At 42.0% G+C, this 47,531-nt stretch carries 45 protein-coding genes and 3 pseudogenes (1 of these 48 only partly in view); 18 read left to right on the top strand and 30 right to left on the bottom strand.

Annotated elements, in window-relative coordinates; translation table 11 throughout:
• Positions 1–104: 104 nt before the first annotated feature.
• A complete protein-coding gene (locus A1QC_RS03725; RefSeq protein ID WP_017025531.1) occupies positions 105–545 on the bottom strand; it encodes an Lrp/AsnC family transcriptional regulator in 441 nt (146 codons plus the stop codon).
• Between the two features lie 109 nt (positions 546–654).
• Between A1QC_RS03725 and A1QC_RS03720 the strand changes: the two genes are divergently transcribed.
• Positions 655–1,242 (top strand): LysE family translocator, encoded by a 588-nt coding sequence (locus A1QC_RS03720; RefSeq protein ID WP_017025530.1) that lies wholly within the window; start codon positions 655–657, stop codon positions 1,240–1,242.
• 78 nt (positions 1,243–1,320) lie between these two features.
• Here A1QC_RS03720 and A1QC_RS03715 read toward each other — a convergent pair whose 3' ends face one another.
• Entirely contained in the window at positions 1,321–3,492 is a 2,172-nt protein-coding gene (locus A1QC_RS03715) for a metallophosphoesterase (protein WP_431305836.1), read from the bottom strand.
• 259 nt (positions 3,493–3,751) lie between these two features.
• Here A1QC_RS03715 and A1QC_RS03710 point away from each other — a divergent pair, with 259 nt between their 5' ends.
• Positions 3,752–5,074, top strand: a complete 1,323-nt coding sequence (locus A1QC_RS03710) for a polysaccharide deacetylase family protein (protein ID WP_017025528.1) — start codon at positions 3,752–3,754, stop codon at positions 5,072–5,074.
• A gap of 147 nt (positions 5,075–5,221) precedes the next feature.
• On the opposite strand, the gene A1QC_RS03705 is transcribed toward A1QC_RS03710, so the two are convergent.
• The 7 genes from A1QC_RS03705 to A1QC_RS03675 form a co-directional block, all read right to left on the bottom strand.
• Entirely contained in the window at positions 5,222–6,760 is a 1,539-nt protein-coding gene (locus A1QC_RS03705) for a long-chain-fatty-acid--CoA ligase (protein WP_017025527.1), read from the bottom strand.
• A 347-nt stretch (positions 6,761–7,107) separates the two neighbouring features.
• A complete protein-coding gene (locus A1QC_RS03700; RefSeq protein WP_017025526.1) occupies positions 7,108–8,079 on the bottom strand; it encodes a 2-hydroxyacid dehydrogenase in 972 nt (323 codons plus the stop codon).
• A 170-nt stretch (positions 8,080–8,249) separates the two neighbouring features.
• A complete protein-coding gene (locus A1QC_RS03695) occupies positions 8,250–8,804 on the bottom strand; it encodes a hypothetical protein (protein ID WP_017025525.1) in 555 nt (184 codons plus the stop codon).
• Positions 8,805–8,954: 150 nt separating this feature from the next.
• Positions 8,955–9,998 (bottom strand): heme o synthase, encoded by a 1,044-nt coding sequence (cyoE, locus tag A1QC_RS03690; RefSeq protein WP_017025524.1) that lies wholly within the window; start codon positions 9,996–9,998, stop codon positions 8,955–8,957.
• Positions 9,999–10,033: 35 nt separating this feature from the next.
• Positions 10,034–11,119, bottom strand: coding sequence for a COX15/CtaA family protein (locus A1QC_RS03685; protein ID WP_017025523.1), 1,086 nt, complete (start codon positions 11,117–11,119; stop codon positions 10,034–10,036).
• Positions 11,120–11,164: 45 nt separating this feature from the next.
• Complete coding sequence (locus tag A1QC_RS03680) at positions 11,165–11,740, bottom strand: hypothetical protein (protein ID WP_017025522.1); 576 nt, start codon at positions 11,738–11,740, stop codon at positions 11,165–11,167.
• Positions 11,741–11,747: 7 nt separating this feature from the next.
• Positions 11,748–12,632 carry an SURF1 family protein gene (locus A1QC_RS03675; RefSeq protein WP_017025521.1) on the bottom strand — a complete coding sequence of 295 codons (885 nt, stop codon included), beginning with the start codon at positions 12,630–12,632 and terminating at the stop codon, positions 11,748–11,750.
• A 10-nt stretch (positions 12,633–12,642) separates the two neighbouring features.
• Here A1QC_RS03675 and A1QC_RS03670 point away from each other — a divergent pair, with 10 nt between their 5' ends.
• Positions 12,643–12,873 carry a DUF2909 family protein gene (locus A1QC_RS03670; protein ID WP_017025520.1) on the top strand — a complete coding sequence of 77 codons (231 nt, stop codon included), beginning with the start codon at positions 12,643–12,645 and terminating at the stop codon, positions 12,871–12,873.
• A 90-nt stretch (positions 12,874–12,963) separates the two neighbouring features.
• On the opposite strand, the gene A1QC_RS03665 is transcribed toward A1QC_RS03670, so the two are convergent.
• From A1QC_RS03665 to A1QC_RS03645, 5 genes and pseudogenes are all read right to left on the bottom strand, one after another.
• Positions 12,964–13,908: a cytochrome c oxidase subunit 3 gene (locus tag A1QC_RS03665; protein ID WP_017025519.1), complete on the bottom strand. Its 945-nt coding sequence runs from the start codon at positions 13,906–13,908 to the stop codon at positions 12,964–12,966.
• Between the two features lie 52 nt (positions 13,909–13,960).
• On the bottom strand, positions 13,961–14,668 hold the full coding sequence (locus A1QC_RS03660) for a cytochrome c oxidase assembly protein (RefSeq protein ID WP_017025518.1): 708 nt from the start codon (positions 14,666–14,668) through the stop codon (positions 13,961–13,963).
• Between the two features lie 111 nt (positions 14,669–14,779).
• Positions 14,780–16,342 (bottom strand): annotated as a pseudogene (ctaD, locus tag A1QC_RS03655) (cytochrome c oxidase subunit I); the annotation flags it as partial.
• Between the two features lie 281 nt (positions 16,343–16,623).
• A pseudogene (gene coxB / locus A1QC_RS03650) lies at positions 16,624–17,715 on the bottom strand (cytochrome c oxidase subunit II); the annotation flags it as partial.
• A gap of 402 nt (positions 17,716–18,117) precedes the next feature.
• Positions 18,118–19,455: a PLP-dependent aminotransferase family protein gene (locus A1QC_RS03645; RefSeq protein ID WP_017025515.1), complete on the bottom strand. Its 1,338-nt coding sequence runs from the start codon at positions 19,453–19,455 to the stop codon at positions 18,118–18,120.
• A 174-nt stretch (positions 19,456–19,629) separates the two neighbouring features.
• Between A1QC_RS03645 and A1QC_RS03640 the strand changes: the two genes are divergently transcribed.
• From A1QC_RS03640 to A1QC_RS03620, 5 genes are all read left to right on the top strand, one after another.
• Complete coding sequence (locus A1QC_RS03640; protein WP_017025514.1) at positions 19,630–20,514, top strand: NAD(P)-dependent oxidoreductase; 885 nt, start codon at positions 19,630–19,632, stop codon at positions 20,512–20,514.
• A 12-nt stretch (positions 20,515–20,526) separates the two neighbouring features.
• Entirely contained in the window at positions 20,527–21,312 is a 786-nt protein-coding gene (locus A1QC_RS03635) for a sulfite exporter TauE/SafE family protein (RefSeq protein WP_017025513.1), read from the top strand.
• A gap of 380 nt (positions 21,313–21,692) precedes the next feature.
• Positions 21,693–22,931 carry a serine/threonine transporter SstT gene (gene sstT / locus A1QC_RS03630; RefSeq protein ID WP_017025512.1) on the top strand — a complete coding sequence of 413 codons (1,239 nt, stop codon included), beginning with the start codon at positions 21,693–21,695 and terminating at the stop codon, positions 22,929–22,931.
• Between the two features lie 259 nt (positions 22,932–23,190).
• The gene (locus tag A1QC_RS03625; protein WP_017025511.1) at positions 23,191–23,601 is read left to right on the top strand and encodes a hypothetical protein; all 411 of its coding nucleotides are present in this window, start codon (positions 23,191–23,193) and stop codon (positions 23,599–23,601) included.
• Between the two features lie 10 nt (positions 23,602–23,611).
• Positions 23,612–23,884, top strand: a complete 273-nt coding sequence (locus A1QC_RS03620) for a peptidoglycan DD-metalloendopeptidase family protein (protein WP_017025510.1) — start codon at positions 23,612–23,614, stop codon at positions 23,882–23,884.
• Positions 23,885–23,893: 9 nt separating this feature from the next.
• On the opposite strand, the gene A1QC_RS03615 is transcribed toward A1QC_RS03620, so the two are convergent.
• Positions 23,894–24,433, bottom strand: coding sequence for a peroxiredoxin-like family protein (locus tag A1QC_RS03615; protein ID WP_017025509.1), 540 nt, complete (start codon positions 24,431–24,433; stop codon positions 23,894–23,896).
• A gap of 186 nt (positions 24,434–24,619) precedes the next feature.
• A complete protein-coding gene (locus A1QC_RS15750) occupies positions 24,620–25,147 on the bottom strand; it encodes a type II secretion system protein (protein ID WP_017025508.1) in 528 nt (175 codons plus the stop codon).
• Positions 25,148–25,453: 306 nt separating this feature from the next.
• On the opposite strand from A1QC_RS15750, the gene yghU reads away from it, so the two are divergent.
• Positions 25,454–26,308 carry a glutathione-dependent disulfide-bond oxidoreductase gene (gene yghU / locus A1QC_RS03605; protein ID WP_017025507.1) on the top strand — a complete coding sequence of 285 codons (855 nt, stop codon included), beginning with the start codon at positions 25,454–25,456 and terminating at the stop codon, positions 26,306–26,308.
• An 85-nt stretch (positions 26,309–26,393) separates the two neighbouring features.
• On the opposite strand, the gene A1QC_RS03600 is transcribed toward yghU, so the two are convergent.
• Both A1QC_RS03600 and A1QC_RS03595 read right to left on the bottom strand, forming a co-directional pair.
• A complete protein-coding gene (locus A1QC_RS03600) occupies positions 26,394–26,837 on the bottom strand; it encodes a YtoQ family protein (protein WP_017025506.1) in 444 nt (147 codons plus the stop codon).
• A gap of 70 nt (positions 26,838–26,907) precedes the next feature.
• Entirely contained in the window at positions 26,908–27,201 is a 294-nt protein-coding gene (locus A1QC_RS03595) for a putative quinol monooxygenase (RefSeq protein ID WP_017025505.1), read from the bottom strand.
• 74 nt (positions 27,202–27,275) lie between these two features.
• On the opposite strand from A1QC_RS03595, the gene A1QC_RS03590 reads away from it, so the two are divergent.
• Positions 27,276–27,680: a VOC family protein gene (locus A1QC_RS03590; protein ID WP_017025504.1), complete on the top strand. Its 405-nt coding sequence runs from the start codon at positions 27,276–27,278 to the stop codon at positions 27,678–27,680.
• Positions 27,681–27,750: 70 nt separating this feature from the next.
• Here A1QC_RS03590 and A1QC_RS03585 read toward each other — a convergent pair whose 3' ends face one another.
• Entirely contained in the window at positions 27,751–29,364 is a 1,614-nt protein-coding gene (locus tag A1QC_RS03585; protein ID WP_017025503.1) for a peptide ABC transporter substrate-binding protein, read from the bottom strand.
• A 193-nt stretch (positions 29,365–29,557) separates the two neighbouring features.
• Between A1QC_RS03585 and mpaA the strand changes: the two genes are divergently transcribed.
• Positions 29,558–30,265 carry a murein tripeptide amidase MpaA gene (gene mpaA, locus A1QC_RS03580; RefSeq protein WP_026025864.1) on the top strand — a complete coding sequence of 236 codons (708 nt, stop codon included), beginning with the start codon at positions 29,558–29,560 and terminating at the stop codon, positions 30,263–30,265.
• A gap of 90 nt (positions 30,266–30,355) precedes the next feature.
• Here mpaA and A1QC_RS03575 read toward each other — a convergent pair.
• Both A1QC_RS03575 and A1QC_RS03570 read right to left on the bottom strand, forming a co-directional pair.
• A pseudogene (locus tag A1QC_RS03575) lies at positions 30,356–30,556 on the bottom strand (VOC family protein); the annotation flags it as partial.
• 107 nt (positions 30,557–30,663) lie between these two features.
• Positions 30,664–32,193 carry an MFS transporter gene (locus tag A1QC_RS03570; RefSeq protein WP_017025500.1) on the bottom strand — a complete coding sequence of 510 codons (1,530 nt, stop codon included), beginning with the start codon at positions 32,191–32,193 and terminating at the stop codon, positions 30,664–30,666.
• A gap of 276 nt (positions 32,194–32,469) precedes the next feature.
• Between A1QC_RS03570 and A1QC_RS03565 the strand changes: the two genes are divergently transcribed.
• A complete protein-coding gene (locus A1QC_RS03565; protein WP_017025499.1) occupies positions 32,470–33,327 on the top strand; it encodes a LysR family transcriptional regulator in 858 nt (285 codons plus the stop codon).
• A gap of 105 nt (positions 33,328–33,432) precedes the next feature.
• On the opposite strand, the gene A1QC_RS03560 is transcribed toward A1QC_RS03565, so the two are convergent.
• The 3 genes from A1QC_RS03560 to A1QC_RS03550 all read right to left on the bottom strand — a co-directional run bounded on the left by A1QC_RS03560 (position 33,433) and on the right by A1QC_RS03550 (position 35,630).
• A complete protein-coding gene (locus A1QC_RS03560; RefSeq protein WP_017025498.1) occupies positions 33,433–33,879 on the bottom strand; it encodes a hypothetical protein in 447 nt (148 codons plus the stop codon).
• A gap of 46 nt (positions 33,880–33,925) precedes the next feature.
• Positions 33,926–34,900: an N-acetyl-D-Glu racemase DgcA gene (gene dgcA, locus A1QC_RS03555; protein WP_017025497.1), complete on the bottom strand. Its 975-nt coding sequence runs from the start codon at positions 34,898–34,900 to the stop codon at positions 33,926–33,928.
• An 88-nt stretch (positions 34,901–34,988) separates the two neighbouring features.
• Positions 34,989–35,630 (bottom strand): YdcF family protein, encoded by a 642-nt coding sequence (locus A1QC_RS03550; protein ID WP_017025496.1) that lies wholly within the window; start codon positions 35,628–35,630, stop codon positions 34,989–34,991.
• A 707-nt stretch (positions 35,631–36,337) separates the two neighbouring features.
• Here A1QC_RS03550 and gltS point away from each other — a divergent pair.
• The 3 genes from gltS (at position 36,338) to A1QC_RS03535 (ending at position 40,076) form a co-directional block, all read left to right on the top strand.
• Complete coding sequence (gene gltS, locus A1QC_RS03545) at positions 36,338–37,561, top strand: sodium/glutamate symporter (protein WP_017025495.1); 1,224 nt, start codon at positions 36,338–36,340, stop codon at positions 37,559–37,561.
• A gap of 193 nt (positions 37,562–37,754) precedes the next feature.
• Entirely contained in the window at positions 37,755–39,113 is a 1,359-nt protein-coding gene (locus tag A1QC_RS03540; RefSeq protein WP_039836527.1) for an MDR family MFS transporter, read from the top strand.
• Between the two features lie 60 nt (positions 39,114–39,173).
• Positions 39,174–40,076, top strand: coding sequence for a 1,4-dihydroxy-2-naphthoyl-CoA synthase (locus A1QC_RS03535; protein ID WP_017025493.1), 903 nt, complete (start codon positions 39,174–39,176; stop codon positions 40,074–40,076).
• A gap of 58 nt (positions 40,077–40,134) precedes the next feature.
• Here the strand turns inward: A1QC_RS03535 and A1QC_RS03530 are convergent, their stop codons facing one another.
• Positions 40,135–41,022, bottom strand: a complete 888-nt coding sequence (locus A1QC_RS03530; protein WP_017025492.1) for an AraC family transcriptional regulator — start codon at positions 41,020–41,022, stop codon at positions 40,135–40,137.
• Between the two features lie 53 nt (positions 41,023–41,075).
• On the opposite strand from A1QC_RS03530, the gene A1QC_RS03525 reads away from it, so the two are divergent.
• Entirely contained in the window at positions 41,076–42,470 is a 1,395-nt protein-coding gene (locus A1QC_RS03525) for an MATE family efflux transporter (protein WP_017025491.1), read from the top strand.
• Between the two features lie 189 nt (positions 42,471–42,659).
• A complete protein-coding gene (locus A1QC_RS03515) occupies positions 42,660–42,953 on the top strand; it encodes a hypothetical protein (RefSeq protein WP_017025490.1) in 294 nt (97 codons plus the stop codon).
• Positions 42,954–43,005: 52 nt separating this feature from the next.
• Here A1QC_RS03515 and A1QC_RS03510 read toward each other — a convergent pair whose 3' ends face one another.
• From A1QC_RS03510 to A1QC_RS03495, 4 genes are all read right to left on the bottom strand, one after another.
• Positions 43,006–43,881, bottom strand: coding sequence for an NAD(P)-dependent oxidoreductase (locus A1QC_RS03510; protein ID WP_017025489.1), 876 nt, complete (start codon positions 43,879–43,881; stop codon positions 43,006–43,008).
• A gap of 91 nt (positions 43,882–43,972) precedes the next feature.
• Positions 43,973–44,698 carry a YebC/PmpR family DNA-binding transcriptional regulator gene (locus tag A1QC_RS03505; protein WP_017025488.1) on the bottom strand — a complete coding sequence of 242 codons (726 nt, stop codon included), beginning with the start codon at positions 44,696–44,698 and terminating at the stop codon, positions 43,973–43,975.
• A 97-nt stretch (positions 44,699–44,795) separates the two neighbouring features.
• The gene (locus A1QC_RS03500; protein WP_017025487.1) at positions 44,796–45,005 is read right to left on the bottom strand and encodes a DUF3283 family protein; all 210 of its coding nucleotides are present in this window, start codon (positions 45,003–45,005) and stop codon (positions 44,796–44,798) included.
• Between the two features lie 293 nt (positions 45,006–45,298).
• On the bottom strand, positions 45,299–45,496 hold the full coding sequence (locus tag A1QC_RS03495; protein WP_017025486.1) for a hypothetical protein: 198 nt from the start codon (positions 45,494–45,496) through the stop codon (positions 45,299–45,301).
• Between the two features lie 495 nt (positions 45,497–45,991).
• Between A1QC_RS03495 and A1QC_RS03490 the strand changes: the two genes are divergently transcribed.
• On the top strand, positions 45,992–46,459 hold the full coding sequence (locus tag A1QC_RS03490; RefSeq protein ID WP_017025485.1) for a hypothetical protein: 468 nt from the start codon (positions 45,992–45,994) through the stop codon (positions 46,457–46,459).
• A 137-nt stretch (positions 46,460–46,596) separates the two neighbouring features.
• Here A1QC_RS03490 and A1QC_RS03485 read toward each other — a convergent pair whose 3' ends face one another.
• Positions 46,597–47,531 carry the end of a replication initiator protein RctB domain-containing protein gene (locus A1QC_RS03485; protein WP_017025484.1) on the bottom strand. The gene runs 1,042 nt beyond the window's last position, so only the last 935 of its 1,977 coding nucleotides appear in the window; the start codon falls outside the window, past its right edge — the gene reads right to left on this strand; its stop codon occupies positions 46,597–46,599.

Raw genomic sequence — 47,531 nt, 5'->3', positions numbered from 1 at the left:
TAAATAAGCCATGTTCCTAGCTCAAAAATGAGTTACAAATTGCTTTGAATCTGCAAAAGAAGACCTAGCACAACGGAATTTATGTGATGTAAAAACGCACGGGATTATCGATTATCTTTTGGTGAATCCATCACCACCAAAGTCGTGATCGAATTAACTTGTGGGATCTCGCCTAACACTTCCGAATGAAAACGCTTATAACGGCTTAAATCTTGGGTTTCTACCCGTAATAAATATTCGTTAGCACCGGTAATGTTATGACACTCTGTGACTTCTTTGGCTAGCGCAACATGCTCTTCAAAACCACGTTGGGATTTTTGGCTGTGATCGGATAAGCCAATCGACACATACGCCACAAATCCAACGCCGAGTTTTTCAGCATCTAACACCGCTCGGTAGCCTTTTATCACACCGCTTCGCTCTAATTCTTGCACACGGCGAAGAGTGGCTGATGGTGACAGCCCAATACGCTCTGCTAGCTCCACATTCGATAAACGGCCATCACTTTGTAGTTCGTGCAATATTCTTTCGTCAAATCTATCCATAGTTTACTTTTATTGCTCAATCAGTCTGTTTAACACATCAAATAGACATAAAATGTAGCCAAAAGCGTCATAACATACAAGGAAGATTAAACATAACGGACAACCTAAAATGGAACTACAACAACTCTTGGCACTTTTTACTTTTGTACTGGTTTCTACCGCTTCACCGGGGCCGAATAATATTATGTTAATGACATCTGGGGCGAATATTGGCTTTTTGCGTACGATTCCTCACATGTTGGGGATCGTGTTCGGCTTTAGTTTTATGGTGATATTGGTTGGCGTTGGCTTAATGAATATATTTTCGCTTTACCCAACCTTGCACCAAGGATTAAATGTGGTGTGTATTGCTTACTTATTTTACCTAGCATGGAAAATAGCGCGTTCTCAGCCAAGCAATAGCGACACCATTTATCAACCAATGAGCTTTATTGCCGCGGCAAATTTTCAATGGGTGAATCCAAAAGCGTGGACAATGGCGATCACGGCGGTCAGCGTTTATAACACTACGGCAAATTGGCAAGGCGTCGCGCTCGTTTCATTGATGTTTGCTTTAGTAAACATTCCTTCGGTGAGTTTGTGGACGTATGCGGGGCAGAAGCTACAAATATGGCTAAGCAGCCCTCTACGAGTAAAGTGGTTTAATTATTCAATGGCAGGGTTATTGGTTGCCTCGGTTGCGCCGATGATGATGTAGTCACTACATCAAAAAATGGGCACTGAATATTCACGTTCAGTGCCCATTAGGATTCATTTAAAGCTTATGCATTCCAATTTAATGAGCAAAGTGCTCGCGCGCTGGCGATTGAACCAGATCTTCTAGCGTGCCGTATTCAGTATCGATAATGAAGTGATCACTGGCCTCTCCACTGGCAAATTTATCCAGAATATAAAAGAGTGAACCAAAACGTGAACGGAAAAGCTCTCCAGCGTTCAGGCTATTTACATCCGTTGAATCATCAATGACTATCTCGCCTTTAAAGCTTGAAAGTTCAAGGCTTAATAATTCATATTCCGACAAGCGTTGCTCTTCAATATCACGAAATGCTAATTCATCGGCATTACGCAAACGATAGAAGTCGGTCGCGAGCTCGGTTCCTGTCCATTGTTCAAATGTAGCGAGCGTTAAACCGGCTTCTTCTGCCTTCGCTTGCGCGTTCACTGTGGCGGCATCCCATTCTATTTTCGCCTGTATGTTTTGCTCTTCGGTTAAACTACAACCTGTTGAATCACCGAGTAAATAACTCATTTCACAGTACGTCAGTGTGGTCTCTATTTGAGACATAATAAGCATCTCTTTACCATTCATATTAAAAATCATGGTTTTCATATCTTCCGGCCACTCACTAGGTAGAAAACGCAAGCGCGTCAACTCTCGAATATGCCAATCCGTCAATTCATAATACGATTTTGAATTTAAGATCGCTTTATTCCATAGTGAATCCGATTTTGAAGAAACGAGGTAGTCATACTCTTTTTGATAGTGTTCAAAAAGCTCATCAAATCTAGCAACATCACCAATGATCACGGTTTCGACTTCAATTTGTGAATTTGGTTTTAATGACAGGATTTTATAGGCCGGTACATAGCCTGCAAGTGATGGCGCTTGAATATTAAATAAAGTGTAGGTTTTACCTTCTTTTTGGTATTGCTTCACACCGGTATCGTTAAAGTGCATGTGTCCACCAACGTGCACTGTCAATCCGGTTTCTGCTAATGCTTCACTGGTTGAATTTTGTGGCATGCGGCTTAACTGAAAGTTACCTTCGCCGAATACATCTTCAATATCTTCTGAAGCACCATTGTAAAAATCAGTCATTGGAAAATGGCTAAACGATAACAAAACTTTATTTTGTTCTTTAGCGCGTTGAACAACATCGGCTATCCATTCAATCACCTGCTGCTTATGGGTTAGCATTAAGTTATATCCGGCGCTGCTAGAACCATCGTAGCCATCTGGGTTATCTTCGCCACCCGTTGAATTATTCTTTGGGCGATAAACATTGGCATCAATAGCCAATAACCACACCCCTTCTACCGGCTCAACTAAGTAAGTAGAATCAGGAACCATAGAACAACTGGTATAGCCTTCTTGTTTATAATCGCCACCTGTTCCTTCGTAGCAAATTTCATACATGCGGTTTTGGTACGTTGCATCGGTTTTTGCTTCGGTGTAAGAATAAGAATCGACGCTTTTGTTTTGGCTGTATGGGGTTTCATAGTAGAGGTAAGATTCATCAGGGTAAAAACCAAAATCTCCCATCATCGACATGACAGACTCATAGCCTAAATGCTGAATTTCTTGAGTACAGATAGTCGCTAAACCGGAAGCATTGTCGATGGTGGTGGTGGCTTCGGTATACCCTTGGCATTCATTTTTACCCAAACTATAAATACGCTGATTTTGCCCTCCCTCACCAAGAAAATCGGACTTGCCTCCTGGCTGATTAAAAGGGCGAACTGGATCATGATTACCGGGAGCAGCAAAGAAGACTAAGCCATGCTCTTCTTCATATTTTTTAAATATTTTTGCCAGACCTCTTAAATGCACAGGCTGACCATCGTCACTAAAATCCCCTGGCAGAGCGACATATTTAATCCCTTTTGCGACGACATCATCAAGTGCAGCCAATAAAGCAAAATAGTTTTCATTAAACAAACGAGTAGAATTCATCTGAGATAACATGGTGCGAATTGTGGCATTGTCGCCACTTTTACTGTTGGGTAAACCGTCAAATGAGCCATCTTCAAAATCACCATACACATCATGAAAGTGAATATCTGGCATAAAGGCAACTTTCAGAGAAGAGGCGATTGGTTCTGGCTCATTAGCATCGCTGTTTTCTGTTTCTTCGGTTTGATTTTCCGCGGTTTTCGTTTCCTCATTACAACCGAATAACGCCATAGAAATGGCAAGAGGAATAAAAGCTCGAAATGATTTCAAAATAACATCCAAAATGTAGAACAAAAAAGAAAATGAAATGTAAATGACAAATATGACAGTTACATTTAATTTGTACTACAAACACATTAAGCACTTAAAATGGATGATCTAAAGCCAAATATCCCCGTAGATTCAGATGTAAATAACACGTTCCTCATTTACAACCAGCAGCTCTATCGATTCCATTTCCTTACCTTCTTACGCATTCCTTCGTTATCACATCTATCCTTATTTCCAGTTTAAACATTTACTGGAGACGAATATGTTAAAACAAGGAATCACTTTTGGTCTAAGCATGGCTTTTATGTCACTCAACGCTTACGCGGCCAATATTGCGCCATCTCAGCTACCGCCAGCAGGTATTGCGATAGAAAATGCTCCACAATTTGTGGCTATCGCGTTTGACGACAACACTTTAGTCGACGGGCAGAACTGGGTATTAAACCAATGGGGAAAAAGATCTAACCCGCAAGGAAATGGTAATGTAAACACCTTCGATGGACAGTCCATCCACACCACCTTTTTCAATACTTGCGAAGCCATTCTTGCTGATAATGAACAAGCGACCAATTCTGGTCATGTAAAAGAAACTTGGTTTCAAGCCACTTTATTGGGGCATGAAATGGGAAACCATACACTCAATCATTTACATGGTTTGGAATTTACTGACGCACAGTGGCAGCAACAGATCAACGATTGCCAAACAGCGATGAATAAGCCATTTAGCCAACAAGATGCCGAATTTCCTTCCGATCAAGATGGCATTAATGCCAAAGCGGTTGGGTTTCGTTCACCTTATCTTGAATATAACGATGCGTTATTCACCTACCTAAACCAAGCGGGCTTTAAATATGATGCCAGTATTGCAGAAGGTTATGACCCAACGCATCACTCAGGCAATCAATACTGGCCTTACACGTTAGATAACGGCAGCCCGGGTGCGGATATTGTCGCCATCTGGGGAATTAAACCACCTGTCACTCAACACACAGGGTTATGGGAAGTGCCGGTTTACGCATTTACGGTGCCAGATAATACCACTGCGAAACTATATGGCATTGACTACTCACTGCGTTCAAAAATAGCAGAAAAAATGAGTTGGTTTGATACTCAATCAGGCAAGATTGAGTCGGGTGATTACAACCTCTTTTATATGGCAGGATTAAATGGGCCTGAAGTCTTAGCCATTTTAAAATACAACTTGGATAGGCGTCTTGCGGGCAATAAAGCGCCGATGACTTTCCTTGCCCATTCCGCTCACTATGATGATCAATTTGATCAATGGGTACCAACGGTATCGACCGCGGCAGAACGTCGCCAAGCGTTGGAGGCATTTTTAGATTACGCTTTATCTAAGTCTGATGTGCGGATTGTAAGCCATATCGAACTGATCAATTGGATGGAAACCCCGCAAGCGTTGCCGTCTCACTGTGACACATCAGAATGGAAAGCAGGTACGGCTTATATGAGCGGGCAAACCATTCATTACGCTGGGTTTAAATGGCAGGCTAAATGGTGGTCTTACAATGAAAAACCACAAGACAATGCATGGGGATCGTGGCAAGTATTAGAAGCGTGTCGTTAGCATATTCGCCAAGTTTATACCCACAATAATTTAAGGGGATATCTAAATAAAAAGGAAGCCGAATTGGGCTTCCTTTTATATTCAAAGACTCAAAAGACTTAATTAACAATACTCGACTGAGTACTCTTATCCTCGACTAAAAGCAATTTAAGAAACTAATTCCGCTTTGAGATCTTTCTTCAAAATCTTACCGGTTGCACTGATTGGCAGAGCAGCACGAATTTCAACTTTACGTGGGTATTTATAAGCGGCGCATTGCTCTTTACCCCAAGATTGCAATTCATCTTCTTCAATGAACTCGCCTTCTTTCAACACAACGTAAGCTTTAATTTCTTCACCGTATTCTTGGTGTGGAACACCGATAACCGCCACCATAGAAACCGCAGGGTGCGTCATAAAGACTTCTTCGATCTCACGCGGGTAGACATTAAAGCCACCACGAATAATCATGTCTTTAACTCGATCGACAATGAATATATTGCCTTTATCATCTTGACGCGCAATATCACCGGTATAGAACCAGCCATCTTTCATTGCGATTTCTGTTTCTTCTGGGCGATTGATGTAACCTTTCATCACATTATGACCACGAACAATGATTTCACCTTCTTCGCCAGTCGCAACTTGGTTACCTTCTAAATCCACAAGGCGCACTTCAACACCTTGAATCGCTTGACCGACAGAACCAACAAAGCGCTCTTCATCTAAATGGTTAAAGCAAACAATTGGGCTAGTTTCAGAAAGGCCGTAACCTTCTAATACTGGTACGCCAAACTTCTTCTCAAAGTTGCGGATCACTTCGCCCGGCATAGAAGCCCCGCCACTGATCCCCACTTTTAAGCTGCTAATATCGGCATCCACTTTGGCATGCAATATGGCGATGTACATCGTTGGCACGCCAGCAAAAAGAGTGACTTTATGCTTTTCAATCAAACTCAACACTGAAGCAGCTTCAAAGCGAGGCACTAATAACATCGTGCCACCACACAACACGGTGGTATTCATGTTGACCGTTTGGCCAAACGTATGGAACAACGGCAGCGTCGCCATATTCACATCTTGGCTATTCAACCCAATAATACTTTGAGCAACCAATGCATTAGTAATAATGTTACTTTGCGTTAATTCTGCGCCTTTTGCTAAACCTGTCGTGCCAGAGGTATATAAAATAACGGCGCTGTCATCAGCTTCACGCGCAACATAATCTTGAATTGGCGCGGCATCTTTAATGAAGGCGCTCATGGTTGGCAAACCGTCATAGTCCAACTGATTTTCAGCCAAACACATCACGACCATATTTTCACAGCTATCTACTTGATGAAATGCTTTGATGCCTTCGTGGGCCATCGGTAAATCTGGTGTGCCTTCAAAGCAAAAATAAAATTTTGCGCCAGAATCTTCTAAGTGATATTTCACTTCACGGCTTTTTAGCAACACATTCAACGGCACAACGACAGCACCCGCTTTTTGCGCTCCGTAGTACACCAATGGGAAGAAAGGAAGATTCGGACAACTTAACGCCACGCGATCGCCAGGCTGAACCCCTTGATCCACTAATGCGGTCGCAATCTTTCCTGCAATCGCATCAAACTGGGCATAAGTGATTTCAACATCACCACAAATAATCGCAACTTTGTTTGGTTTACAAATCGCATTCCGTCGAAGACCGGCAGCAAGACTCATCATAGTAGTTTTACCTTTATATTTGTTTTCACATTAGCTGCACAAATGAATTACCGCATTCAAATTCATTATTCTTATAAAATTTGAACAGCCGTTTAAATTGGTTGTTTCATTGTTAGGTCGTAGCAGGTGTAAAGTCAAACAAATGCGTTTAAGTCTTTAGGGATTTGTGAGCTTGCTTAAAACAGATAGGATCTTCATGCTGTGTGATTCAACCAGAACCGCCTTATAGAGATAACCGATATATACCCAAAATAGTGAAAGGAGTGGCTTTCATTCTGCATGCTCTGGCAGCTCTGGTGATCGAATTTAATGGTAAATGGCTAGATTACAATCCAGCCTTTGGGTTCTCAAAAAGCCTCTGCATTCGCACAATTTTCAACAATATTGCCTTGTAACGCTGCATGCACATTACTTATCGCACATTGAACCATAAGCAGCCGTGTTTGAGCGGTAGCTGACCCAACATGAGGCAGTAAAACCACATTATCGAGTAACATTAATGGGGAACTGGTTGGCAAGGGTTCTACTTTATACACATCCAAACCTGCCGCTCGAATTGATCCCATGGATAAAGCATTCACCAACGCCTCTTCATCCACAACATTCCCTCTTCCTCCATTAATAAAAATAGCAGAAGGCTTCATTAATTCGAATTCTCTTTGACCAATCAATAAATCCGTTTGAGCGTTAGCCGGTAAGATTGAACATACAAAATCAGATTGTTCTAACAGGTCATCTAAACTCAATTTAGTCGCAGAAAGGTTTTCTTCTGCTTTGATATTGTGGCTACGATTGTAATAATTAATATTCATATCAAAGCCACAATGAGCACGTTTGGCCAGTGCATAACCGATTCGCCCCATACCAAGTATTCCAAGCGTTTTACCATGAAGATCAACGCCGAAATGTTGCTCTTTAATGCTGCCTTTCCAATCTCCTCTTGTGACTAGGTTATTCAATTCTGTGGTGCGACGAGCCGTGCACATCATTAAGGCAAAGATAGTATCTGCCGTAGTATTGGTCACTGCATCAGGGGTGTGCATTAACGCAATCTTGCGTTGGTTAAGGTATTCAATATCAAAGGCATCAACACCAGTTGATATCGTCGAAACCACTTGCAGATTCTGAGTATGCTTTAGTTCGTCGTATCCCAGTTTTACGCTGGCACCAATTAATGCATGAGCGGTCTCTATTTCAGCAAGAAATTGCTGACGATTGGTATCACTGATACCGTCAAAATAAATCAAATCAAAGTCTTGGTTTAACTTCTCAAACTCAGCTTCTGGAATACGCGTATACAGCACGACCTTTTTCTTCATTTTAAATCCCTTAGTTACGTTAACCTATCCACATGCAGCTTCACCACCTTAGCGGTTTCCATAGCCAATATTCAACCAATCATTTATTTAGCATTAGGTTCGTCACTAAAACAAAAAATCGCAGCCAATATATGGGCTGCGATTTTAGTAATGAAACAAAGAATGATGATTTAGCTAGGATCTTGTGCTTTTTCCACTAACTCATCTTTTTGATCCATCAATTCATCTTTCTTATCCGTAACGTTATCCGCGACTTGTTCTTTTTTACTGGCTAGCACTTCCGCTATACCTGCAAAATTATCTGCAAGCTGCTGGGCTTTCTCAACAGGGTATTTTTGAGAAAGCGATGTTTTGAGATTCTCTTTTAAGTTATCGACAACCGCTTGTTTATCCACATCAGAAGCGGCGTTACTAAGCTTCTCGACGGAACCCGCAAGTTGTTTTAACTCGGGGAAAAGATTGGCATCTTTCAAAGGCGCAAGCAGGTGAATGTCCTCTAAACTTGCATTATCTACTTTAGTATCTAACGTGGTGATCAGTGAATCTACTTTGTCTAAGGTTTCTGCGCCACGTTGATATAACGGAGCAATGGCTTCATCTTGAGCAAAGCTTGTCACTTTATCGACGGTTAAAAACAGCAATACCATGATGATGACAATCGGCAATAATAAACCACTAAATAAGCCGACAAAAAAATTATTAAACCCTGAACCAAAACTCTTCATTGTTATGTGTGTTCCCAAGTTATAAAAATAAGTGTTATATACCCAAGTAACGTCAAAGTGCAGTATTCAATGTTTTTGGGTATAAATTTAGAGTAACTCATCTTGTTGAAATTTCAAACTTATTCACTTTACCCATACCAATCACACGCATCATATCAAAACGTAATGGTCCACCAGCAAAGCAACAAATAATCCCATTAAGTGATAGATCGAAAATTTAAATGTTTCCATTGCGCTATTAGGTTTAGGGAAATATTTCAACTCACAAGCTTTATAAATAAACCCAAATGAAAGCAAGGTGCTGATCACTGCGTATACCGTACCACTCATGCCAACCAGCACAGGTAAGAAGCAAATTAACGCCAACAACACGGTATATAACAAGACGCTGGTTTTGGTGAATTCCACACCATGAGTGACTGGGAGCATAGGGATATCTGCTTTGGCATATTCATCTTTACGGTGAATCGCCAATGCCCAAAAATGGGGCGGTGTCCAAATGAAGATAATCATTACCAGTAACCACGCATGAGCATGCAGATCATTGGTGATCGCAGTCCAACCTAACAGTGGCGGCATCGCTCCTGCAATTCCTGCAATCACAATGTTTTGCGGTGTCGCACGTTTTAGGTAGAGCGTATAAATCACCGCGTAGCCAATTAAACTGGCGAACGTGAGCCATGCGGTTAATCCGTTTACCCAAAAATACAGGCTAGCAAAGCCAACAACACCAATAACGCTCGCAAAAGTGAGCACTTTCCAACTTTGCATTTCCCCTGACGGTAATGGGCGCTTTTTCGTTCTCGCCATTAGGCCATCAATGCGTCGATCAATTAAATGGTTGAGCGCAGCAGCAGAACCCGCCATTAAACCAATTCCCCATAACCCCACCACCAACGCTTGCAAAGGCAACTTTCCATCGGTCGATAAGCACATACCCACCAATGCGGTTAATAGCATCAACATCACCACTTTGGGCTTAGTAAGGGAGTAATACAATCGGCATTGCTTCATCCAGTAAGCTTTACTGAATACCGTTGATGGCGCTTTAGGTGTGGCAGTTTGTCCGCTTTCGGAATTCGCTTGATGTGGCAAAGAAGGGTTAGTCTGTAATGCTAACCTTGATGACGTTTGAGCATGTTCAGTGCTTCGGCTATCTCTTTCTGGAAAAGGAATCACATTAGACTTTGGCATTTCCCTACCCTCCTAATGGTTCAAAGTGTGGATACTTATACCCTTCTTGCTTCCGCCATTGCTTGGCGATTTTCTCTTGGTGCAACTCGTTGCTGTTTCGCCAATAAACCGAAAGCGACACCAATAAACACTACATTTAACAATAGCAGGGCTGCGACCAAATTGTGGGCTACCGCTAAAATAACCGGCAATTGAAGCATAACATTTGTGATCCCTAAGCCAATTTGTATAAATACCAACATGATCAAGGCTATTCCTGCCACTTTAAACGCAGAATTCAACTTATGAGCGATCACACGACACGCTAACCAGATCAAAGTGATGGCGGTTAATACCGCGCCAATTCGATGCATGATATGAATGGTCATTCGAGAGGAATAATCCAACACGCCATATTCGTAGCTATCATTATTCATTAATAGAGGTTGTTGAAAGATGGTGAATGCCCCTTTGAAATTCAATGATTGCCACCAATTACCGTTGCAGACAGGAAAAGAAGTGCACACTAAAGCCGCATAATTGGATGAGGTCCATCCTCCGAGCATGATTTGCATCAGTAAGATCACCATCCCAAACCAAGCAGCCCGTTGCAATGAAGGAAGATGCTGAGTATGAAAAGAGGAAGAAATAGAACTCAGCCACGGATGCGGTTTCATCACCAAGTAAAAAACCAACAATAGACACAAGAGAGTAAAGCCACCAAGTAAATGAAGCATCACGATAATCGGCATTAGCTTAAGCGTTACTGTCCACATTCCTAAGGCCGCTTGAAAGATAATCAGCACCGACAACACACAAGGCCACATTTTTGGCACGCTTGGTACTTTAAAGCTCAACACTAGAATGGCGGCAATCAATAAGCCTAATGTACCGGCCACATACCGGTGCACCATTTCTAGCCACGCTTTATAAGGTTCGACACTATGCTGCGGGAATAAGCTGTTGGCACGTACGATTTCATGGTTTTGCGTCGGTACGGTTAGTTGTCCAAAACATCCCGGCCAATCAGGGCAACCTAAACCAGCATCCGATATTCTCGTATAAGCGCCTAATACAATCACGATTAACGTTAAGCCTATACTCACTTTAACTAACCAAGCTAATGCCGATTCTGCTTTCATACGCTCTCCACCATGCTTTCTGCCTGAAACCTCAATTCACAATGCTTACCCTACTCGAGACAGCTTAAGCAGCTTACGCAAGTCGCTTAATATATCTTTGCTTTCATCGGGTAACTTCTCGATTTGTTGGCTACTTGGGTAACGCATCACCCATTGCCCAAGCGGATCAATAACCAAAAAATTAAAGCCTTGAATTTCATCACTCGGCTGGCTTGCCAACACCGTAATAAAATCCTTTTTTTGACCGGTGCTTTCAAGTAATGCCGATGTATCGCTATTGGGTTGAACGATCACCACACTGACCACTCTTGGTTGATCTTTTCCTAAAGCAATGTGCGATTGTTGCAATAAATGAAGTTGTTGCTGGCACACTTGAGTACAACGCTCAGGAAGCACATAAGCGACTTGCCATAAATGTGGGGCGGGGTTTTCCATTCCGATAGAGGCATAATGCATCGTAGGTGTAATGAGTATCCCTTTATTTGTCACGCCAGATTGATACCAGTGCTGAGATAAAATTAATTTTGCGGCGATTATGGGTAGCGCAAATACAAACAACATAAGCCACAATACTTTTTTGCCAGAATACCCTTGTTTCATCTTAACCACCGAGATAGTCATATTGACCTCACTTTAAAATTTTAGCCGAATGGCGTGACTGCCGATAAAGCTTATAACCAAACCAACAGGCTAACATCAACAATACTGCCGCCATTGAAAACCATTGTATTGCGTAACCAATATGCTTGTCTGAAGCCATAGACACTGGTTTCCAAGGGTGAGGTAAGTCCTTACTAACTTCGCCATCAACATTCATCATTTTCACTAAAGACAGCGGCTGAATGGCATAAGGGAAAAGCGTTTTATCCCATCTTGATTCAAGCGCATTCATCGATAAATTTTGAATTCTCAATACCGCTTGTCCCGCTTGGGTAGTCATTTTTTCAACCATGAGTCCTCGGCTCATCGGGTTATCTTGTCTGCGGTACAATCGCCCTTCAATCCGTTGAGGTGTCACCACATATCCAACAGGAGGTAACACCCTTCTGTCTCGGCTTCCCGGCACAAATCCTAGTTCCAATAACGCAACCGCATAATCACTAAGCTCGCTCACATCAATTAATTGAAAGACCAAGTAACCCACTTTTCCTTCATAGGTTTGGTTATCTAAAAAAACCAAATTAGGTACCGTATTCATTGAGCTTACGTCTTGTACTTTGGATTGCTTATTTTGTTGGTCAGTTTGTTGCTCGGCTAGTTGCTGTGCGGCTTGTTGAAAAAATGGCGTTACGGTTAACTCAACTTTTATTCCCGTTTGAGGTTGGCTTTTATCGTCTTGCCAATCGGTCAATGGTATCGGGCGTTCACTCATTCTTTGCTCTAATGCTTGCTCCATTGCGAGTTTTTGATGCCCACGATCAAGTTGCCAAAAACCTAATTTGACCATCAACATAAACAGAGCCACAGTTACTACAATCAGAAAAATCTTTTTGATGCTGATCTTTGTACCCATAGGAGGCTCCATGACCATCATTTTCGTATTCAAACTACTGTTGGTGCTGCTGCTATTGTTCGTCATTTTCAACCTTGGTAAAGCTTTGTATTTAATGGTGAAGCAAAACCCAGATGAACAAAATACCGTTCCTATGAGCCATTTTCTCGGCAAGCGGCTTATCTTCTCCGCCTTGGTCATAATCCTTTTACTTCTAGCGATGGCAACCGGGCTAGTCGCCCCGAACCCTCGACCTTATTAAGCTGTTGTTTACTCAGCCAACACTCTATTACTCTATTTTCTATCCATTCATTTTTTATAACCTTACCTCAAGGCTAATTTAAGGCACTCACTACAAAACATAGACGAAAATAAACAAGGTCAACCACACCACATCGACAAAGTGCCAATACCAACTGCCGGCTTGGAAAGCAAAATGATCTTTCGGGGTAAAGTGATCAAAGGCAATACGCCCCAATAGAACAATTAAAAATAGCGTTCCAAGTGTGACGTGTAATCCATGAAACCCAGTCAGTAAGAAGAAGGTATTTCCATACACACCAGATTGTAGCGTTAAATTCATTTCTTGGTAGGCGTGTGCGTATTCTTGACCTTGATAAAATAAGAAGGCAATCGCCAGCACAATGGTAATTTCAAGCCATACGATAAGTGCTGTACGTTGGTTTTTTTCCAAACTGAGCTGCGAGAAATGCAATGTAACAGAAGAGGTTAACAGGATAATGGTGTTCATTAATGGCAGTCCTTGCCACGGCATAGCTTCCGTTGTGACACCGCTTGGCGTACTTACCAATGGCCAGATCGCTTCAAAAGCGGGCCATAAAACCTCATTGGTCATCGCATTATTGGATGCGCCACCCAACCAAGGCACAGAAATCATTCGGGCATAGAACAAAGCGCCGAAAAATGCGCCAAAGAACATCACCTCTGAAAAGATAAACCAACTCATGCCTTGGCGAAACGAACGCTCTATTTGATGAGAATAAAGACCGGACATTGATTCTTGGATCACATTACGAAACCAGCCCACCAGCATGATCACAAGAATGACAAAACCACCAAATAGTGAAAAGCCGCCTACATTACTTAAAATGCCTTTTGGCTGAAGATAAAGCCCTGCGCCAACCGCAATCAAAAATAATGCAAACGCGCCTACGATTGGCCAGTTGCTTTCAGAGGGAACGTAATACACTTCCGGCTGACGAGTTGCTGAAGTCGCCTGTTGGTTGCCTGAATAGTTCGCATGAGAAGCGTTGATCGCTTCATTGGTTTTGTTCATCTTGGCTCTCCTTAGAACGAATCAATTCATTTGAAACGAACTTGGATGTCTCTTAGTTTGAGCGAACGACTTTGGCGCTCCCCTTGCTCATAGTGGCACTGGTGTTGCTCCTAGTAACGCTGGCATTACTCACGCCAGAAGTGCCTTCTTCTGTGCTTTTTCCTGTGGCTCCGCTTTCAGTTATATCAAATAAAGTATATGACAAGGTTAAGCGGTTAATCGAAGCTGGCAGGTCATTATCAACATAAAAAATGACCGGCAGTTCCGCTTCCGTTTTTGCTTCAAGCGGCTGATGGTTAAAGCAAAAGCATTCAATTTTATTAAAGTGTGTGGCGGCTAATCCAGGGGCAATCGACGGAACCGCTTGTCCAATCATCGCACTGTTCCCTAAGTTAACGGCGCGATAACTAGTGCGAATCACCTGTCCGGGGTGCACATCCATTTGCGCTTCAACCGGTTCAAATGTCCACGGCATATTCGGGCTGACTTGCGCCATAAATTGCACCCGAATTAAACGTGATTCATCCACCTGTATCCCTTGAGAAGAAGCCGCTACCGTGTTGGTTTTGCCATTAATACCGAGTTTTTCGCACATAATGTCGTACAAAGGCACGAGCGCAAACCCAAACGCAAACATTCCCACCACACCTAACATTAAGTAAACAATCAACTTTTTATTGCTTACTGGCTTACTCTCAACCGGCTTACTGTCGGCAGGTTGTTCACTATCAATTTGATTATTCGGATCTGGTTTATTCATAACAGAATCCTTTTATGCCCTGTATTTTCATACCTTAAACTTTCAGTATGGGCGCGGTGGTGACGCTTTCGTTCGGCTCAGTTTTGACAACCTTCTCTCACAAACTAATCACTAACCTTCGATCTTAGGTGGTGTTGAAAACGTATGGTGCGGCGCAGGGCTTGGTACGGTCCATTCTAACCCTTCAGCTCGCTCCCAAGGTTTGGCTGGTGCAGGCTCGCCGCCTTTTACGCATTTCACAACAATCACCAAGAACAGCAATTGCGATAGCCCAAAGGCAAAACCTCCCAGCGATACGATCTGATTCACATCGGCAAATTGAATCGCATAATCAGGAATACGCCTTGGCATTCCGGCTAAACCTAAGAAATGCATTGGGAAAAATAAGACGTTGACGGAAATCAGCGAAAGCCAGAAATGCCATAAGCTAAGAGTTTGGTGATACATATTTCCTGTCCACTTCGGCAGCCAATAATATGCAGCGGCCATGATCGAGAACACCGCCCCCGTCACCAACACATAATGAAAGTGCGCCACCACAAAGTAGGTATCATGATATTGGAAGTCAGCAGGCACAATGGCTAGCATCAAGCCAGAAAAGCCCCCAATGGTGAACAACACAATAAAGGCTATCGCAAATAACATTGGGGTTTCAAAAGTGAGTGAGCCTCGCCACATCGTCGCGACCCAGTTAAATACTTTCACCCCTGTCGGCACGGAAATCAACATAGTGCAGTACATAAAGAAAATTTCAGCGAAAACTGGCATTCCGGTTGTGAACATATGGTGCGCCCACACTAAGAAAGAAAGGAAAGCAATCGCACAAGTAGCGTACACCATCGAATGATAACCAAAGAGCCTTTTACCGCTAAATGCTGGGATAATTGCTGAAATGATGCCAAATGACGGCAAAATCATAATGTACACTTCAGGGTGTCCAAAGAACCAGAATATATGCTGGAACATCACCGGATCGCCCCCACCCGCGGCATCAAAAAAGCTCGTACCGAAGTATTTATCGGTTAATACCATGGTCACCGCGCCAGCCAATACCGGCATTACTGCAATCAATAAGAAAGCCGTGATCAGCCATGTCCATACGAACATTGGCAGCTTCATCCAATCCATACCGGGTGCACGCATATTCACTATGGTCACAATCACGTTGATCGCGCCCATAATCGAACTGATCCCCATAATATGAACAGAGAACACAAATAACGCGGTACTGTCAGAGCTAAATGTCGTCGATAACGGTGCGTAGAATGTCCAACCAAAAGCAGGGCCACCACCGGGCATCAACAACGATGACAGTAAAATTAAGAACGCAAAAGGAAGTATCCAAAAACTGAGGTTATTCATGCGTGGCAGAGCCATATCTGGCGCACCAATCATCATCGGGATCATCCAGTTCGCTAGCCCGGTAAAGGCTGGCATAACCGCGCCAAACACCATAATAAGGCCGTGAACTGTCGTCATTTGATTAAAGAAGTGCGGCTCGACTAATTGCAAACCGGGTTGAAACAATTCAGCTCGGATCACCATCGCCATGGCACCACCCGTAAAAAACATGATCAAGCTGAACCATAAATACAAGGTACCTATATCTTTATGGTTGGTGGAATAAATCCAACGCTTAATGCCTTTAGCAGGGCCATGATGATCGTGATCTTGTGCATTCACATGTTCTGTTGCGTTGATATCGGCAGCCTTATTTGTCTCGGCTGTGGTATCAATAGAAGGAGAAGGGTTCATTGTGCCTCCGTTTGACTATTTTGTGCCGAGTTGTTTTTGGCAAAGCTCATCATGTTAGGGCTATTACTCTTAACGACATCGCTTTCAGAATTATTGCTCTTAAAAACTTCGCCTTCTAAGCTCTCATTTTTAGGCTGATGACTGGCTGAATTGCTGTCGGTTGAACTCTCTGTAAGCTCGCCATTAGTAAGCACTTGCTTCACATCTGAGGCTTGAATACTATCGCCTGTATCATTACCCCATGCGTTTCTTTCATAAGTCACTACGGCAGCAATTTCTTCCTCATTCAACTGGTTAGCAAATGCCTGCATTGCTGTCCCCGCTTTACCATGCAACACGATATTAATGTGTTCAGCTTTATCACCTAAAGCGATTGGGCTGCCTTTTAATGCAGGGAATACATTAGCAATACCTTGTCCATTCACTTGATGACACACACCGCATCGCTCGTTGTAAACGGTTTCGCCCATCGCCATCAACTCATCCAAACTGCGCGTCTTACCTAAAGCTTTTTCAGCTTCCGCTTTTTTAGCGGCGGCAATTTGTTTTTGCTCTACCAACCAAGAATCAAATTCATCTTCGGGTAGGGCTTGAACAACAATGGGCATAAAGCCGTGGTTACGTCCACACAACTCAGCACATTGGCCACGGTAAATACCCGGTTTATCAATCTTGGTCCATGCCTCATTAATAAAGCCCGGAACCGCATCTTTCTTCACCGCAAAATCTGGCACCCACCAAGAGTGAATAACATCATCAGAAGTCATTAAAAAACGTACTTTACGGTTAATTGGCAGCACCAATGGGTTATCCACTTCCAATAAGTAGTTTGCACCCTTTTCTTCTGTACCTTCGATTTGTTTCTGAGAAGTCGTTAAGAAGCTGTAGAATTCTACGCCTTGATCAAAGTAGCGATAATGCCACTTCCATTGCGATCCAGTGACCGTCACCGTTAATTCATCTTGCGTGGTATCTTCCATCGCAATTAACGTTTTGGTCGCAGGGATCGCCATAAGCACCAAGATAATAATGGGTATAACTGTCCAAAGGATTTCTACTTTAGTGCTTTCATGGAAGTGAGCAGCAACTGCTCCGCGAGATTTTCGATGCCGAACGATCGAATAAAACATCACACCAAACACCACGACAGCGATGGCGCAACAAATATAAAAAATCAACATGTGAAGGTGATACACCTTCCCGCTAATTTCTGTTACCCCTTGAGTTAAGTTAAATTTGGTTTCGGCTGGTATTGCGACCATTGGAACCAAAACCATTAAGCTCACTACCATTCGAGTGAACGCAATAGCGTTTTTGCGCAATCTATCCAAGATTCCCCCTCGTCCTTCAATATTTCCCACTTATTATGGCGATACGCCTTTGTTTTAACGTGGAAAATGGTTACCGATTTTTATCGTTATTCGGAGCGAGGAGCACACAAAACACCTAGTGAGCAAGAAGCTCCATAATGAGGTATGTCATGGTGTCAGGTTTAATTGGCACCACATCATCTAAGTTCATAACGGGTACGGCTTTTTATAAAGCTAGTTAGTGATTTCATATTGTTCAAGAAATAACCGAAAGCAATGTTGTTATTTGCGCGCAATACAATGAATGCCATAAAAGATGGTCGCACTATTGGGGTTTATATCAAAGCTCCTCAATAGTGCGGTATAAGAGTGGCGTTTTTATATTTAAAAAGGGAAAGTAGTGATTTTTGATTCTAATAAATTTTGCAAAATTCTCAGCCCTTCTTCTAACTGAGCTTCGCTACTAATTGACATCAGTGATAATCGAACATGACGAGATTCGTGTCCAGTGGCATCAAAATAACTACCACTACTGATAATCACATGACGATTTTTTGCTTCTGCAACAAAACGCTCAGATGTCCAATGTAATGGTAAAGGAAGCCATATGTGGTAGCCCGTTGATCTACATTGGATTGTTGGCAAGATTTTACGCGCGATCGTTTGCCGTTCAAATGCTGTTTTACGCTGTTGCTCTGCAATTTTAAAAGCTTCACCAGATTCAATTAAATAGGTTGCGGCTATATAGTTTATCGGTGGTGAAAGCCAAATATTTGCTCGAATATGAGCATTAAGCAATTCTACGTGGCTCTCTGGAGCCTTAATATAGCCACATCTCATTGCAGGGCTAAGCGCTTTGGACAACGCGGAAATATGAAAAGCTTTCTCCGGTATAAAATTACTGATAGCAGGAATTGGCCTTTCATCCAGAAAGCAATAAATGTCATCCTCAACTAACCAAATATCTTTTCTTTTTATGACTTCCGCCACTTTCCTGCGACGCACTTCAGGCATAGTAATACCGGTGGGATTTTGATGCGAAGGGACAATTACAACCAGCTTTGGTTTCCACTCATCGATCACAAGCTCTAACGCCTCAGGTGAAACTCCATGCTCATCCATTGAAACTTTTACCACTTTACGCCCCGATAAACTCGCTATCGCCAATGTTCCAGGGTAAGTCTTCTCCTCTACTGCAATCGTATCTCCCGGTTTGGTTAGAGCGTGAATGAGGAGTGAAAGTGCATGCTGCGCCCCATTCGTCAGTAAAGTGTTATCAACCGACCCACCAGTTAAACCAAAATATTTAGCCCAAGCAACCCCTGCCTCACGATGATTTTCATGGCCAGTATGTTCGGTATAACCAATAAGGCTTGCGGTTAACTTTTCACTAGCGACTTGATACGCTTTTTGCAATGGCACTACATTTTTATACAAACAAGGTTGAAGAATAGAAAAGTTAAACGTTTCCTCCATTTCTGAAGCTTTAATTGCAGAGTTTAAATTGGATTCCCCACAGACAAAGCTTCCTCTCCCCACAAAAGATTCAATTTTTCCTTTATTCGAAAGAAGTTTATACGCTTTTGCAATCGTAACAGGCGTCGTATTCAACTCATCCGCAAGTACTCTATGAGTTGGTAACTTAGAATTAAGTAAATATTCCCCATTCTCAATTCGCTCCTCAATAATCTGAGCAATTTTGCTGAATTTACTGCTACTCACTCTTATCTCCTATCCCAATTCAAGCACTAAGTATAAACCTTGATTCACTTTCATGTCTTTTTAAAACACATATCCTATTTCAATTAAAATAAATTGACATATGTCATTAATCTGAATTACATTAAGAACCAGCGCTAATTGACATATAAACTAATTTAAAAGAGAGCAATTCACATGGAAAGAAATAATTGTGTCGCGTTTATTGGCTTAGGTGTAATGGGCTACCCAATAGCTGGTCACCTATCTAAAGCAGGATTCAATACAACGGTTTATAATCGAACAGAATCCAAGTCGATAAAATGGGTTGCTGAATTTTCTGGTGAGTATGAAAAAACGCCACGTCTAGCAGCGCAAAATGCCGAAGTCGTGATTGTATGTGTCGGTAATGATGACGATGTAAGAAGCGTTATTTATGGCAAAAATGGCGTGTTATCGTCGATGAAACCAGGAGCTACTTTAATCGATCACACCACCACTTCCGCTGAATTGGCAGTAGAACTGGCACAAGCTTGCTTAGCCCAAGACATTCACTTTATCGATGCTCCAGTATCCGGTGGTCAAGCTGGAGCAGAAAATGGAGCACTAACCGTCATGTGCGGTGGTGAACAAAGTACGTTTGAAGCTGTACGCCCAATTCTTGATAACTATGCAAAACAAATAACGTTGCTAGGAGAGCATGGGCAAGGACAGCGCTGTAAAATGGTCAACCAAATATGTATTGCAGGCATATTAAAAGGGCTAAGTGAAGCACTTTTACTCGCCAAGCAAGCAGACTTAAATATCGAGCAAGTCGTAAGCGTACTTAAACATGGCGCTGCTGGATCATGGCAAATGGAAAACCGAGCAATAACGATGTCGCAGAATAAATTCAACTTTGGATTTGCTATCGACTGGATGCATAAAGATCTGAAGATCTGTTTAAAAGAAGCAGAGAAATATAATTTGCTCCTACCATTAACATCAAACGCCTATAAGCAATATGAAAACCTTCAGTCACTTGGGCTAGGTCGCATGGATACTTCTGCTCTGATCAAAGCCTACGACGCAGCGCAACAATAAGGGATATGACGAATGGACTGGTTAGGAAATGATATTACATTTTGGATACTCGTTGCATTAATGGTGTCAGCATTTGCTGCCGGTTTCATCGACAGTGTGGCCGGTGGTGGTGGATTAATTCTAGTACCCTCGTTTATTCTGGCGGGGCTGCCTCCTCATCTTGCACTTGGTCAGGAGAAAATTGTCAGTACACTTGGCACCATAGCAGCCATTCGAAATTTTATACGAAATAAGCGAGTAGTATGGACAGCCGTTGCAACAGGTATTCCTACAGGACTTGCTGGTGCCTATGTTGGAGCAGAAGCCATTTTGTATTTTGACCCCGACACCATAGGAAAAATCATTTTTGCCATGTTACCAATTGGTATCGTGTTGTCCTTTATCCCTAAAAATAGTCACTCCACTTCAAATGAGCAGACAATCAGTAAAGGTACGATTTGGTTTGGAGTGCCCGCAGCGGTTTTTGTCATTGGTTTTTATGATGGTTTCTTTGGCCCTGGCACTGGTAGCTTCTTAATTTTAGCACTGCACTATTTGCTAAAGTTTGATTTAGTATCGGCTTCTGCTACGTCAAAGCTGTTTAACTTCTCATCAAACATTGGGGCTTTGATTGCATTCATCATTGCTGGTAATGTCTTGTACATGTTGGCTATTCCTCTAGTCATCATGAACCTATGGGGCAACCACGTTGGAAGTACTTCCGCTTTAAAGTATGGCCCTAAACTAATACAACGAACAATATCTCTTTCACTAAGCCTTTTAATGTTATCTCTAGGGTATAAATTTTTTATCGGTTAAACCTTAATATTTCATTAACTTCATTGTTCTACATACCGAGTTAAGCAATTGCACAGCTCGGTTTTTTTTATCCTCATCAAAACTCAATTCAAATTTCTATTTCTTGCTTGAATATTCCAACCTCATTCACATCATCTCGTGCGCGCACAGAATCAGAAAAATTTTTTTCCCTTAATAATTTTCTGTGATATAAACCTGCGCAACATTTATTTAACAACATATAAACACGGTAAATGGTGTTTGTTGTTAATTCTTGTACTGATAAATCCGCTTTAAAGTAGACAGATTCACTACAGAAGCTATTATGGCTCTACCTAGATACGACTAGGTGAGTCAAACTGGATTTTGACTGACAATAAAATATAAAAGCAGGCTTAATTATGCAAAACAACAACTCGTTCATTTCTCGATTTGCCAATGGCAACTTGGTGCTACAAATTTTAGTCGGTATTATTGCAGGTATCGCCCTTGCAATGGTGTCTCCTTCAACCGCAACGAGCATGGCCATTATTGGTAACTTGTTCGTTGGCGCGTTAAAGGCTATTGCTCCTATCCTTGTTTTTGTTTTGGTTGCAGCATCAATTGCCAGCCAGAAAAAAGATTCAAGCAGCAACATGCGTCCTGTTATTATCATGTATCTCGTCGGTACTTTTTTAGCAGCTCTAACCGCTGTTCTAATGAGCTTTGCTTTCCCAACTTCTTTAACGCTTGTGAATGCAGCAACTGGTACAACACCGCCAGAAGGCATTGGTGAAGTATTAAATACTCTGCTATTTAAAATTGTTGATAACCCAGTCAATGCACTTGTTAATGCAAACTACATCGGTATTTTGGCGTGGTCTGTTGGTTTAGGTTTGGCACTTCGTCATGCAAACACAGCCACAAAAGACATGTTTAGCGACCTTAGCCACGGTGTTTCTGGTATTGTTCGCTTTATTATTCGTCTTGCTCCATTTGGTATTTTTGGCCTTGTGGCAACCACGTTCGCAACCACAGGTTTCAGCGCGATTGCAGGTTACGCACAACTGTTAGCGGTTCTACTAGGTTCAATGGCTATCATTGCACTTATCGTAAACCCACTGTTGGTATATCTTAAAACAAAGCAAAACCCATATCCGTTGGTATTCCAATGCCTACGTGAAAGTGGCGTAACGGCGTTCTTCACTCGTTCAAGTGCTGCGAACATTCCAGTCAACATGGCTTTGTGTGAAAAACTAAAGCTAAATGAAGATACTTATTCGGTTTCTATCCCACTGGGTGCAACCATCAACATGGGTGGCGCGGCGATCACCATTACCGTATTAACACTAGCAGCAGTCAATACGTTAGGTATCCCAGTGGATTTACCAACGGCTATTTTACTTAGCCTAGTGGCCGCTGTTTCAGCGTGTGGTGCATCTGGTGTGGCGGGTGGTTCTCTACTTCTTATCCCACTTGCTTGTAGCTTGTTTGGTATTTCTAACGACATCGCAATGCAAGTTGTAGCAGTAGGCTTTATTATTGGTGTCATCCAAGATTCAGCAGAAACTGGCTTAAACAGCTCAACAGACGTGGTGTTTACTGCAGCAGTTTGTCGTGCAGAAGAAGCTCAAGCGGCAGCGCAATCTAGCAAAGCTTAATCTTCAAAAGCAAAAGTGCATAATGGCCAACTGAATCATCAGCTGGCCATTTTTTATCGCTAATATTCTGTAATTTCACGCGTCCGTGCTTTCAATTTATCGCTTTGCTGAGAGGCAATCTAGAACGTACATAACCCTATTAGATTTACTTACTCTAATTTACCTATCGCCACCAACAACAAAGACACTCAACTTTTTATTGCAACGGTTTGCTATTGAGCGATACCATATAAAGCTAATTTTTTGTAAAGATCCCATTATGCCAGATGAAAAACTCGCTCTAGAGTGGATGCGCCAACAAGCACGTAAAGTTGATCAATACGTTGTAAACCCGTCATTTGATGAGTGTGTTGAATTACTTGAACCTGCTTTTAAAAAAGGAAAAAGTGTCGCTCAGTTGAAATTTCTACTGGGAGAAGCCGACCGTAGAGCGGGCGCTGCAGAGCGCAAACATGCTGCCTTAAAATACGCCAAAGAAAAGAACCCTAATGCAGGACAAATTCTGCGCCTTCAAAGCAAACTTCAACAAGTCCAGTTAGCGTTAAAGTTAGCAACTGGTGACAACAATATGACGATATCTCAGTTCTGTACTGAATATGATTTAACCAAGAAAGATGGCAATACAGCATGGCATGAAACACTGGTTCAACTGAGTAAGAAAAAGTCATGAGCTAGAAGACGTGATTTTTTATACGCTTTATGGCCACTTAGCGGCCTCATCATTAAACGCATTACACATTGGTAAAACCATAAAAGAAGGGGCAGTTTTCGCGACTATTGGGGATGTGAATGAAAATGGCGGTTGGGCTTCTCACCTGCACTTTCAAATCATTCGTGATATGGGTGAATACCTTAACGATTACCCGGGAGTGGTTGACCCAAATGAAGCAGATTTTTACCTGAAAAACTGCCCGAATCCTAACTGGATTTTGGGCAGAGATGATTTAGGCTAATTCGTTTGATTAATAATCGACAGTGCCACGGATTGGGTAGTTAGCTTCAGGGTTACGAATGAAGGCTAAGCCATGTAAAAGTGTTCCCAATTCTGGTCGAGTAAATGGCATATTAGAGATATCAATAACCTGAACTTGCCCTTTTTCATTTACAATAAATAAACCCGGTTCAGCAAAGTTATGATCCGTTTCTTGTTCCGAGCGCGGGCTAGAAATATACAGACCTAATGTTTTCATTTGATCTTCTGTTAGGCCATACGCAATTGGAAAGCTCACTTCTAGCTTTTGTAAATGTTCTTCTAATTGCGCTTTTGAATCCGCAGATACCGCAACAACATCAATACCAAGATCAGCCAATGCTTGTTTATGGCTTTCTAACTCATTTAAGTACTTAGTACATAAAGGACAATGCTTACCACGATACACCACCACAGCCTGCCATGTGGCATCACCATTCGGTTTACCAAGGGTTACGGTTGAACCATCGAATAGCGTTGATTCCAATACTGGAAAATCATCCCCAGCTTTTAACTTTACTGAATACGTCATACTGACTCCTGAGTGTAGATTTTATGTTGCTCTACCCTAGCATTACCAATACAAGATTCAAATCAAATCGCCTTGAGCGAAAATCCTGCTAGCGTAAAGCAACAAACCATACTTACAGACCGTATCACTTTCTTTTTTATTTCAAGAATATATCTAAATCACATCATGATGCAGAATTCCGAGCGATCACCCTCCAATGAAAGGAACCTCGAAAATCGGCATTCCACCACACTCTTCACCAATAAAATAACTTCGGGCTGTCATAAAAACATCACTGCCCAGTGCTGTGTATCCTGAACTAAAGTAGCCAACCACACATAAGGACTCAGGCTTTGTAATATCTTGCCCTGGGTAACCGAGCATTACGCACCCTGTTACACCACAATCGGCAGCTTCAAGATAAACTTGCCAATTCGCGTCTTCAACACCATCAACAAACTTGGTTAGATTTTCAAACGTTGCTTCTGGGTAACCATAAATGACCGCAATACCATCGACCGATCCCGACTCTTGGCTATCAATGCCTGCAACTGCAGACTTTCCAAAAACGATACCCGTTGCCGAATTAATTGCGCCACTCAATGCCTTTAATGTGGATACTCTCGCGTCATCTTGTAAGTTTAAAAATTTAGGCGCAGCCGTAACCGCTAAAATACCTAAAATCACAATCACCACGACCAATTCAATTAATGTAAATCCTTTACTTTTTAACATGATATTCCTTAAAACCATGATGTAACTGCTTTCTAGTGTATACCCTTAGCTACCTTATGCTGGCATAAATTTTGAGCAATATGTGAGGCGTCTATCTATTAAGCCATTGAATTTCCAACATTGTGAACGTCAAATGCGTTATAAAACCTCATAGGTTCCCATCCGTTAAATAACCTACTTAATATAAAAACCATCTTCCTCATAACTAAGTGTTCTGAACAAAAGTAACAATAAAACCTATCTATCCTTTTAATCTCGTAAAACAACCTAATATCTAGTTATGTAAGTAATAAACAAGGAATGATGATGACAAACGAATTCACACCACCAAAAGTTTGGACAAATGAGCAACAAGGCGGCACATGGGGCAGCATTAACCGACCGGATTCAGGTGCAAGACATGAACAAGAATTACCTGTAGGCAAACACCCTATTCAGTTGTATTCAATGGGCACGCCTAATGGCCAAAAGATCACGATTTTGCTAGAAGAATTGTTGGAAAAGGGCATTACTGAAGCGGAATATGATGCCTTCTTGATTAAAATTGGTGATGGCGATCAATTCTCATCAGGCTTTGTGGATGTAAACCCTAATTCAAAAATCCCAGCATTGGTGGATCGCAGTAGCGAAACTCCGATCAATGTTTTTGAATCCGGTTCGATCTTGTTTTATTTAGCAGAAAAGTTTGGTGCATTTTTACCAACGGCTATCGAAGATCGCACTAAAGTGATGAACTGGTTATTCTGGTTGCAAGGTTCTGCACCATATTTAGGCGGTGGTTTTGGTCATTTTTACCACTACGCACCAGAGAAATACGAATACCCAATCAACCGTTTTTCTATGGAAGCTAAGCGCCAGTTAGATGTTTTAGATAAGCAGCTTGCAAAAAATACTTATATTGCAGGGGAAGAGTACAGCATTGCTGATATGGCTATTTGGCCGTGGTATGGCAACCTCGTGTTAAACAACGCTTATAATGCTGCTGAATTCTTAGATGTAGAAAGCTATACCCACGTACAGCGCTGGGCAAAAGCACTTGCTGATCGCCCTGCTGTTCAACGTGGCCGCATTGTGAATAAACCGATGGGTGAACCTTGGGAAGCCATTGAAGAACGTCACAGCGCTGAAGATATTGATAAAGCGTTAAGCTTGAAGCCTTAGAATAACAAGCTACAAACTAACGCCTTTATTGAAATGTCAGTAAAGGCGTTTTCTTAGTAAGACGCCCATAAACAACCAACAACGCTTATTTCATCGTCAGCAAATACTCTAAAATATCGACAACTTGATCGGTTGTGGTTGCCCAAGCTTGCGCGGCAGCGTCCACTTCTTTAAGTGGGTGAATAATATCGTCGCTGTGTAGTGTAATGAATGGTTTATCTTGTGCGGCGCAATAACCCGCATCAAACGCAGCGTTCCATTGTTTGTATTTATCTCCGAAACGAATCACCGCAAGATCGCATTGCTTAATCAACGTTTGGGTACGAATTGCATTCACTTTGGCCGATTTATGATCTCGCCAAAAAGAATGACTTTCCTCTCCTAGCCCATCGCCTGCTGCATCACTGCTTCCATGATCGGTCACTGCTGAGGTAAATTGAATATCTAACCCTTTTTCTTCACAGCTTTGGATGATCTGCTCACGCCAATCGGTATGAATTTCACCTGATAAATAGACATTCCAACTCATAATCTTCCTCCTTGTTTATTCAATTTTACATAAGCCCTTGCCGACACAGCGATTGAGCTATAAAACATAGTTAATTTCTTTCAATGACATCGCAACGGATCACCGTGACATTTTCGACAATATCCGCCAAACCTTTACGACTTTCTAAATAATGGTGAGTCTCTTTATGCAGTGCTAAGCCGGATTCATTGGCATAAATTTCATAAAGGTAAAAATGATGATCATTTTTCTGATCTTCAAGAACATCAAAAGCAAAGCATTCCGGTTCATGTAAAACTGATGCTTTTGCGTTCGCTTTCATTATGGATAAATACTGCTCACGACAGCCTACTTTTACTTCATTTTTAACAATAATACAGAACATATTTCCTCCGTCATTCGCAAAATATGATAACATTGTATACAATAATGAGTACAAATTCACGTAGGGAGGCTAATATGCAACGACCAAAAGCATTTAATGGGCTACGACACCTTGCTTTAAAAGTGTACCAATTTGAAGAATGCCTGCATTTTTACCATGAAATCATGGGGATGGAGATACTACGCAGAGCGAATGACAATTTAGTTTATTTAAGCTGCGGTAACGATAATTTGTCTTTATCTCGCGCTCATCATCCTCAGGATTCGGGGCAACATAACCTTGATCATTTTGGTTTTATTGTCGATAGCAAACAAGATCTACAAAATTGGTATGACTTTTTACAATCACAAGGCGTCCCTCTACTCGATACCCCTCATGATCACAGTGATGGTGCACGCAGTTTTCATTGCACTGATCCTGCTAGCAATGTTGTTCAGCCTTTGTATCACCCTGCGGTTTCTGGGCAAAAATTACAATAATATGCGGTTAAAACGAAACAAACCCGATACTCCGATCGGGTTTGTTATGGCTTAATTGATGAATCAGAGGTTATTGATGAAAATACAAATCTTTCGAGTAAATACGCCCTTCTGCATTGTGCATTGGATAACCACCTAACTTCGGATTCACCAAACGTGATTGCATAAAGTAGTAAATTGGAGCGATAGGCATGTCTTGCGCTAGCATTTGTTCTGCTTGATCGTAGAACTGATTACGCGCTTTTAAATCGACTGCACTTTGCGCTTTTTCTAATACTTGATCGTATTTGGGATTAGCATAAGAAGGGAAGTTCTTATCATTTCCAGATGTTAGCAAACTTAAAAATGTCGATGCTTCATTGTAATCACCACACCAAGATGCGCGCATAATATCAAAATTACGCTGCTGACGAGCAGCCAAGTAAGACTTCCATTCTTGATTATCGAGCGTTATTTCCATGCCTAAATTCTTTTTCAACATAGAGGCAATCGCGGTCGCAATGGCTTTATGGTTTTCACTGGTGTTGTACAACAATGTGGCTTTCAGTGGGTTGGATTTATCATAACCGGCTTCTTTTAGCAGTTTTTGCGCTTCAGCATCACGCTGTTGCTGAGTCCATTGGCTGTATTCCGGTTGTGTGGCTTTAAAATTGGCGACATCTTGATGGGCGAAAGTATAAGCAGGAACGTTACCTTTCGTAATACCGTTAGCAATCACATCACGCATGATGGAATAAGAGATGGCTTTACGCACACGAGCATCATCAAAAGGTTTTCGCTTGGTGTTTAATGCATAGTAATAAGTACATAATAAAGGCGTGATTTTATAAGCATCTGGGTGATCTTGTTTGAGTTTATCGACCATCGCAACCGGCACATCAGAGGTAATATCCACTTCACCGGTTAAATAGCGATTCATCGCAGCAGTTTGGCTTTCAAATGGAATGTAGGTGACCTTGTTAATGACGGTATCTTTGTCATCCCAATAGTTTGGATTACGCACCATTTCCAAACGTTCGTTAATCACCCATTTTTGTAGTTTATAAGCCCCATTTGAAACCATGTTCTCGGGTTTTGTCCAATTATCACCAAACTTTTCTACTACTTTTTGGTTGATTGGCATCATCACGGTATGCGCGGTCATCGCAACGAAATAAGGCACTGGTTTATCAAGTTGAAATTGCAGCGTATGGGCATCAAGTGCTTTTACCCCAAGAGATTCAACCGCTTGTTTACCATCAATAATCGCTTCCGCGTTTTGAATGCCTGTAAGCTTTAAATACCATGCATTTGGCGAGGCAAATTTAGGGTCTACCGCCGTATGTAAACTAAAAACGAAATCTTGCGCGGTCACTGGATCGCCATTTGACCATTTAGCCTCTTTTCGTAAATGGAATGTATAGATTTGGTTGTCTTTCGTTTCCCAGCTTTCTGCCACACCCGGCACCACACTGCCATCTTGATTTTGAATCACCAAGCCTTCGAATAAATCGCGCAAAATATGCATTTCTGGAATGCCTTCGGCTTTAAGTGGGTTAAGCGTTGGCGCTTCGGCATCATTGCCGCGGACTAATTCTTGTTTATCCGCTAAGGTAACACCAACAGGAACTTCAGCAGCAAAAGTAGGCATAACATAAGATGTAGAGAGTGCTAAAGCAATGATTGAAAGGGGAAACTTAGGCATGGTTGATCCTTGGTTTAAATAAAAAATATCACTTTAATAACTATAACGCTAACCAAGGCTTCTACCCATTATTTCTTGCACATTTGTTACCATCACACCTTTATCTGTGCGCTCGATTAAGTAATACTCCAATCAATAGGATAGAAAAACTTCCATTAAGAATGGCTATCAATAGATTAGGAATCCCATGACTATCAACCTTCGCCCTCGACAGCAACGTGGCCAATTTGAACGTAAACCCATTACTTATGGGCATTCTGTTTTGGGTGCCCCATTGGTGTATTTTCCAGCTCAAATTGAAGATGAGAATACTGGGCTTATCATTGCGGGTACGCATGGGGATGAAACGACATCTATCATTAGCCTCTCTTGTGCGCTACGTTCAATTGAACAAGGGCTACTTCGTCATCATGTGATTTTGAGCATGAACCCAGATGGCAATCAATTCGGTACGCGTTCCAACGCCAATGGGGTTGATCTTAACCGTAATTTTGCCAGTCAGAATTGGCAAGCGGGTGGCACTGTGTATCGCTGGAGTACCGAAGAGCCTGAACGTGATGTATTGATTGGCACAGGTGGACGTGGCAATTCAGAACCTGAAACCCAAGCCTTATGCCAATTGATTGAAAAGTTAAGCCCCGCTTGGGTGGTTTCCCTCCATGAACCTTTGGCCTGCATTGATGATCCTAGCCATTCATCACTGGCTAAATGGTTATCAGATCGCATGGATTTACCAATGGTCGATGATGTAGGTTACGACACGCCGGGCTCATTTGGATCTTGGTGCAGCGAACGAGACTTACTGTGCGTAACAATAGAGCTACCAGCGATTTCTGCGGATCTCGCTTTTGATCAATATTTGGATGTGCTGGTGGCGTTGTTGACTACGTCACCTCGTTAGCTTCATATCCAAATAGCAACTGCCATCCACTGTGATTTTTAGCAACTAATGGTATTGATATGGCGTACTGCCCATTTTAATTGTGTTTGGTTAGGCATTGATGCGCCAAGGTGGGTTAAGTCTATTTTCACCAGTCCAATACCGTTTGATTCCATTACCAGAAGGATCCGCTAACATCGCTTCTCGCCACAAGTAATCTTTATCGGTAGGCTCTTGGGTAAATTCGCTCCCCTTAGACTTTAATTCTTCAACCAGTGTATCGAGCTGCTCATGTTCAAAATATTTAACGCTACCTATTATAGCCGTATAAAATTTCAGAATGGATATCCAACAAGCTGTACTTTCCTTGTTGGATATCCATGACAATGGCATAACGATGACTAAATTAGTAACACCGCCTACTTAGCCGTAACACTTATAGACTTATCAATTTCAGTGCGATGCTTACGTTCACAGGTAACGGCTGCTGCTAATCCTAAAATCAAAGCACTTATTGCTCCATAAAGCACCAGCCAACTAAAACCTGTCGTTAGTATATTCGTAGCGAGATCTGAAGATACCCCGAAAGATTGCGCTGCAGTTACATTGCCTGCAGCAATCGCGCCAGCAAGTACTTCTATCTGTGCACCGGAAAGCGGTAAAGTATCAGCTAGACCCACCGCAACACCTTGAACTAACACCAAGCCCATAATGGCAATATTAACCGCCAGCGATATCATTCTGGCACTGAACTCCATGCCCGATGCCATACCAGCTCGCTCTGGAGGTAACGAACCTGTCGCCGTATTGGTTACCGGTGTATTCGTTAATCCTAAACCTACACCCGCAATTAAGCAGCCTGGTAACAGAGTTAGCCATGATGTGCTTGGCATCGTCACCGCAAACCAAATCGCCACGAAGCCTGCTGAAATCGTAAATAAGCCAAGTGGGATAACAAACCCAGCTCCCTTTTTCAATAACATGCGTTCTGCATAAGGAGGCACAATAATAGTGGGTAGCGTGAGTGCTAATACCGTAAGCCCTGACATGATCGCGCTATAACCAAGTACGGATTGCAAATAAATTGGGAAATAGATAACAAATGGCCAGAAGCTAAAGTTCATGCCGCTAGCACCGAATAAAGCCCCAGAAAAATTACGAACTTTAAAAGCGGAAAAATCAAACATTGGGTGTTTCACTTTATTCTCTATCACGATAAAGAGTAATAAGCTCACAATGCTACCCACTAAAATGAACATCCCAACATCACTCGATAGACCCGACTCATGTCCTTGCGTAATTAAATACACGAGACCAAACACCGATAGTGAGAGCGTTATCATGCCGCCAAAGTCCATCCTTCCAGCATTAGGATTGGAGGATTCAGTCACGCCTTTTTTCGCCAATAATAAAGTCAACGCGGCAATCACAACATGAATTAAAAACACCCATTGCCAGCTTGCTAGCTCTAAGATAATTCCACCAACGATGGGGCCAAAACCCAACCCTAACCCAAATACAATCCCCCAAGTTGCAAATGCAACACCACGTTCATTCCCATTTTGAAATTGGTGAGATAACACCGCAACCTGACAAGAAAGCATGGCAGCGGCGCTTAACCCTTGTAAGAATCTTGCCGCAATTAATACGGTGGCACTGCCTGCCAAGCCGCAAATAAGTGATGCAATGGCAAACACAGTAATTCCAGCGATAAATATCCTTTTTCTTCCAAAGCGATCGGCCAGTGCGCCGGTTGCAACCAGCACCGAGCACATGGCAATGGTATAAGCATTCATTATCCATTGAAGCTGTTGAAAATCTGCAGGTAACAGGGATTTCAACGTAGGTAAAATAGAAGGAATACTGGTAATTTCTAACCCCAGCATCACCGCAGATAGGCACACTGCCACCAGCGCTATTTTATTTTTATATGATATTGTGGAAAACATAATCGATTACACTCCTTTAAACTTCCTCAACAAGATTAGAAGTCCGTTCCAATTTTAAAAATCACCTAAAATAAGTGATATTCGGTCGTTCAAAAAAGTAACATCAACAAAGTATGGGATGAACACGCTCTTCGCTATTTCTGTAATGACAAAAACCAATACTCCAATCGAAACAATTGACTACGAGCTATATAAACAAGGTGGTTTTACAATTAATATACAGATGAGAGGGATAAATAATGCCGAGACACGGCAACATACAAGAAGGGACTCCTCATGCTCAGCTTAGATATTGAATCAGTTAAAGCTTTTTTAGCCATCCATGAACTAAAAAGTTTTACTCTTGCCGCAGATAAATTAGGAACAACCCAAGGCACACTCAGTGTGAAATTGAAAAGATTAGAAGATAAATTAAACGTGAAGCTTCTTGATCGAACCCCTAGAAAAATTAAGTTATCGTCAACTGGGGAGGCTTTTTTACCCTACGCGATTAAGCTTGTTGAAGCGAATGATCAAGCCGTTTCCAGCTTAGTTCTTGCCAAAAAACAATTTAAGCTTGGCGTTGGTTGCCATGTTTTTGGGCCAGAAATAGAGAAGGTTTTATCAGAACTCAACACCATTGAGCCCTTATTACAGGTTGAATTATCCATTGATAGTTCACGAGTATTATTAGAAAACTGCAACAGCGGCTTACTGAACGCCATCATTATCCGTAGCGACGATGGACGCATTGATGGGGAAGCGTTGTGCCCTGAACATTTTGGTTGGTATGCCACTCCCAGTTTTACCTTTAATCGACACGAACCACTGCCGATTGCGGTGCTGAAAGAAGACTGTGGCTTAAGAAATGTCGCAGCACAGACACTCAATAAGACCTCAATCAAGTGGGTTGAATCCTTCGTGGGGAATAACATCACAGCAATTACTAGCGCCATTTCAGCCGGACTTGCCATTGGTATATATCCAAAAAGATCGGCGCCATCTGGCCTTATCGATATAACCGACAAATACAATTTACCGGCAATACCACCCTCTTCTGTACTCATTTATGCTTCTTATGCGGATAAAAACACTCGAGACATTATGAAAATAATTACTGATATTTTTTCTAAGCAGATCCAAGGTGAAATGTGAAAATATCTATCATTCCTGAATCTTTTTCATGCTATTACCATGATTGGCATTTTTCACCTGCCATTGAAAGGATGGAACGGTTTATCTGTTTTAACTTCTATGCTTTTATCTCAAACTCTCCTTATGTTTAAGCTGACGATAAAGGACATCCGAATCTTTGAACCAAAAAAAATCAAAAACTTCATTATGAGTAAAGCGTACTTTTATCTTAGGCGTGCCCAAAAATCGAGTAAATTTAACGGCGAGGATCTCCTCATTGCTTTTTTTAAATCGATAACCACTCGCCTCATGATGATATTCAATACCCCATTCATTTATATCGATAATCTCCGAGCGATGTTTTTCCAAACTACCTCTATAATGATCTTTGATCATTCCGAGAACATGCCAGATTGCGAAACAAATAACCACTCCGATTAAACTCCCTCTTATGATAAAAACCTTTGGGTAGAAATAATAAACTAATAAGCTCACCAATAAGAAGGTATAAAAAACAAGATTAAGCCATTTGATTCTTGTTTTTAAAGGATCTATATCACACTTAAATTTCATCTAATTCCTCTTCCCAAAACCAAATGAATGAATCATGCATTTACCTTTACCCCCACAACCTTTTACTCATTACTTTCATGCTAGAAACATCAAATTCAAACCCATGTTCTTCATCTTCAGCCAGCAGCAGTGGCCCATCAAGATCCACAATATCCGCGCCTTGCGCCACCACAAAGGCAGGTGCCATGCCAAGGGAGCTGCCAACCATGCAGCCAACCATGACTTGCATACCTTGTGCAATGGCGGCTTGTTTTAACGCGAGTGCTTGAGTTAATCCGCCAGTCTTATCTAGCTTAATGTTGATCATGTCATAACGACCCTCCAGCGTCGCGAGGCTTTCGATGCCGTGACACGATTCATCGGCGCAAATGGTGATCGGGCGTACAAGTCCATCGAGCCAATGATCTTTGGTGGATGGAAAAGGTTGTTCGATCATGGCGACATTAAGCTCAACCAATTGCGGGATCATTTGATGATATAAATCGATATCCCAACCTTCATTGGCATCAACAATGATCATGGCATTAGGTGAGTTTTCTCTCACAGCAGTAACCCTTGCGATATCCCCTTTCCCAGCCAATTTTAATTTCAATACCGGACGTTGTTGATTTTCTTTGGCGGCCTGCCCCATTTTTTCAGGGGTATCAAGCGATAAGGTAAACGCGGTGGTGAGTGCTGTTGGTTTGATATCAAGCAGTTGCCAAATCGACTGGTGTTGCTGTTTACACTGTAAATCCCACCAAGCGCAATCTAATGCATTACGCGCCGCGCCTGCAGGTAGTAACTGTGTAATATCTTGATGGGTAGTGTTGGCATTGAGTTGTGATTGGAGCTGTTTTAAATCTCGTAATACTTGTTCTATCGATTCGCCATACCTTGCATACGGAACACATTCTCCACGGCCTATGTTGCCATTATGACTCAGCTCAACCATAACGACATCTGCATGTGTTTTCGAGCCACGCGAAATGGTAAATGATCCATTAATTGGCCAAGATGTGGTGGTGACTGTCATTTGCATGTTGATAGTTCCTTTATCTTCCGTCTTTTAGAACAATGTACTTTTAGTAACAATGTAAAAAACGGCCAATTCAATATAAATTTGTTCGTTATAAAATCGTCTGCTCGTCATAACCAATCGCAAGTAATGATTCTAAGGCTTCATCAAGCTCTGGTGACCAAGGTTGCTCAGCAAAAAAGCCTTGAGGTGGGTAATGCTTCATTCTCTGCAACTCCCCAACCATTAAATTGATCACTTCGGTAGACGGATGCAACACACTGCAATAATCTAGAAAATCACATTGAGGTGACGTGACTTGCGCTTTAACCTTCGGCCAAACTTTTTCACTGGTGGCCAATGCTCGCCTTTCCATATAAGGTTTTTGCACTAAAGTAACACTTTGCAAAGTAATGCCTTTTTTGTCTAAAAGCTGCTGTGTAAATTGGAAGTTCTCCCCTGTGTTGGTCGACTTATCTTCCAACAAGATTGCATGATGAGGAACGCCACAATCCATTACGACTTTGGCAAATGTTTCCGCTTCTGATAACTCAAATACGCCATCTGTCATCCGGCCTTTACCGCCAGAGATGATCACTAAAGGCGCGATACCTTGCTGATAAAGCTCCGCCGCCCGTTCACCGACCCGCAAATCTGAACTGCCCAGTAGTAAAATAGCATCGCTTTTTTGAAGCGTTTGATTAAGCTTAAAGTAATTCCAAACCGATAAGATCTGTTGATAGTAGCGAGCCATTCTTTTCCCTCTGTGTAACGCCATTAGTATGACCGATCATATTGATGACCGAATCTAAACCGGCAGCGGATGCAAGTGATAAGCTTATACTCTACTCGAGTTTAAGAATGGTAGTAAGGGGGAGAAATCAAGAAAGTGCTATTGAAGATAAAATATTGGCATGCCGACTGGCGACATACCAAAAACATTGTAATATTAGTGTGTTGAAGGTGAATTTTTTTCGGGATTTTGATTATTACAATCACGGCAGAAGCACACAGGGTCCATTTTGTGGTAATGTACGCCGCTGAAAAGTTGATTGACTAACTCACTAAACTTTTGAAGTTTGGTTTTCATTGAGAAATCATCTTCAGCACGTTTGCGTAACACTTCCTTATGTTGTGTGTTGCGACAACATGAGTGGCAAAATAGAACAGGCAAGGTGGACTCCAGCAGTTTTACATATAGATAGAAATTTATTATTCACATGATAAATGATTAACTATGTAACACGTCATAAAATTGAAAGATTAATGTCAATAATTCAATCTATTTCAAAGTTTGTCTGCCTTTTTCGCATTACCCACTCAGTATTTTTTGGTTTCAACGACACCATAGGCACCTATAATAGAAATACTTCGCTGTAATCGAGTGAATCACCCTTTCTTTGTCTATGCTAAAAATCTGAACCAAAACATTTCTATTAAATTTCACTTTCGAGGCGGTATATGAATACGGTTTATCCTGTTGGTTCTATCGAGTCTTTTTTACTGGCAATTTTCGTTTTGCTTTTAGGGCACTTCATTAACAGTAAAATCCCATTTCTTTCAAAATATAAAGTCCCAGAACCGATTGTTGGGGGGCTTGTTGTTGCGGTCATCATTACTATTCTACATTTTCAAAACATCACTTTAGAATTCGACTTACCGTTAGAACACATCTTAATGCTACTGTTTTTTACTACAGTGGGGCTTTCTGCCAGCTACACACAGCTGATTAAAGGCGGTAAAAAAGTGTTTATCTTTCTTGCAGTCGCGTCTATTTATATCGTGATTCAAAATGCCGTAGGGGTTGGCTTAGCGGAAATGCTGGGCTTAAACCCATTACTTGGATTAGTGGCTGGCTCGATTACATTATCTGGTGGGCATGGTACTGGCGCTGCGTGGGCAAGCACTTTCCAAGATAGATATGGGCTAAATACCCTGGAATTTGCAATGGCAGCAGCCACCTTTGGTTTAATTATGGGCGGTATTATTGGCGGGCCGATTGCACAAAGACGCATCCAAAAACACAATCTAATGTCGGAATATGGCACTGGTGATAAACACCATGACAACTTCCCAGATGTGGTGACTTATAACGATCGTGAAGAAGATCATGTATCGGCTTATCGCGTGATTGAAACTTTATTTACCATGCTCATTTGTGTGGTCGGCGCGATTTACATTGAAAAATGGGTTGGAACATTAAACATCAGCTGGTTGAAAATCCCTGATTTTGTTTATGCTTTATTTCTTGGTGTGATCATCACCAACATTTTTGAAGTGTCGGGAAAGTACAAACTCAATACCGACACTGTGGATATTCTGGGTACAGTCTCGCTTTCATTATTTTTGTCGATGGCATTAATGAGTTTAAAGCTGTGGGAAATCTTCTCGCTTGCGATTCCACTGTTGATTATTTTATGTGTTCAAACACTTATTTTGGCGGTGTTTGCCTACAATGTAACCTTTAGAGTCATGGGGTCTAATTACGATGCTGCGGTCATTACTGGTGGTCATTGTGGTTTTGGTTTAGGGGCTACCCCAACTGCGGTTATGAATATGGGATCATTAGTGACGCATTATGGCCCTTCTCCGCAAGCTTTTATGGTTGTACCTATTGTCGGCGCATTCTTCATCGACATTGTTAATTTAATTATTATCCAAGGCTATTTGTCGTTTATTGGTTAAGTGTAAGTGACTATCCCCTTATTGGGTATATACGCCAAATAGCTTCAACTAATCAGGGATAAGCCTGTTTGGTTATTTTGTATTTAATAGAGCAGGTTAACCACTGCTCTATTTTTATTCATTTTCCCATTAGATTGGTGTTTGAGGATAAATTGTGACTGAACAGAAAGCCGTTTCTCCACAGAAAATATTTATGAGTGTCGCACTGGTCATTGCACTCGGATCTTTAGAAAAAAGTATTGTCACCACACCATTGCCTATGATTGGCGATGCATTAAATGCCGGGAATGCACTGACTTGGGTTGTGACGGCCTATCTCTTGGCGGCGACGGCGGTGTTACCTGTTTACGGTAAACTCAGCGATATCCTAGGCCGTGTAAGAATGCTGTATATCGGCATTACTTTATTCATTATTGGCTCAATTGCTTGTGGCTTTGCACAAGATCTACAAACGTTAATCATTGCCCGGGTGATCCAAGGTATTGGTGGGGGCGGGTTAATTGCGCTGGCTTTCACTGTCATTGCTGATTGTATTCCTGCGCGAGAAGTCGGCAAGTACCAAGGGTTTATCTCGATGGTGTACGCAGTTTCCAGTATTGCAGGGCCTTTATTAGGTGGCTACTTTGCTGAACACCTTTCTTGGCGTTGGGTATTTTGGATTAACATTCCACTTGGGTTAATTGCGGTTTTTCTCATTCGTCGCAATTTATCTCATTTGAATAAAAAACGAGACTCTAAGTTTGATTGGCTTGGCGCTATGATGCTGATGATCTGCTCCACTAGCCTATTGCTATTATTATCACCAGAAGCAGAGTTACCCATATCTTGGACTGGTGGCGCTTTCATCGCTTCTATTTTACTGCTGATTGTTGTTGAAAGACGAGTGTCGGATCCAATGCTACCCGCCCGCCTTGCCAAACTGCCCGGCTATTTAGTTTGTATCTTACTGATTCTCTGCTCGCAATTATTAATGTTTGCGATTTTAGTCTATTTACCGATGCAAATGCAGTGGCAAAAAGGGCTGTCGGCTTCTGCTAGTGGTGAAATCATGGTGATCTTTATGATCAGCATTACACTAGGTGCTTATTGCGGTGGCAAATTAGTCAATAAATCGGGTGAGTATAAACGTTATGCCTTATTTGGTTTTTTCTTAGCGGCAGTCAGCTTTGCCATGATCCAGCATCATCTATTTCAAGCGGTGGCATTAGGGTTATCTGGCCTTGGCATTGGTTTCACCTTGCCTGCTTTAGGTGTTGTTGTGCAAAATGTACTTCCCCCGAAAGACAGAGGCATTGGCATGTCTTTATTTAATTTTGGACGAGAATTGGGGGGTGCAATTGGCGTGGCTGCATGCTCGACCGTTTTCCAACTCAGCTTAAAGAACAATGGCGTAGCGAAAGAAACCAGCCTTGCGAATTACAGCCCACAAGCGTTAGCAACTGGCTTTAATGCCATTTATTTATTAATGGCGGTGATGGCATTGGTCGCCATGATCATCACCTTCTTTGCGCTAAAAAAGCAAACTTTAGCGACCGAGATCAAGCACGATTAATCTATTGGGGTTTACTCTTAGCCCATAACCCATGCCCAGAAAAAACAAAGGTCGGCAATCATGAATAAAGTATCTGATATTTTTAACCCTGAAGATTGGCAAGAAGTGGAAGGCTTTTCTTTTGAAGACATTACTTACCACCGTGCGGTTGATGCAGGTGTGGTGCGCATTGCATTCAATCGCCCAGAGTGTCGTAATGCCTTTCGCCCTAAAACAGTCGACGAGCTTTATGGCGCACTTGAACACACGCGTATGCAAAGTGATGTTGGTTGCGTGTTGATCACAGGCAATGGGCCAAGTTCGCGTGATGGCGGTTGGGCATTCTGCTCTGGTGGTGATCAACGCATCCGTGGTAAAGACGGTTACAAATACGAAGGCATGCCTCAAGATCAGGTGGATGCTGCCGCGCTTGGTCGTTTACATATCCTTGAAGTTCAACGTTTGATCCGCTTTATGCCAAAAGCAGTAATTGCGGTCGTACCGGGTTGGGCTGCAGGTGGTGGGCATTCTTTGCATGTTGTGTGTGATTTAACCCTAGCATCGAAAGAACATGCAGTCTTTAAGCAAACCGATTTAGATGTGGCAAGTTTTGACTCTGGTTATGGTTCCGCTTATTTAGCAAAAATGGTGGGTCAGAAAAAAGCACGTGAAATTTTCTTTTTAGGGTTAGATTACAGCGCGCAAGATGCATTTGAAATGGGCATGGTAAACAAAGTTGTCCCGCACGCTGATTTGGAAAAAGAAGCCTTAGAGTGGGGTAAGATAATTTGCCAAAAATCGCCAACCGCATTACGCATGATGAAATATGGTTTGAACATGACCGATGATGGCATGGTAGGACAACAGCTCTTTGCTGGGGAAGCAACTCGTCTTGCTTATGGTACGGATGAAGCCCGTGAAGGTCGCGATTCTTTTCTAGAAAAACGCCCGAAAGATTTCTCTAAATTTCCATATCATTACTAATAAAAACGAGTCGATATTCGAAGCCGTGATCGCCTGATCATGGCTTTTTTCTTATCGGCTATAAAAGCGCTTTTTTACGATACTCTCGTGGCGAGCAGCCATATACTTTGCGAAAACGGTGGGTAAAGTTATATGGGTCAGGGTAACCTAAACGATGTGCGATCATGGTGATACTCCAATCTCTATGATGAAGAAGATCGAGCGCTTTTTCCATTCTCAATCGGATCAAACGTTGGCTTGGACTTTGATCATAAAGCTGCTTTGAAATTCGATTGAGCTGCTCTTCACTTAAAAAGCTCCGCTTAGCCATATCTTTGACTGTCCACGGCAGGTGTAGCTGTGCTTCCACTAGGTTAAACACACTTTGTACCCGCATAGAGGCATTAGAAGGATGCACATCTGTCGAACCTAACATGATCCGCGTAAGCTCACTTAACAACAATTGTCGAAACGTTGCTCTGCCCTGCACTTCTTGATGTATCAAATTTAACAACGACCACACAGATTCACTTAAATGAGTGGGTTCCACACGTTGTAAGCTGCCCTCAACTTGCTGCCATTTGGGCACCGGTGGAAGTAGAATCCACGCCATCTTCCAATAAGGCTTATCTCCTAGTTCAAACCGAAACGGCATACCTTGAGGCAATACTGTCACGCTATTAGGTGATATCTCTTGAACTCCATAACGCGTAGTTAAACAACCTCCGCCATCTAGGGTAAATAATATGGTGTGGATCTCCGGATCGCGTCTTTCGACAGAATAGCCTTGTGAGAACTCCCCTAGCCCCGCCATGGATACTTCTTCAACCAGAAGCTCCGGTATTTCCGAAGAAACAATGAAACGTTCCATACAAGCGTCCGCTAAATACACTTCATCTTGCCAATGACGATTGAGCAACTCTTGTTCCATGACGGATTTGCACAGGTTTTTCGTGATTTCAAACATGTTGATTAACCCAAAGCTCTTTTATATTTGCGACTTACCTTGAGGAGCGCCCTATGTCCATTCAACCACACTCTTGCACTCAAACCAATCCACCGATGTCTCACTTACCACCTCGGCTATTTTCACGAGTGGCAAAGCTAGCATTTCCTGTTGCTTTGCAAAGTGCATTGGTCGCTATTTTGGCATTAGCCGATGTATTAATGGTCAGCGATTTTGGCCAAACAGCGACGGCTGCGGTAGGTATCGCATCACGCTGGCACTTTGTTGCGATTATGATCATGGCAGCGCTGGCGACGGCAACAGGTACTCTTGTTTCTCAATACTGGGGCCGAGACGATAAGATCACCGCCAAAACGGTGACGATGCAGTCGTTGAAGTTTGGTTCGTTGATCATGATCCCAGTCACCATTTTGATGGTCGGCTTTGGCGCTCAGATCATGCGATTGCAAACCGATGACGTACAAGTGATCCAACAAGGTGCCGATTACTTATTATATAGCCTGCCACTTTTAATGCTGACCCACTGGGTTATCACAGCAGAAGCAGGCTTAAGATCAAGTGGTAACGCTGTTTTGCCGTTGATCTTAGCCGCCATCACTATCGCGATTAATATTGGACTTAACTTTTGGTTAATCCATGGCGGTTTTGGTATCCCTGCTATGGGAGTGGCTGGCGCAGCACTTTCAACGACCATTGCCCGAGTGATACAGGTTGGTTTGATTTACGGCACATTAAAAGCCAAGCAACACTGGCTGATTATCAGTGAGTATCAAAAGCACAATCCTCGCTTATGGCAATCATACAAGCGCCTTGCTATCCCCAATGCTGCAAATGCGGTGTTATGGGCATTCGGCACGTTAACATACCAAACTATTTATGGTCACATGGGTACGACTGAGCTGGCGATTTATAGCATGATAGGTCCTTTTGAAGGCTTATGTTACGCCATCTTTATGGGTATTTCAGTGGCCTGTTCCGTATTGCTTGGACAATCGCTAGGACGCGATGAATACTTACAGGCGCAAGCAATGTCAAAATTCTTCATTAAGTTTATTGTGGCAATGGGCGTTCTCGCCTGTGGCGTGATGTTGTTACAACGCGACAATGTGATTGCGTTTCTTGATCTTGATAGCCCAAACTTCAGCGGTATTGCTGATCCAGCTTTCGTTGTGATGAGTTTTGCTATCATCATCCGCATGTTAAATATGCTGATCATCAATGGCATTTTACGTGCTGGTGGAGAAAACCATTTTTGTTTACGCATGGATTTCATCGCGATGTGGATGGTTGGGATCCCATTAACTGCATATGGTGCATTTGTGGCTGAATTGAGCTTCGCGTGGGTATACTTATTAATGATTTCAGAAGAAATTGTTAAGCTATCGCTGTGTTTTACTCGTTACTTAAAGAAAAAATGGCTCAATAATCTCACTATCCAAACCGCGTAAAACAACCAAGCCGCCTTGAATATCTTTGGCCTTAGCTCCATTGTTTTCTATCACAGACAATGTAAAGCTAAGGTCAAAGCGAGAAACTCCTCGCAAAACCATCACCATTATCAAGCCGACACTTGGCTCTGTGACTTTCATCCCTCATGGTGTGCTCATTAATTGACCAAACCACACACTAATTGAACCATGAAGAGAATCGCTTTTATTATCTTGGTCAGCCTCGCACTATGGCAGTTTTTTTACCAACCCCCTCCTAAAACTGTAGCGGATCAAAAACCCAAAATTGCCGCATTTTTTGATATGGGTAATACTTCTACATCGAAAAAACGTTCTCCACAACAGGGTTTTATGTGTGATGAGCGACAACGATGCTCCGACATGGATTCACAAAAAGAAGCCGCTTATTTTTACCTACATTGCCCTAATCAGAAACTTGAAGTAGATCCTGATGGCACGCCTTGCGGAGAATTTTTTGAATAAAAAAGCGAACCTTACGATTCGCTTTTTAACGGTGTGATCCAAACAACTAGGATTATTGCTTCGCTGTCTTCTGAACCGCTTTATGCAATACCGATGTATCCATGCGATTATCGCCTGCTGCAGCAAGAGTGACATAGTCATCGTAAGTTTGCTTAGTGTGCGCCAAATTCAAACCATGTTTGCTGGCTTCATCTAAACAAAAACCTAAATCTTTAATCATCCAATCAATCGCAAACCCAAAGTCATATTCATTTTCAGACATGGTTACTGCTCGGTTTTCCATCTGCCATGAACCCGCAGCGCCATTTTTCAAGCAATTGACAAGGTTGGCAATATCAAGGCCAGACTCTTGCGCCAATAATAACCCTTCAGATAAACCACGCAGAGCGCCAGCAATACAAATCTGATTCACCATTTTTGCGCGTTGACCTTGTCCAACTTCCCCCATTAATACTGATGACTTACCATAAGCATTAAAAACCGGTTGAAGTTTATTGAAGAGTGGCTGAGAACCACCACACATAATGGTTAATACGCCATTTTCCGCGCCACTTTGACCACCAGATACCGGTGCATCCATAAACTCGACTTGCACTTGCTGAGCAGCTTGCGATAACTCTTCAGATAACGATGCTGATGTTGTCGTGTGATCAACTAAAACAGACCCCGCTTTCATGAAGCGCAATGCGCCTAATTCACTGGTAGTCATGCTGCGAACATCATCATCATTGCCCACACACAATAAAACCACGTCAGCGTCTTTTACACACTCTTCTACCGTGCTCACCGCTTTACCTTGGTATTGAGTTGCCCATTCTTGTGCTTTGGTATGCGTGCGGTTAAATACGGTGACATCAAAACCGTATTTTGTTAAGTGCCCCGCCATTGGGAATCCCATAACGCCTAAACCAATAAAGCTCACTTTCATACCGACATCTCCTTCAAAATAAATCCAGGATAAAAACAAAAACACCGAGCGGCTGGGCTCGGTGTTTGGCTATTCATTTAACCAATTAAGGTTACTCTTCTTCTAGTTCAGCGTTGTGATAAACCTGCTGAACATCATCACAATCATCCAGCATATCTAAGAATTTCTGGAATTTGGCAACATCTTCGCCTGTGACTGGAGTATGGTTTTGAGGAACAAAAGTAATTTCTTCCACATCCACCACTAACTCTGGATATTCTTCATTCAATGCGGTTTTCGCTTTGAAGAATTCAGTATGTGGTGCAAAAACAGTGATCACACCATCTTCAAGTTCAATATCGGTCACATCAACATCTTTCATCATTAATGCTTCTAATACTGATTCTTCATCTTCACCTTTAAATTGGAAAACCGCTTGATGATCGAACATGTGCGCAACTGTACCAGGGCTACCAATTTTAGCGCCGGTTTTCACGAAACATTGACGAACATCTTGGAAAGTACGGTTACCGTTATCTGTCAAACAGTCAACGATCACACTTGCGCCACCAGGAGAGAAACCTTCATAACGTGCCGGTTGGAAATCTTCACCACCACCGCCGTTCGCTTTATCAAGCGCTTTTTCGATAACATGCGCAGGAACGTTATCTCTTTTTGCTTTGGTAATAAGATGCTTAAGCGAAAGGTTCATATCAGGGTCTGAACCGCCATTTTTCGCAGCAACGTAAATCTCTTTACCATATTTTGAATAAACTTTAATTTTTGCGCCTGCTGTTTTGGCCATTGAGGCTTTGCGCACTTCAAAACTTCTTCCCATGGGAAACTTCTCTCTGATTCTATTTAACGCGTAATATTCACCATAAGAGTTTGCGTAGTTGATATGTCTCTTATGATTTCAGATGATGGTTAGCCGTTTATGCTACACCCATTATCCGTTTGTATTTTTGGATAGCTTGCTCGAAAAAATCGCGCTCACCCTGGTTTCGAATTTTTTCAGCTTCCGAGATCAATAAATCAGGTCCAGCTTTGGCCTGCTTCAATTGCCAAACGGCATAGGAAGCTTGTTTATCTAACTCGATCTTATTTTTCTCAGCTGAAGGCAGCAAAGATAAATTGATAGACATTCTACCGCCCTTTATTCAAGAGTTTTAATACACCGAAATATACCATAGCAGGCAGCAAATAATAAAAAATATTGACAGGTTTACACTGTAAATTGCAATTTAATGCCAGCCTAGCATTTCTTTTTTTCGTAATGAGATTGCCATCAAAATATCATCATCTCAATCACTATGGCTGAAATGTTGAAATGTTAAACAAAAAAACAGGGTGAACTGAATCGTCAGTCACCCTGCTATTTATTTACAACCACAATTCACCATCAATCGTAATGGTAACCGAGTTATATAATTCTTTATTAATGAAGTAAGCCTAATTCTCTTGCTTCTTCTAGCGTCAATCCGCTTTCACGGATCTCTTTTAGCATTTCAATTCGGCGTCGAGCTTCAGCACTCTTTACCTGCTTTGACGTCACTTTTTCATTTGACTCGTCTTTGGCGTCCCAACTTGTTGCAATTCCAGTCATGTCATCATGATCAATTGAATTAATCGACATAAATACCTCCAGAAAACCATACGGAAACAATGTGGATATTAAGCAAAAAATTATCCACTTGTTAAGTAAATAAAACAAAGAGTGTGACCAAACTCAGAGTTCAGAAATATGGCCCTCATCTCGTGCGTTTACGGCTTGTTATTTCTTAGCAACTGGGTGTAGTTTCAAAGATCTTATCACTCATAAATCGATACTCAATTTTCGTGGCACTTAACGTTATCTAAGGAACACGTGAAGGCGACAAACCAACCTTGCTACCACTTCAAGCATGGATACGACAAAGTATTAAGACCGACGCTCCTATCTAATAGATAGCAGATTTGCGCATTTTAGGTAATTTTTTTTTGCTGGCAAGATCAACTTGATTAAATTTTCTTTTCTCTGCAACAACCGTCTAAATTTAGCGCTATTTGGTGTAACAATCTCCTTTTCTTTGCCCCTCCCCTTTTAAAATCCACTACACTGAAAAAAACAATCAAGCAAACGAGGCACATTATGGAACTCATAACTTGGTTAGAGCAGATGCAAAAATGCTATCAACAGCGCAACATTCATACCATTTCAGATTTGGTTTCCCTTATCCATTCACCACCAGAAAGTTTATGGCGCCCCCAACATTCCCACGCCCAAGTAAAAGCGATTGAGATTTGGTTAGATGGTTGCATGAAGATATTTCAATACTTTCAAGATCTCGATCATGAAAAATTAGCTTATCAATATATTGAACTGGCCTATGCTCGAATTCAATCCGTCACCGCTAACCCACACTCTTCTTTAGAGTTACGTTACTGGGGGGCAAATAAGCTTGATCGATTAACCATCTTGATGCTGGAATGTTGTCAAACTCAATCCGATTGCCAGCAGGCCAGTGATCAAGTGATTGAATTACACGTAGCTTTTATGAGCCAGTTAGGTGAGATCAACATGCATCAACCCGATCAATCAAAAAATTCGGAACGATGATCAAGGCTATGAAAGCATGATCAAGTGTGTCTTGATCATGCTTTCAATAAAGTATCAAAACCGTCTGTTTTAAATATAAAAAATGCGGCCTTAACTGGGCCGCATAGATTAATGTCATACGCTTAGAAATGGAGCGATTAAGCTGTGTTCGCCATTTCATCCAACGCACGGATCACGGTTTCATCAATGTGCCCTTCAAAAACCTGCTTACACACTTTACGGCGAACAGCTAAGCCACCAATTAACTTTTCAATGGATAGGTGCTTTGCTTTGGTTTCTTGATTAAATAGTTCTATCGTTTTGCTAAGCGTCTCATAAGGCACGACTTGCTCACCAACTCTTAGCCAATCAAGCTTACTAACAAGCTCACTGCACTCTTCTTGAATTGAAGCAAATGGATGCCCAGTCATTGCCGATAAAGCCGTTATGCTGCGTTCTAGAGCCTCTGGAGAGGTATATTTGGATAAGGTAATGGTAATTTCATCGGCATTAATTTCGACCAAGTGTTTTTTCTGCTTCACTCGACGGCCTAAACGCCCTCGTGGAGACGGATCTTTACGTTGAATGGGTTCAAACTCACCATCAATAATTTCGGATAACTCTTGCAGCTTTTGCTTAGAAACTAATTCGTGACGTAATGGGTTTGGTAACGTTGGCGCCATATTGCGCTTGCCGGCATTGGTGGTACGAGCACGGGAAAAACGCAATACCTCTTCCGCATCACAACGGATATCAATTTGATAATCTTGGATTTTACCTTTGTCCATTAAGGTAGTGATCGTGAGGTGATAACCCCATAAATTCACGACGAAAAGATCTTCTGTTGTTTTACCTTCCGATAATTTTCTTAACTCACGGATCAGATCCATCGAGAAACGTCGCCATTCAATGTTACGAGCGAGCTTTTGGTTGATCTCACTAAGTAGCATCGATTCCGTTAAACGACGTACTAAACGGCTTCTGAAGAAGGTGTATAACTGGAATACTAAGGTATGCTGTTTCAAGATCTCTGGTGGGAACAAAAAGAAGTAATCTTTGGTCAACAATTCTTCAAAGAAAGACGGTTCCCACA

Source organism: Vibrio rumoiensis 1S-45 (assembly GCF_000286955.2).
GTDB lineage: Bacteria > Pseudomonadota > Gammaproteobacteria > Enterobacterales > Vibrionaceae > Vibrio > Vibrio rumoiensis_A.
This window is presented reverse-complemented; position numbering and strand designations above follow the sequence as displayed.

What these genes read in the sequence shown, in the direction of transcription:
- A1QC_RS03725 (WP_017025531.1), bottom strand. Translation starts at nt 545, where the DNA reads ATGGATAGATTTGACGAAAGAATATTGCACGAACTACAAAGTGATGGC.
- A1QC_RS03720 (WP_017025530.1), top strand. Translation starts at nt 655, where the DNA reads ATGGAACTACAACAACTCTTGGCACTTTTTACTTTTGTACTGGTTTCT.
- A1QC_RS03710 (WP_017025528.1), top strand. Translation starts at nt 3,752, where the DNA reads ATGTTAAAACAAGGAATCACTTTTGGTCTAAGCATGGCTTTTATGTCA.
- A1QC_RS03705 (WP_017025527.1), bottom strand. Translation starts at nt 6,760, where the DNA reads ATGATGAGTCTTGCTGCCGGTCTTCGACGGAATGCGATTTGTAAACCA.
- A1QC_RS03700 (WP_017025526.1), bottom strand. Translation starts at nt 8,079, where the DNA reads ATGAAGAAAAAGGTCGTGCTGTATACGCGTATTCCAGAAGCTGAGTTT.
- A1QC_RS03695 (WP_017025525.1), bottom strand. Translation starts at nt 8,804, where the DNA reads ATGAAGAGTTTTGGTTCAGGGTTTAATAATTTTTTTGTCGGCTTATTT.
- cyoE (WP_017025524.1), bottom strand. Translation starts at nt 9,998, where the DNA reads ATGCCAAAGTCTAATGTGATTCCTTTTCCAGAAAGAGATAGCCGAAGC.
- A1QC_RS03685 (WP_017025523.1), bottom strand. Translation starts at nt 11,119, where the DNA reads ATGAAAGCAGAATCGGCATTAGCTTGGTTAGTTAAAGTGAGTATAGGC.
- A1QC_RS03680 (WP_017025522.1), bottom strand. Translation starts at nt 11,740, where the DNA reads ATGACTATCTCGGTGGTTAAGATGAAACAAGGGTATTCTGGCAAAAAA.
- A1QC_RS03675 (WP_017025521.1), bottom strand. Translation starts at nt 12,632, where the DNA reads ATGGGTACAAAGATCAGCATCAAAAAGATTTTTCTGATTGTAGTAACT.
- A1QC_RS03670 (WP_017025520.1), top strand. Translation starts at nt 12,643, where the DNA reads ATGACCATCATTTTCGTATTCAAACTACTGTTGGTGCTGCTGCTATTG.
- A1QC_RS03665 (WP_017025519.1), bottom strand. Translation starts at nt 13,908, where the DNA reads ATGAACAAAACCAATGAAGCGATCAACGCTTCTCATGCGAACTATTCA.
- A1QC_RS03660 (WP_017025518.1), bottom strand. Translation starts at nt 14,668, where the DNA reads ATGAATAAACCAGATCCGAATAATCAAATTGATAGTGAACAACCTGCC.
- A1QC_RS03640 (WP_017025514.1), top strand. Translation starts at nt 19,630, where the DNA reads ATGGAAAGAAATAATTGTGTCGCGTTTATTGGCTTAGGTGTAATGGGC.
- A1QC_RS03635 (WP_017025513.1), top strand. Translation starts at nt 20,527, where the DNA reads ATGGACTGGTTAGGAAATGATATTACATTTTGGATACTCGTTGCATTA.
- sstT (WP_017025512.1), top strand. Translation starts at nt 21,693, where the DNA reads ATGCAAAACAACAACTCGTTCATTTCTCGATTTGCCAATGGCAACTTG.
- A1QC_RS03625 (WP_017025511.1), top strand. Translation starts at nt 23,191, where the DNA reads ATGCCAGATGAAAAACTCGCTCTAGAGTGGATGCGCCAACAAGCACGT.
- A1QC_RS03615 (WP_017025509.1), bottom strand. Translation starts at nt 24,433, where the DNA reads ATGACGTATTCAGTAAAGTTAAAAGCTGGGGATGATTTTCCAGTATTG.
- A1QC_RS15750 (WP_017025508.1), bottom strand. Translation starts at nt 25,147, where the DNA reads ATGTTAAAAAGTAAAGGATTTACATTAATTGAATTGGTCGTGGTGATT.
- yghU (WP_017025507.1), top strand. Translation starts at nt 25,454, where the DNA reads ATGACAAACGAATTCACACCACCAAAAGTTTGGACAAATGAGCAACAA.
- A1QC_RS03600 (WP_017025506.1), bottom strand. Translation starts at nt 26,837, where the DNA reads ATGAGTTGGAATGTCTATTTATCAGGTGAAATTCATACCGATTGGCGT.
- A1QC_RS03595 (WP_017025505.1), bottom strand. Translation starts at nt 27,201, where the DNA reads ATGTTCTGTATTATTGTTAAAAATGAAGTAAAAGTAGGCTGTCGTGAG.
- A1QC_RS03590 (WP_017025504.1), top strand. Translation starts at nt 27,276, where the DNA reads ATGCAACGACCAAAAGCATTTAATGGGCTACGACACCTTGCTTTAAAA.
- A1QC_RS03585 (WP_017025503.1), bottom strand. Translation starts at nt 29,364, where the DNA reads ATGCCTAAGTTTCCCCTTTCAATCATTGCTTTAGCACTCTCTACATCT.
- A1QC_RS03570 (WP_017025500.1), bottom strand. Translation starts at nt 32,193, where the DNA reads ATGTTTTCCACAATATCATATAAAAATAAAATAGCGCTGGTGGCAGTG.
- A1QC_RS03565 (WP_017025499.1), top strand. Translation starts at nt 32,470, where the DNA reads ATGCTCAGCTTAGATATTGAATCAGTTAAAGCTTTTTTAGCCATCCAT.
- A1QC_RS03560 (WP_017025498.1), bottom strand. Translation starts at nt 33,879, where the DNA reads ATGAAATTTAAGTGTGATATAGATCCTTTAAAAACAAGAATCAAATGG.
- dgcA (WP_017025497.1), bottom strand. Translation starts at nt 34,900, where the DNA reads ATGCAAATGACAGTCACCACCACATCTTGGCCAATTAATGGATCATTT.
- A1QC_RS03550 (WP_017025496.1), bottom strand. Translation starts at nt 35,630, where the DNA reads ATGGCTCGCTACTATCAACAGATCTTATCGGTTTGGAATTACTTTAAG.
- gltS (WP_017025495.1), top strand. Translation starts at nt 36,338, where the DNA reads ATGAATACGGTTTATCCTGTTGGTTCTATCGAGTCTTTTTTACTGGCA.
- A1QC_RS03540 (WP_039836527.1), top strand. Translation starts at nt 37,755, where the DNA reads ATGAGTGTCGCACTGGTCATTGCACTCGGATCTTTAGAAAAAAGTATT.
- A1QC_RS03535 (WP_017025493.1), top strand. Translation starts at nt 39,174, where the DNA reads ATGAATAAAGTATCTGATATTTTTAACCCTGAAGATTGGCAAGAAGTG.
- A1QC_RS03530 (WP_017025492.1), bottom strand. Translation starts at nt 41,022, where the DNA reads ATGTTTGAAATCACGAAAAACCTGTGCAAATCCGTCATGGAACAAGAG.
- A1QC_RS03525 (WP_017025491.1), top strand. Translation starts at nt 41,076, where the DNA reads ATGTCCATTCAACCACACTCTTGCACTCAAACCAATCCACCGATGTCT.
- A1QC_RS03515 (WP_017025490.1), top strand. Translation starts at nt 42,660, where the DNA reads ATGAAGAGAATCGCTTTTATTATCTTGGTCAGCCTCGCACTATGGCAG.
- A1QC_RS03510 (WP_017025489.1), bottom strand. Translation starts at nt 43,881, where the DNA reads ATGAAAGTGAGCTTTATTGGTTTAGGCGTTATGGGATTCCCAATGGCG.
- A1QC_RS03505 (WP_017025488.1), bottom strand. Translation starts at nt 44,698, where the DNA reads ATGGGAAGAAGTTTTGAAGTGCGCAAAGCCTCAATGGCCAAAACAGCA.
- A1QC_RS03500 (WP_017025487.1), bottom strand. Translation starts at nt 45,005, where the DNA reads ATGTCTATCAATTTATCTTTGCTGCCTTCAGCTGAGAAAAATAAGATC.
- A1QC_RS03495 (WP_017025486.1), bottom strand. Translation starts at nt 45,496, where the DNA reads ATGTCGATTAATTCAATTGATCATGATGACATGACTGGAATTGCAACA.
- A1QC_RS03490 (WP_017025485.1), top strand. Translation starts at nt 45,992, where the DNA reads ATGGAACTCATAACTTGGTTAGAGCAGATGCAAAAATGCTATCAACAG.